Genomic DNA, 57,671 nt, shown 5'->3' with positions numbered 1-57,671 from the left:
TGGCACGATCGCGGTCGAGCACCAGGATCACGTCAGGGTTCTGCTGCTGGATGAACTCGAAGGACACCGCCTGTCCATGGGTGCCCTTGGTCTTGATCTCCTGCGTCACCGGCGCGATGCCGAGATCGTCGTGCAACCAGCCGAAGCGTGAACCGGGACCGAAAGCGATGACCTTGCCGCCGTTGGTCATGAGGATTAGCCCCTTGCCGAGAGAGGGAGCGCCAGCCTTCACGGCGGATATGGCCGCATCCATGTCGCTCAGGACCTTGGCCACCTCTGCTTCCTTGCCAAAGATCCGGCCGAGCGTCTCGGCATTGGTCCGCGCGCTGGCCACGAAGTTCATCGGATCAACCGACAGATCGATGGTGGGGGCGATCTTGGCAAGCTGGGGATATTTGTTGGCGGAACGCCCGGCAACGATGATGAGATCGGGCTCCGCCGCGTTGACGGCTTCATAGTCCGGCTCAAAGATCGTGCCGACCTTGGCATATTTCGCGTCGGCATATTTGGCGAGGCTCCCCGGCGTGTTCGAGCCGGGCACGCCCGCAACCTCCACGCCGATGGCGTCAAGCGTTTCAAGCGTCGCGTAATCGAAGGTGACGACCTTCACCGGCCTGTCGGGAAGCGTGGTCTCGCCCTGCGCGTGCTTGACGGCAATCTCGGCCGCCTGAGCAGGAGTAAACAGAGCCGCGGAAGCAATGATCGCAGCAGCAGCGAGCGCGTGAAGTCTGCTTCTGACAAGTCCGGTTTGCATTGTTGGACGCCTTTGTTGATTGCCGGCCAGAAACTGGCCATGGAGCAGCCCCAGTAAAGCAAGTCATCGCAGATGACTTTCTCATCATGAAGGCTATCGGCTGTTGGCAATCCTGGAAAAAGATCAGTCAGGAATGGTTCTAAACTGGCAAATTCCAGAATTACTGCATCTGACAAATGCGCGCCGAAAAATCAACACAATAACGCAGGCGTGAAGCTTGCCGTCGGTAGCAGCGCTCAGGCAAGCGTATCGTCGGTCCAGTGAAAGGCCAGCGGCGCCTCGCGAAAGGCGAAGCGATCAAGATGCCGCACGACCACATCCTTGGTGATCGCGAGCATCTCGGCATCGGCTGCGTCGATCCGCACATCGAGGGCATCGGTGCCGGCATCGAGCGAGGTGATGGCGCCCGACGGCATCACGATCCGAGCGCGGTTATCGTTCACCTCAACCTGCAGCTTATGGGCCCAGTGCTTGCAAAGCTGCTGCAGATAGCGCTCCGCATGTTCGGTCGGCACGGCAGCCGTGGTCGAGCTCATGAGATCCTCCTTGGGCTATGACGCGAACTGCGCGTCGTGCAGACGGCGGTAGGTGCCATCGCGCGCCACCAGATCGCTGTGATGTCCCTGCTCCACCACGCCGGCGTCGCTCACCACCACGATGCGGTCGGCATTGCGAATGGTGGCGAGGCGATGGGCGATGACGAGCGTTGTGCGCCCCAGCGAGAGTTCCGTCAGGGCTTTCTGGATCGCCTTCTCGGTCTCGGTATCCAGCGCCGAGGTCGCCTCATCAAGGATCAGGATCGGCGGGTTCTTGAGGAACATGCGGGCGATGGCGAGCCGCTGCTTCTGCCCGCCCGACAGTTTCACGCCGCGCTCGCCGATGACGGTGTCGATCCCATCGGGCAGCAGTCCGATCACCTGATCCAGTTGCGCCCGGCGTGCAGCTTCCAGGATCTCGTCTTCACCGGCACCAAGCCGACCATAGGCGATGTTCTCGCGGATGGTGCCCGCGAAGAGGAAGACGTCCTGCTGCACGATGCCGATCTGGCTGCGGAGCGAGGCCAGCGTCATATCGCGTATGTCCATGCCATCAATGGTGATGCGGCCTGCGGAAGGCTCATAGAAGCGCGGCAGCAGCGAGCAGATCGTGGTCTTGCCGGCACCCGATGGCCCGACGAAAGCGACGGTCTCGCCGGCAGCGATCTCAAGATCGATGTCGCGCAGCACCTCCCGGCCATTGCCATAGCCGAAGGTGACGCCTTCAAAGCGGATATTACCTTCGAGCTGCGGAACCGCTTTGGCATGCGGCAGGTCGGCAATGTCTGGCTGCGTCTCCAACAGGTCCAGATAGCGCCGGAAGCCGGCGATACCTTTGGGATAGACCTCGAGCACCGCGTTGATCTTCTCGATCGGGCGGAAGAACACGGTGACCAGGAGAAGGAACGAGACAAAGCCGCCGTAGGAGAGATCGCCCCGGATCACATAGAAGGTGCCTGCCAGCATGACGATCACCTGGGTGAAGCGCATGCCGAAATAGCTCATGGACGTCGAGGCAGCCATGATCCGGTAGGCCGTCAGCTTCGTCTCCCGATAGCGGGCATTGTCGGCCGCGAACAGCGCGCGCTCGTGCTCTTCGTTGGCGAAGGCCTGCACCACGCGGATGCCGCCGACATTCTCCTCGATGCGCGCGTTGAAGGCGCCGACCCTGCCGAACAGCGTCCTCCAGTTATTGGTCATCCGTGTGCCGTAGCGGCTGGTGAGCCAGGCGGTCACCGGCACGATCAGGCCGGTCAGGAGCGCCAGTTCCACATTGACCGTGAGCATCAGCAGGAAGGCGCCGATGAAGGTCATGATGGCGATGAAGAGATCTTCCGGTCCGTGATGGGCGACCTCACCCACCTCCTCCAGATCCTTGGTGATGCGCGCCACCAGATGGCCCGTCTTTTGATTGTCGAAGAAACTGAAGGACAGTTTCTGCAGATGGTCGAAGGCGCGGCGGCGCATCTCGGTTTCGATGTTGATGCCGAGCTTGTGACCCCAGTAGATCACAACCACGGTGAAACCGGTGTTCAGAAGATAGATGGCGAGAAGACCGAGCGAGGCGAGGAGGATCAGCGTCCAGTCCTGCTGCGGCAGAAGCTCGTCGACGAAGAGCTTCACCGCCATGGGAAAGCCGAGTTCCAGCAGTCCCGACAGGACGGCGCAGCCGAAGTCGAGAGCGAACAGACCCTTCCAGGGCGTATAATAGGCGAAGAAGCGCTTGAGGATTTCCATGGTCACCACGAGGGGCGGACAAGACCGCGCCTGCCACTATTGAGTGCACGGCGCCTTCATACCTCCTCCAGCCGGAAATCGGAACAGGAGAAGTGTGCAGCGCAAGAACGGTGCGGCCCCGCTTCCGGGAAAGCGGGGCCGGCTCGATCAGAACTTCGCCGAGGCACTGAGGATGAAGGACCGGCCGGGCTCATAAAGCGGTGTCACGGTGCCGAACTCCTGACCATAGGTGGCGCGGTCCGCATAGGTCTCGTCGAAGATGTTCTGCACCTCCGCCCGGAAGGCCAGGTTGGGCCGGCTGATGGGTTTGTACTCAGCGAAGGCGTTGAAGACCTCATAGGCCTTGTAAGGAGGCGAGCCTTCCGCAACCTTGTCGTACTCGGGCGCGATTTCCATATCGCCGCCGATGGTCAGACCGATGCTGCTGAAGGTATGGGCCGCGCTCAACGTGAAGATGTCACCCGCGGGTGAGGCAAGATAGTTGCCGGTGTCGCTGTCAGCGGGCTTACCATCGATCTCAACGTCGATATTGGCATATTCAAACCGGATGAAACCCGAAGCCCACTCGTAGCCGAGCCCGATCTCGAAACCCTTGGACTCGATATCGCGGTTGCGGATGGCGCCGTAAACGCCTGTTGCCACCGCAAAGTTGGCATATGCCGGTTGGCGAGCGTTGTCGATCTCGGTGCGGAACACCGTGCCCTCAAGGGTGAAGCCGTTGTAGCGGGCGACGAGGCCGGCGGTTGCGTTGTCGGATGTCACCTCCTCCGGACCATCGAGATAGGTCCAGGCAGGATTGAGGATAAAGTTCTCAGCCAGGGGGATGCCGGCCCAGACGTGGGAATAGCCGGCCTTGGCGGTCAGATGGTTGGAGATGATATCCAATTCGCCCGAGACATTGCCGCTGAGACCAGAGTTATTGAATTCCTGATCACCCGTACCGGTGAAAGTCTGATGGTCGGCACGGCCGCCGAAAGAAAGGCGCGCGCGACTCCAGGGCTCCAGCCGTGCTTGGGCATAGATGCCGACATTCTGGGCTTCCTCGCGTGACGCCTCGGTCGGGTCGTCAAGGCTCGCCTCGTCTCGGTAGAAGTCAGCGCCTGCCGTGATGGAGCCGAAGGATGTATGAAATCTGTTTTCGGCCTTGCCGTTGAAGCTGTCGGTCTTGCCGTCGATCTTGTAGGGTGCGCCGATGGCTGGGCGCGGAAAGACGAAGAGATCAACCTCGGTGCCGCTGTAAGCCAGCACAACCTTCGGATCCCAGAGCCCCGTGGGGGCTGTGTGCGAGAAGGTGAAGGTCGTATTGGTGCGGTCAAGCCGGTAGTCGCGGACCGCAGGCTCGTAAGTGCGCGGCGGCACGAAGGTGATGAAGCCCGTGTTGGCACGGAACGGGCGCGCAGCATCGTCCACCACCATCTCGTGGCTGAACTCCATGCGGTAGCCGGCGTCGGTCTGGAAGCCAATTTTGCCGAGCCCGCTCGTGAGGTTCGTTGCCGTGCCCAGCACCTCGTCGCCGTTGCCTGCTTCGAATTTGCCGCCGCGGCCGAGCGTGAAATAGGCGAGCGCGTCGACGTTCTCGGTGGCGCCATAGCCGGCGACGTTGTTCATCGATACGCCGCCGTTGGTGTTGAATGTGCTCTTGACGAAGGCGCCGATGTTCTTGCCCTCCAGGAGCATGTCGCGGGCATCCTTGGTCTCATAGGCAATGGAGCCGCCGAGCGCGCCGGGGCCGGCATCGGCCGGTGCCACACCGGCATCCACGCGCGCCGCCTTGAGGAAAGACGGGTCGATCAGCGTCGTCCCATTGTGGTGGAACACCTTGTTGTTCTGACGACTGCCATCGATGGAGACCGCGAGATTGGTCTCCTCGATGCCATGGACATAGACCTTCTGCGACATGGGGATGGAACTGCCCACCTTAACTCCGGGCTCGCCCGCGAAGACGTCCTTGATGTTGGTTGGGTTCTTGCGTTCCAGATCGGCGCTGGTGATGTTGATCTCGCTGACCCCGCCCTGCGCCAGGGAGCCCGCACCAGACACCTCGATGGGCGGAAGCTCGACGGCATCGCCCGGAGCCGGGGGCGCGAAGCTTGAGGCTTCGCCTGCCGGGCTGTGGATGGTCACTGTGCGTGAACCGGTGAATTCATAGGCAAGGCCGGAACTGGAAAGCAGACGGGACAATGCCGCACCGGCGGAAAGCTGGCCCGAGACCGATACCGACTGTCCCGACAGGCGCTGCGAACTGGGACGCACCACCTGGATGCCGGTCGTCGCGGTGAAATCGGCAAGCGCGGCAAGGAGGGGCTTTGAGGGAATGTTGAAGCTGTAGGCCGCCTGCCCCGACGTTTGCGCCTCCGCCAGCCGCACGGAGCCGGCGACGACCGCCATGGCCGATATGGATACGCTGCCGCCGATGAGAGCAGCCCTGGTCAACCTCTTCATATTCAGTCCCCGTCACACACATAAAAATGGCCGCGATAGCGGCTCCCCAGTGCGTGAACGGGCAGAAGCGACAAACCCCTCAAAAAAATCAGCGATAGACGAGGGTGGCAAAGCCGGGGACGGAAAGGGTCTTGAGCCCGAGCGCCGTCCGCATGGCCTCGATCACGGCGTCAGGATCATCGGCCTGGAAGACACCAGACAGGGTGAGCTTCCTGAGCTCGGCGTCGGACACGATGATGCGTCCCGGGGCCATATGGCTCAACTCGTCGATCACCACGCCGAGCGGTGCTGAATCGAGGATGATCAGCCCGCGACGCCAGCCAAGTGCGACATCGAGCTCAATTTTTTCCGGCGCACTCAGGCGGCCGCCAACAAGACTGACGCGCTCGCTGCCGGTCAACCGTGCCTCCTCGCCTTGTCCGGCGGACACAGCGACGCTGCCGTGCTCCACCGTGACGCTGCCGCTGTCGCGATCCACGCCAAAGGCGGTGCCAAGGACGCGGGTTTCAAGCGGATCGGCGTGAACGAGAAAGGGCCGCGATGGATCAGGGCTGACATCGAACCAGGCCCGGCCGCGCAGCATGGTGATAGCGCGGGAGCTGGCGGTGAAGGACTGCACGAGGGCGGTGTCGCCATCGAGATAGATGTGGCTCCCATCAGCCAGCAGAAGTTCCCGGCGCTCCCCCGGCGCCGTGGCGTAATCGGCAAACATCCGGTCGATCAGGCCCTGATCGCGCCACACCAGGGCGGCGGCGGCCGCCAAGACAATGGTCGCGGCGATGGCGATGGGCCGCCAGAAGGACCGGGCTTGAGTACCCGCGCCGGAAATCCGGATCTCCTGCTCAGCGGCAAGAAGGGCTGCCGGCTCCTCGAGACGGTCCCAAAGTCCGCGGACTTCCTCCATCGCATCGGCGTGAGCGCGATCGGCCGCAAGCCAGCGCTCATAAGCCCGGCGATCTTCATCGGTGATTGCGGGATTGCCGAGCCGGACGAACCACTCAGTCGCCTCGCGCGCAGCCTTGTCGGATATATCCCTGGGATCCGGCGCCAGTGCCATCGCGGAACATCACTTTCACGAACATCGTCTGCTCTCTATGCAGAACGATTCTAAAGCGTGTTCACCTCAAAATAAATCGCGGCGGCGCTTCCAGGTGCGACAGAATTCAAGGGCGGAGATCATGTCCTTCTCCACGGTCGACACTGAAACATCGAGCTCTCGCGCGATCTGCGGATAGGACAGGCCGTCGCGCCGGCTCATCAACAGGATCTTCCGCGTGCGCGGCGGCAGGTTCTTGATGGCGGTGAGGAGGTCATTCAATTCCTGCCGTGCTGCGACCTCCTCATCAGGCAGGGCAAACCCAGGCGTCAGCTGTTCGGCCATGGTGTTACCCGCGTAAGCCGTCCGCACCCGCTCGGCCCGCAGCTGGTCGCGCGCCAGGTTCTGGGCGGTCCGAACAAGAAGGCCCCGATCTTCCGCGCCGATGGTGCGATCGCTCAGTTTCAAAAAAGCATCGTGAACGATGTCTTCGGCTGTCTCGGCACTCCCCGTGATACGGCGCACGAGACGCCGCAATCGGCCATGCTCGGTCGCATAGATCTGTGAGAACTCAGCCATCGACATTGAGTAAGGTCTACCAGTCCGCTGCAGACTTCCTGCACGCCATGCGATCGATACAGCAGATGGCTTCTTAGAACTGTTCAAACAAGCCTGCTGCCAAGGTTCTACAAAACCAATCTGGTAACCTCTGTCAATACAATTCAAACACCCTTTCTTTATTACTATTCTAAACTACCTTGCGCCTAATATTCTTATAATTACATCAGCGGGAGGAACGACCGCCCAACAGGCGCGGCATCTCCACCACAGTCAGGGGCAATAATCAGATTTGGTAAAAACAGTTGGAATTTAAAATCATGTTTCGCCACACCAAAGAAGTTCAACAGTCTCATTGAAGAAGACCGGTTCTCTCATGATGCGGTAAAAAATTTTACGGGAGACCCAAAAGACAGCCGTTCACAAGACAGAGCCGACCTACGGCCCGTTCAGTGGAGGGCATGAACATGACAGTTCTGTTAAGAGCACAGCATGGAAACAGCAAAGCGGCCATGCAATCCGCGCCTCCGCCAAGTGCACCGCCTGTCTGCCGCGCATGTCTGCCCCATGCGAGCAGCGGGCGGTGTGTGTCATGACCGCTACCGCGCAACAGCTTGCCGAACAGGTGACCTTTCAGAGCTACGCGAATTGCTATCAGCGCGAAATCGATCCAGGCATCTTTATCGCCCAGAACACACCGGCGGGCTCCGCAGGGGTGGTGGAATGGCCGTTGCCTGCGCTCGGCGGCACCATGCGGGTGGAGGTGCTGTCGCGCTCACTCTGCGGGCCCCAGCGGTTCGGCCGCGCCAGCATCCGCCGGAACGACAGTCTCGACTGGCAGACAGTCGAGCCGCTGAACGCTCTCACGGCACTGGTCCATGAGACATATCGCCAATTCGGACCCGAGCGCGCTAGGACCCTGCGGAGCTGTGAGCTCGAACTGCTCTATCGGGTGTTCGACAGCTATCATTCGCTGGTGCGTTACCTGGAAGCGCATGACCCGGCCGCTTCGGTCGATGATTTCATTTCCGCCGAGCAATCCCTCGTCTTCGGTCATTGGCTGCACCCGACGCCCAAAAGCCGCCAGGGAATGGCTTGCTGGCAGCAGCCGGCCTATGCCCCTGAGCTAAGGGGTCGATTCCAACTCATTTATTTCGCCGCCCGCGCGCCTCTCGTGGCCCATGATTCAGCAGGCCGGCACAACGCGCCGCGGATCGTGTCCGACATGCTTGGGCGGGACCTCGCGGAGTTTCGTCTCGCCGAGGATGAATGTGCCATCCCCATGCACCCGCTGCAGGCCCAGGCGCTTCTGCTGGACCCGGCCATCCGCGGTCTTATGGATGACGGTGCGCTTCGTCTTCTGGGAGCGGCAGGTCCCACCTTTAGCGCCACCTCCTCGGTCCGCACCGTCTACAGCGCGGATGTTCCCTACATGCTGAAGTTTTCCCTGCCGGTGCGCATCACAAATTCCGTGCGGCTCAACCGGCGCCCGGAGCTGGATGCCGGCGTGCTGATGGCACGCCTGTTCCAGCGCACGCGCTTTTGCGATGAACACCCTCAGTTCAAGGTGATCCACGACCCCGCCTACATCACACTGACGCTGCCCGGCCGTCCCGAAAGCGGCTTTGAGGTGATCTTCCGCGACAATCCCTTTGGGCCAGGCCACGAGAAGGAGGGCGTCACCCTCGCCGCCCTCACAGCCGAACCCATGCCTGGTCAGATCTCGCTGATGGAGCGCATCATCCGTGATCTCGCCAGAGGCAGCGGAGCCGGCCTTGCCGATATCTCCCGCCGCTGGTTCGCTGCCTATCTCGACTGTGTGCTCGACCCGTTGATCGGACTTTACGACACCCACGGCGTTGCGCTGGAGGCGCATCAGCAGAACAGCCTGCTCGACGTCAGCCGCGGCTATCCGCGGGCCTATTACTACCGCGACAACCAGGGCTTCTATCTCTCGACGCGCTATCGGCATCATCTCGACGCCTTCATCCCTGAAGCAGCCGCGATCCCGTCGCTCTACTTCGACGATGAGGACATCCAGGACCGCTTCGCCTATTACCTCATCATCAATCAGATCTTCTCGGTCATCAGCCGCATCGGCCACGACGGCCTGATCGCGGAGACCGAACTGATGGGCGTCCTGCGGGATCGGCTTTCGCACTTTGCCAGGACCATGCGCGGCTCCGGGCGTGATTTTGCCCACAACTTCCTGGAACAGCCGACGGTAGCCGCCAAAGGCAACCTGATGACCCGGCTCTTCGACATCGATGAGCTGGAGGCGCAGGACGAAAAGGCCATCTACACGCGCCTGCCGAACCCGCTGTTCGCGCACAGCCGTGCTCCATCCAAGGGAGAAGACGTTGCCGTTGCCTCGTGATCTTCCTGAACGGCCGGACGAACGCGTGCTGCGCCAACTGGTATCAGCGCTCATCTATGAAAAGCTGCTCCGGCCGAAAATCGCCCCTGCGGGACCAGTCCGGCACATGGAATGGGAGCTGGGCGGCCAAACCTATCGCTGCCGCGCCACCATCGGCGCCTTTGGCCGCGTGCGTGTCATCGCCGGCTCCATCGAAGCCCGGGATGAAGATGGCGGCTGGCTGGAGGCTGAACTCGCCGGGCTGGTGAACGGCCTGACGGCCGCCGCGCCGGATCGCGAGCGCCTATTGATCGAGCTTCAGCGCACCGCGGCGCTTTGCGCCTGGAACGACCGTCATCTGCCGCCGCGTTCGCGCCGCTGCATGAGCTTTGCCGACATCGATTGCGCAATCGATGAGGGCCATCCCTATCACCCTTCCTTCAAGGCCCGGATCGGCTTCAACGAGGCGGATCACCGGGCCTATGGTCCCGAGGCGGGCAACAGCTTCCAGCTTGTCTGGCTCGCTGTGCGGCACGATCTGCTGCATCAGGCACTGCCGGCCGGTGAAGCGGAGTTCTGGCACGCAGAGCTTGGCGATCAAAGCTGGCGCATGCTGTCACGACGGCGCGATGCGCTGGAACTGACAACAAGCCATGGATTCCTGCCGCTGCACCCATGGCAGTGGAACGAGCTGAAGCATCAGGCTCTGGCGCCCTACCTTGCCGATGACCGCATCCGCTGCCTGGGCTTTGCCGGCGATCATTATCGGGCGAGCCAGTCGGTGCGCACGCTCTTCAATGCCGAGCACCCCGAACGGGCGAGCGTGAAGCTCGCCATGAACCTCATCAACACCTCGGCCCGCCGGACCATAGAACCCCACTCGGTTGAGATGGCGCCGGTGATCTCGCAATGGCTGTCGGATGTCATCGCGAGCGATCCGCTGTTCAAGGATCGCTATCCCGTGGCCGTGCTGCGGGAATATGCCGGAATCATCGCTGATCGCGACGGTCCGCTGGGCGGCCAGTTGGCTGCCATCTGGCGTGAAAGCGCCGAGACGAAGCTGGGTCCGGGCGAGGCTGCGGTGCCTCTCAACGCGCTGATGGTCATCGAGAAGGACGGCAAGCCCTTGATCGAGGACTGGGTCCTGCGGCACGGCCTCTCCCGCTGGCTGGACCGTTTCCTCGATGTCGCCATCCTGCCCGTCTGGCATCTCCTCGTCAGCCACGGCATCGCAACCGAATGCCATGGCCAGAACATGATCCTCGTCCATCGGGACGGGCTGCCGGTCCGCCTCATCCTCCGCGACTTCCACGAGAGCGTGGAATATGTGCCGGGCTTTCTCGCCGACCCTTCCGCCGCGCCCGATTTCTTGCGTCTCAATCCCGCTTACCGCGACGCCGCGCCCAACCAGTACTACTGGATGGAGACGACCGACTGGCTGCTCGAGCTGACGATGGACTGCCTGTTCATCTTCAATCTCGCCGAGATCTCACATCTTCTGCAGGAATGCTACGGCTTGCCCGAAGAGCACTTCTGGCTGCGGGTGCGCAACCGGCTCTCGCACTACGCCACGGAACACGGCATGGCGGAACGGCAGGCGCGCCTCGATCCCCACCGCGAAGAGATATCCACCGAGGCACTGCTGGCGCGCAAGCTCCGGCCGGCAGCGCCCGACCACCAGCATCGCGTGCCCAACATCCTCGGCACGCCCGCCTTGAAGATTGCGAAGGCCTCATGATCCAGATCGACGACAAGCTTTATGACCGCGTCCATTTCGACAACGCCGCGCTGCGGCTTGCCGGGGAAGTCGGCCTCACCACCGGCACGCGTTACGCCGTCTGTTTCCCTGAAACCGCGGACTGGCTGGCTTTCTTCTTCGCCATCCGGGCGGCGGGCGCCAGCGTCATGCCGATCCATCCGGCGACGCCCTATCCGGCCGCGCGACGTCTGGCGGAAACGGCCGGCTGCCACCGCCTCTTCTATCATAGCCTCGCGGCGGAACAGCTGAACGACGCACCTCCCGTCAAAGGAGAGGGTGAACTCCTGCAGATGAGTTCAGGCACGACAGGCGCCCCCAAATGCGTCGCCCGCACCTGGAGCAGCATCGACCGGGAGATCGACACCTACGTCGCCACCTTCCGCGAACCGAGCGATATGACACCGGTCGTCGCCTGCCCCACCACCCATTCCTATGGTCTCATCTGTGGTCTGTTGGTGGCGCTGAAGCGCGGGCAGGTGCCCGTCGTGGTTAACACGGCCAATCCGAAGTTCGTGCTGAAGGCGCTGCGCGGGGTCGAGCGGCCGCTGCTCTATTCCTCTCCCGCCATCCTGCACACCTTGGCGCGGCTTCTGCCCTCCGGCGAGAGCCTCCATGCCGTCATGACATCAGGCACCCTGCTTCCCTCTGCCTGGTTTGGCGAGATCAGGGCCAAGACCCGGCACATGTTCCAGCAATATGGCTGCTCTGAAGCCGGCTGCATTGCCATCAATCCCGATGTCAGCGCGCCTGAAGACATGGGCTATGTGCTACCCCATCACCGGCTTCAGGCCGGATCAAATGCCGAGACCGCCGACGAGATCATCATCCACACGCCTTCGGCCCCGATCCACACGCGCGATCTCGGCTACGTCAGGCCGGACGGCATGCTCGTCTTCATCTCGCGGCTCGATGACACCATCAATGTTTCAGGCCTCAACGTCTACCCGAAGGACGTCGAGGACGTGGTCATGGCAAAGCCCGGCGTCAGTGACGCGGTCGCCTTCCGCCTGGCCGATCGCTTCGCAGGCGAACGCGTCGGACTTCTCTTCAGCGCCGACAGGCAGATCAGCGCCGAAGAGATCAGGGCTTGGTGCACGGGCAATCTCGCCAGCCATCAGGTGCCTATGGAAGTCATCCAGGTCGGCACCGTGCCGCGTCAGGCAAACGGCAAGATCAGCCGCCGCGAGATCGCCGGGCTCCACGCCGAGGGGCGCCTTGCCCCGGAGCCGGTGGCATGACGAGGGAGCGTGTCATCGAGGCCATCCGCCTGGTCCTCAAGGACCATATGGCCAATCCGCATCTGGCAAAATTCGGCCCCGAGGCCCGGCTCAACGAGGATCTCTACCTCGATTCGGTGCTGGTCCTTCAGGTCTTCCTCAATCTGGAGCTCGAGTTTGGCTTCGCCGCACCTGAGGAGGCTGTGGCCGCCAGCGACATCCAGACCGTCTCCGACATCGCCGACATCATCCTCGGCACCGAGGCTGCTCCAGCACCGGTGGCCGCCGCGCAGGATCTCGCGCCCTCAACAGGCGTCCACGGCGAGGATTATGTGGACCTCAAGATCCACTGCTTCGTCTCCTGCGTCTGCCATGCGCTGAAACAGGCGGGCATCGACCATCGCCCCTTCTATTTCGGGGTCTGGGATGCGGATTTCGCCGTCGATGAGAAGTTCGCGCTCCTCTATCACGCGCCCTCCGTGAGCCATGAGTTCTTCCGTCAGTGGTACCGCCGGCTCTACGGAGTGACGCTGCGCGAATGGTATGATCATGGCCGCAGCAAGGAGGAGAACCTCGATGTCCTTCTCGCCCTGCTCGACGCCCGGAACGAAACCCAGCACATCATGGTGATGCTGGACATGTTCCATCTCCCCGAGCGCGAGAACAAGTTCAACCAGAACCCTTTCCCCCACTACCTGATGGTGGAGACGACCGACGATCCTGCCATCTGGCAGTTGCGCGATCCGGATTTCCGGTGGGAGGGTCTGATCGCACGGGACACCGTGATCAACGCCATCCGGCAACCGACCGTGGCGGGCGGCTACATCTTTGACCGCCGCGAAGCGCAGACAGCCCGGCCGGAAGATGTGAAGGCTTACTTCGAGGCCTGCTTCATCGCCGGCGCCAATCCCCTTGCCGATGCCGTGCGGCGGATCATCCAGACGCATCTCGATGGCCGTGCCGGGGTCAACCTCACCGATCTCGCCCAGGCGTTGCGCGAGCTGCCGGTCATCTCCATCCGCAAATACGCCTATGAGCACGGCTTCGCCTTCTATTGGCGCGCCCTGAAATGGCCGGACCGGGAGTTCCAGTCCTGGTGCGACGAGATCGAAGGTTTGGCGCTGGGGTTCAAGGCCCTGCACTACGCCGTGCTCAAGCTGTCCCAGACGGCGGACAGCAGCCTCGCATCCGCGATCTTCGAGAGCGTCGACAGGCTCGATGCGCTGGAATTCCGCATCAAGGCCTGTCTCGGTGAAGCTCACGCCGCCTGGTGCGCCATGAACGGTCTTGGCGGCCAATCCGACAACCCCATGAGGAGAGCAGGATGAGGATTTCGCTGTGCACCATCACCTTCCGGCACCAGCTCGTCTCGCTGGAGGACATCGCTCTGTGGGCTCGCGCCCACGACTTTCAAGGCATCGAGCTCTGGGGCGTCCATGCCCGCAACCTGGCGGGCCATCCCTGCCTCAACGCTGCCTGGCTGCATGATCTCGGTCTCACGGTCTCGATGGTCAGCGATTATCTGCCAACCGAGGGAGACAAGGCGGTCATCGAGCGGAAGGCGCATGCCCTCTCTCAAACGGCGCGTGACTGGCGGGCGAGGAAGATCCGTACATTCGCCGGCACCAGGGGCAGCCTGGAGACGCGGGACCGGGAACGGGCACGCGTGACGGAGGGGCTCCGGCGCATCTGCCATATCGTCGCCGACGAGGGACAAGAGCTTCTGGTGGAAACCCATCCCAACACGCTCGCCGACTGCGCTGCATCCACCCTGCAGCTGATAACGGAGGTCGATCATCCCGCGCTCAAGATCAACTTCGACGCGCTCCACGTCTGGGAAGGCGGTGATGACCTCGGTGCGGCTCATGAAGCCCTGCTTCCGCACATCCGGCACTATCATCTCAAGAACATCCGGTCGCGGGCCGATCTCGCACTGTTCGAACCCTCCAATGTCTACGCCGCCAGCGGACGGCGCGACGGCATGACCCCCCTGTTCTCCGGCAAGGTCGATTATGTCTCCTTCCTGACGGAGCTTGCCGTCGATCCTGCTGCTGAAGCCTCGCTGGAATGGTTCGGAGACGATGCCTTCGACGTGCTTGCGCGAGATCGAGGCGAGATCGCCAGGGTCATGGTCGGCCGCAGCCTCGGGGTTTCCGAAGCGGTTGTCTGACGGAGCCCGAGGCAGACGGCAATCTTAGTGTCACATGAGCCCGATCCTGCGCCTCACGGCGCCATGTTGCGGTGGCAACTATACTTCCGACAGGGAAGCATCAAGGGGCGCTCAATGAGCCCGGTCAGGAGACCCGATAGCAACGTCTAACCCCTTGAAATGCAAGAGTGCGATCGAAACTATACAGCCCTGCCGTCTCAGGAAAGAAGAACTGGGAACAGACGTCCTTCCCGTCGCGGAAACCGTCACAAATCTGAGATATAAAAGACCTAGGGTCCGGCGCGCTGAGATTTTCCACGCCCTTCAGGAGCCCTACCATGAAAGCCCTGGCCGCCGCCCTGGCGCTGACCACCTGCCTCGCATCGCTTCCGGCTTATGCCGAGTTCAAGCTCGACAGCCGCTATACCGATGCGGACGGTGATCTGATCGCCGATGTTCCGTCCGATGCTTCCCAGCAGATTGATCCAGACACGCTGGTCTTCGCCTACACCCCGGTTGAAGATCCGGCCGTCTATGCCGAGGTCTGGGCAGGCTTCCTGGAGCACCTGGAAAAGGCGACGGGCAAGGACGTTCAGTTCTTCCCGGTTCAGTCCAATGCCGCTCAGATCGAAGCCATGCGCGCTGGCCGTCTGCACATCGCCGGCTTCAACACGGGCGGCAATCCGCTGGCCGTCGCCTGCGCCGGCTTCCGCCCCTTCGCCATGATGGCGTCGAAGGACGACAGATACGGCTACGAGATGGAAATCATCACCTATCCGGGCTCCGGCATCGAGAAGGTGGAAGACATCAAGGGCAAGAAGCTCGCCTTCACCTCCGAAACCTCGAACTCCGGCTACAAGGCGCCCTCCGCGATCCTCGCTTCCGAATTCAAGATGGAAGCCGGCAAGGACTTCGAACCGGTTTTCTCCGGCAAGCATGACAACTCCATTCTCGGCGTTGCCAACAAGGACTACCTGGCCGCTTCGGTCGCCAATTCCGTGAAACAGCGCATGCTGGCGCGCGAAGTGGTCAAGGAGGACCAGCTCAAGGTTCTCTACAAGTCGCAGACCTTCCCGACCACCGGTTACGGCGTCGTCTACAACCTGAAGCCGGAACTCCAGAAGCAGATCCAGGACGCTTTCTTCTCCTTCGACTGGAACGGCTCGAAGCTTCTCGCTGAATTCGGCACCTCCGAGCCGCCGCAGGAGAAGTTCCTGCCGATCACCTTCAAGGAGAACTGGTCTGTCATCCGTCAGATCGATGCGGCAACCGGCGTCTCCTACGACTGCAAGTAAGCATCGGAAGCATGAACAATCATCGGGCGGTCCTGCTCTCTGCAGGGCCGCCACGACTATTTGGAAGGCTAGAGCCATGTTCCGCGTCGAGAACCTGTCGAAACGCTACAAGACGGGCGATCACGCCCTGAAGAATGTGTCATTCAGCATCGACGCCGGACAGGTTGTCGGCCTGATTGGCCCCTCTGGCGCGGGCAAATCCACCTTGATCCGCTGCGTCAACCGGCTGGTCGATCCCACCGAGGGATCGGTTTTCCTGAACGGCCGTCCGATCGCGCGGTCGGGAAGCGAACTGCGTCGTGCTCGCCGCCGCATCGGCATGATCTTTCAGGATTACGCACTGGTGGAACGTTTGACGGTCATGGAGAACGTGCTCTCCGGCCGTCTGGGCTATGTCTCGTTCTGGCGTTCCTTTGCCCGCCGTTTTCCGCAGGCTGACGTGGAAAAGGCCTTTGCGCTGCTCGATCGTGTCAGCCTGTCACAGCACGCCGACAAGCGGGCCGACGCGCTGTCCGGCGGACAGCGCCAGCGCGTCGGCATTGCCCGCGCCCTGGAGCAGGACCCCGAACTTCTTCTGATCGATGAACCGACCGCCTCGCTCGATCCCAAGACCTCTCGCCAGATCATGCGGCTGATCGTCGAGATCTGCCGTGAGCGAGGGCTGCCCGCCATCATCAACATCCATGACGTTGCGCTTGCCCGCATGTTCGTCGATCGCATCATCGGCCTGCGCGCAGGCGAGATCGTCTTCGACGGCACGCCCGATCAGCTCGATCACGCCGCCCTGACCGCGATCTACGGCGAGGAAGACTGGGCCGTGATCCACAACGAAAATGCCGAAGAGATCGAAACGACGCCCCACGTCGTGGAAACGGATCATGCGGTCGCGGGGATGGCATGACCAGCACCACCGTTTCGCCGCGCCGCTGGAAGCGGCCCCCGCTCCTCATCCAGGATCCGACCCTCCGGCTCGTCATTTACGGCGGCTTCGCCGTCTACCTCGTGCTTGCCGTCGCCAGCATCGAGGTGAATTGGACACGCATATTTGAAGGCCTGGAACGCGGCGTGCGCTTTATCCAGGGCTTCCTGGTTCCCGATTTTCTGACACGTGCCCGCGACATCCAGCAAGGCATCATCGAGAGCCTCACGATGACGCTGACGTCGACGGTCGCCGGCATCATCCTGTCCGTACCCATCGGCATCGGCGCCGCGCGCAACCTCGCGCCGGCACCTGTCCACGCCATCTGCCGTTCCATCGTCGCTCTCTCCCGCTCGTTCCAGGAGATCATCGTCGCCATTCTCTGCGTTGCGATGTTCGGCTTCGGCCCGCTTGCCGGCTTCATCACCCTCTCCTTCGCCACCATCGGCTTCCTCGCCAAGCTTCTGGCAGAGGCCATTGAGGACATTGACGAGGGACAGGCGGAAGCCATCCGCTCGACCGGCGCGGGCTGGTGGCAGATCGTCAATTACGGCATCCAGCCCCAGGTCATGCCCAGGCTGATCGGCCTTTCGCTCTATCGCCTCGACATCAATTTCCGCGAAAGCGCGGTGATCGGCATCGTCGGTGCCGGAGGCATCGGCGCGACGCTCAACACGGCGATGGACCGTTATGAGTATGACACGGCCGGCGCGGTGCTGATCATCATCATCCTGGTCGTCATGGCGACCGAATATGCCTCCGGCCACGTTCGAAAGTGGGTGCAGTGATGCCCGTCTCCACGCTCAATGGGCAGCCTGTCTGGCGCCACCGCACTACAACGCGGCAAATGGCCGTCTGGGCCGGCTGGTTCGCGCTCGTCGCCCTCACCGTCTTCTGCTGGCAGGAGATGAACCGCAACACGATGTGGGTGTTCGTTGAAGATGCGCCGCAACAGGCGGCCGACCTGATCACGCGCGCGCTCCCGCCGCGCTGGTCCTATCTGGATCGGCTGTGGTTGCCGCTGTGGGACACGCTGAACATCGCGACGCTCGGCACCCTGCTCGGCACCCTCATGGCCGTACCGGTTGCCTTCCTCGCAGCCCGCAACACCACACCCAGCGCTGCCCTCGTTCGGCCGATTGCGCTGCTGATCATCGTCGCGTCGCGCTCCATCAATTCGCTCATCTGGGCGCTGCTTCTGGTGGCCATCATCGGTCCGGGACTTCTGGCCGGCATCATCGCCATCGCCTTTCGCTCCATCGGCTTCGTCGGCAAGCTGCTCTACGAAGCCATCGAGGAGATCGATCACCGGCAGGTGGAAGCCATCAGCGCCACCGGCGCCTCGCGGATGCAGGTGATGGACTATGCGGTGATTCCTCAGGTGCTGCCGGCCTTCGCGGGCATGACCGTGTTCCGCTGGGACATCAACATCCGCGAATCAACCATCCTTGGTCTCGTCGGCGCCGGCGGCATCGGCGTCCAGCTGGAGTCCTCCCTGGCACGCCTCGCCTGGGCGGAGATCACGGTGATCTTCATCGTCGTGCTGGCAACGGTCGTGGCCTCCGAATGGGTCTCGGCAAAGGTGCGCAAGACGATCATCTGATCGGCAGAGCCTCACGGAGGCTGCCGCGCGATTGGGGGCACACGGCCCGGCCGCCTGGGGGCATGCGGTCGGGCCGTGGCATGTCAGGCCGTCGAGCCGCCGTCCACCGGCAGGGCGACGCCGGTGATGAACGAGGCCTCGTCGGAAATGAGGAACAGCGCCGCATTGGCGATCTCATGTGGCTTACCGTTGCGGCCCATGGGCGTGAGCGCGCCCCGCTTTGCGACAAGATCCTCCACGTCATTGGCGAGGTTCTGATCGGGCCGCGCCACGAAGGAACGCAGCATGGGCGTGTCGACGGGGCCGGGGCAGACGGCATTGCAGCGGATGCCCTCCTTGGCGAAGCGCCGGGCAAGGCCCCGCATGAGACCAAGCACGCCGAACTTTGCCGCTGTGTAGATGGGGCTGTTGGCCGATGCCACGAGCCCGGAGGTCGAGGATGTGAAGAGGATGCTGCCGCCCCCCGCCTCGCGCATGGGCCGGATGGTCGCGGCCGTGGTGTTGAAGACGGAACGCAGGTTGATATCGAGGGCGAGGGCGAAATTCTCCATGTCCTCATCTTCGACCTGTGCCGAGGCCGGATGCCCGACATGGTTCCAGACGAAGTCGAGGCGGCCGAAGCTCTTCAGTGTCTCCTCCACGATGCCGCGTGCGAAGCCATCGTCGCGCAGATCTCCGGACAGTGCGAAGGCCTTGCCTCCCCTCGCACGGATCTGTTCCACGGCAGCCTCTGCCGCCCCATGGTCGCGGTCGACCACGGCAACGGATGCCCCCTCTTCTGCGAAGCGAAGCGCGCCGGCGAGCCCCATTCCCGATGCCGCGGCCGTGATCAGCCCGGCCTTCCCTTGAAGCCTCATTGCATATCCTCCCTGATGATCTGTCTATCGCTCAGATGCCGTCGAACGGGCTCGGCTCCGGCGTCTCGGAGAGATTGACGACGACCGTCTTGACCTCGGTGTAGTGATTGATCACGTCGAGGCCGTTCTCGCGGCCGATCCCGCTCAATTTGTAGCCGCCGTAGGGCAGCATGAAATGGACGGGCCGGTAGGTGTTCACCGACACAAGCCCCGCCTCGATCTGATGGGCGATGCGGTGCGCCCTCGTCACATCCGACGTCCACAGCCCGGCCACCAGGCCGTATTGAGTGTCATTGGCCATGGCGAGGACCTCCTCCTCCGTGTCGAAGGGGATCATCGACAGGACGGGGCCGAACACCTCCTGCTGGGCCAGCGCGGAGCGATTGTCTACATCGGCAAAAACCGTCGGCTGCACATAGTAGCCCCGATCAAGCCCAAGGGGACGTCCACCACCGGCGATCAGCCGCGCGCCCTCCTCCTGTCCGAGGGCGATGAACTTCATGGTCTTCGCCAATTGCTCGGCCGAGGTATGGGGACCGATATGGGTGGCCGGATCCAAGGGAGCGCCGACACGTATTTTGCCGGCTAACGCCGCGATTTGATCCTGGAATCTCTCATAGATCGGCCGCTGCACGAAGAGCCGCGACCCAAGCGAGCAGGATTGGCCGGTCGAGCGGAAGGCGGAATGCATGGCTACCTGGAGGGCACGTTCAAGATCGGCATCCTCGAAGATGATGTGAGGCGATTTTCCTCCGCACTCGAAGGTGCATCGCTTCAGATTGCCGGCGGCCGCCCGCATGATCTGCTGCGCTGTTGAATGCTCGCCGGTGAAGGCGATCTTGTTGACATCGGGATGCGCGGCCAGAGCCGCTCCCACTTCCGCGCCATAGCCTGGTAAAACGCTGACTACACCTTCAGGAAAGCCCGCTTCCTCGATCAGCTTGGCGATCTCCATTGCGGTCACGGAGGTCTGCTCGGCCGGTTTGATGATGATGGCGTTGCCCGCCGCCAGTGCCGGACCGAGCTTCCAGGCATACATGCTGATAGGAGAATTCCAGGGCAGGATCGCCGCCACCACGCCGATGGGCTCGCGGCGGGTATAGGCAAGGGCATCAGGGCGGTAGGGGATCTGCTCTCCGTTGATCTTGTCCGCGGCACCTGCGAAGAAGGTGATCCAGTCTGCCGCACGGTCGATCTCGCCCCGCGTATCGCGAAGCGGTTTGCCGTTGTCCCGGCTTTCAAGCTCTGCAAGCACTGCGGCGTCGCGACGGATGAGATTGGCGAGCTTCGCCAGGAGTTCGCCTCTCCTGGTGGCGGAGAATTTGGACCACGAGCCGCGCAATGCCGCCCGCGCCGCCGCGACGGCCATATCGACTTCCGCCTTCCCGGGAAGAGCGATCTCAGCCCAGACGTACTCGGTCGAGGGGTCGATGGATTTCAGCACTTGGTCGCCCTTGGGAACGACCCACTCGCCGCCGATGAAGACCTTCTCGTAGATGCGCTCGTTCATGCCTGCTTCCTCAATCCGTGCTGTGCATACAGTTTTTTGTAAGCACTGTAGCATCGCGCGAAAGCATGCGGGGCGTTTTTCTGCAATGCAGCCTCGCCGCTCTGTCCGACGCCCGAATATTGAATAAACAGGTCAGCGCCAGGACTATGCATGAAGAACTGCGGAACAAGCGCGGCTACCGCGGAACTTTCAATGTTAAGCCGGCATTTGGGCAGGGATCATATCTGGAGCTGCATTGACAGATGCTGAGCTAAATGGAAATCTCCCCAACGGATCGTCAGCATGGAATGCCTTCGACGATCCCCAGGGGCAACGCTGCCCCCTCATCCCAGAACCTTTTTACGCGAATACCGTTCCAGTCATGGGTCACTGGCACCGAAACGGGAGTACCTGATGCTGCTGAGTTGCGGCGACAGCCTGATCGACTTCATGCCCATGCGAACGGCTGACGGCCGTGAGGCCTTCATACCCGTGGCCGGAGGCTCCTGTCTCAACGTCGCCGTCGCAATGGCCCGCCTAGGCGCGCAGGCCGGCTTTGTCGGCGGCATTTCCACCGACATGTTCGGCGCCATGATTGCGGCCCATGCCGAAGCATCGGGTGTCAGCCTCGCCTGCAGCCTCCGGCCACAGGCGCAAACGACGCTCGCCTTCGTGCGCCTGGCTGATGGAGAGCCGTCCTATGCCTTTTATGACGAGAGCTCGGCCACGCGCCAATGGCGGCACGAGGCTGGAGCCATTCCGTTCGAGCGGGTGGAAGCGCTGCATATCGGCTCCACCTCATTGATCGCCGATCAGGGCCATGCCGAAGGACTGAAGCTGGTGGATGAGGCGAAGGCAAGGTGCATCATTTCCTTCGATCCGAACTGCCGGCCCAATCTCGTTACCGATCTCGATGATTACCGCGGGAAGATGGAAGCCTTCATGGTGAGGGCCGACATCCTCCGATTGTCCGACGTCGATTTTTCCTACCTCTACGGCGATGCTGATGTCGCGACCTTCGCGGCCGGTGCATTGGCGGATGGCGTCTCTCTGATGGTGCTGACCGAGGGCGAAAAAGGCGCCCGCGCCTGGACCAGGACCGGCATGATATCGGTAGAGGCGCTGAGAGTGGACGTGGCGGACACCATCGGCGCCGGCGATACCTTCCAGGGCGCGCTTATGGTGGCGCTTCTGGAAGGCCAGCATCTTAAAGACCGTGAAGCGCTGTCGGCCATGGCCCCCGACGATGTGGAACGATGCCTCCTGTTCGCGGCGAAATGCGCCGCGGTGACCTGCAGCCGCGCCGGTGCCAATCCGCCCTGGCGATACGAGCTTCCCGCCTGACCTGATCAAAGAAAAAGCCGCGGGGCGCTACCCGCGGCTTTCCCGTCAGCATTTGTCTGTCGGCTATTCGGCCGGAGCCGCCACGCCCTCTTTCGCCTCCTCCTTCGCCGAACGGCTGAAGAGTTTCGCGATGAAGACGAAGAACACCGGCACGAAAAACACCGCCAGCACCGTTGCCGAGATCATGCCGCCCAGCACGCCGGTACCGATGGCGTTCTGGCTCGCCGCACTGGCGCCCGTGGCGATCGCCAGCGGCACCACGCCCAGCGTGAAGGCGAGCGAGGTCATCAGGATCGGCCGGAAGCGCAGATGCGCGGCCTCGATGGTCGCCTCCAGGAGAGGTTTGCCCTCGGCTCTGAGGTCTTTGGCGAACTCGATGATCAGGATCGCGTTCTTGGCGGACAGGCCGATGATGGCGATAAGGCCGACGAGGAAATAGACGTCGTTGGGCATCGACCGCATCATGACCGCCAGCACGGACCCGATGACGCCGAGCGGCACCACGAGGATGACCGCGAGCGGGATCGACCAGCTCTCATAGAGCGCGGCCAGCAGCAGGAAAACGAAGACGATACTGAGCGCGATCAGAAGCGGTGCTTGGGCACCCGACTGGATCTCCTGCAGGGATTGGCCGGTCCACTCATAACCGAAGCCCTGCGGCAGTTCACCGGCCAAGCGCTGCATCTCGGCGATGGCGTCACCAGAGGAATAGCCGGGCTTTGCCTCGCCTGAAATACGGATCGACGGATAACCATTGTAGCCGGTGATCTGCGCCGGCCCCTTGATCCACTCGATGGAGGCGAAGGCCGAGAACGGGACCATGCCGCCGCTGGCATTCTTCACATTGAGCTTCAGGAGGTCCGTCGTATGCATCCGCTGGGCCGCGTCCGCCTGCACCATGACCCGCTGCATGCGGCCCGTATTGGGATAGTCGTTGATGTAGGACGAGCCGAGGTTCGTCGTGATGGTGGAGTTGATGTCCGCAAAGGTGACGCCGAAGGTGTTCGCCTTCTCACGATCGATGATGAGCTGCACCTGTGCCGCATCAGGCAGTCCCTCCACGCGCAGCCCGGTCACGACCTCGCTGTTTGCGGCAGCAGCCAGCAACTGGTCGCGCGCGGCCGCCAGCGGGGCCTGGCCCAGACCACCGCGATCCTGGAGGCGGAAGGAGAACCCGCTGGTGGTGCCGAGACCCTGGATCGGCGGAGGCGACAGCGCAAAGGCGCGTGCATCCTTGATCTGCATCAGCTTGCCGTTGATGCGTTGGGCCAGCGCCGCAGCGGAATCCTCCGCCCCACGCTCCTCCCAATCCTTCAGCGTCACGAAGGCAAGGGCCGCGTTCTGCCCGGAGCCGGAGAAGCTGAAACCGGCGATGGCGATGATGCGATCCACCGCCTCCTCATCGAGAACGGCCTTTTCAACCTGCTCGATGACTTCCAGCGTCCGCCGGTCGCTGGCCTCGGGCGGCGCCTGGATATCGACGATCAGGAAGCCCTGATCCTCGTTGGGCAGGAAAGCCGACGGCAGACCCACATAAAGCCAGCCCAGCCCGACCAGCAGCGCCACATAGACGATCATCACCTGGCCGGTGCGCTTCAGGAGCTTGGCAACCCAGCCGCTGTAGCGGCGCGATGTGCGGTCGAAGGTGCGGTTGAACCAGCCGAAGAAGCCCTTCTTCTCGTGATGTCCCTTGATCGGCTTCAGGAAGGTGGCACAGAGCGCCGGTGTCAGCGAGAGCGCCAGGAAGCCCGAGAACAGGATGGACACCACCATGGTCAGGCTGAACTGCTGATAGATGATGCCGACCGCACCGGGAAAGAAGGCCATGGGCACGAAGACGGCTGTCAGCACAAGCGTGATGCCGATGATGGCGCCGGTGATCTGCCCCATGGCTTTCTTGGTGGCCTCGCGAGGTGAGAGCCCCTCCTCCGCCATGATGCGCTCGACGTTCTCCACCACCACGATAGCGTCATCCACCAGGATACCGATCGCCAGCACCATGGCGAACATGGTGAGGACGTTGATGGAGAAGCCCGAGGCCAGCATGATGGCGCAGGTGCCGAGCAGCGCCACCGGCACGACGATCGTCGGGATCAGCGTGTAGCGGAAGTTCTGCAGGAACAGGAACATCACCACGAAGACGAGGCCGACCGCCTCCAGCAGCGTGTGCAGCACCTTTTCGATCGAGACCGCGACGAAGGGCGATGTATCGTATGGGATCTCATATTGAAGCCCCGGCGGGAAGAAGCCGGCCAGTTCTTCCATCTTTGCGCGGACGGCGGCCGAAGTCGACATTGCGTTGCCGGTGGGCGAAAGCTGAACGCCGATGGCGGCGGCGGGCTGCCCATTCAGGCGGCTCGAGAAATTGTAGGACTCACCCCCGACCTCGATCCGTGCGACGTCGCGCAGGCGGACCGAGGAACCATCCGGATTGGCGCGCAGCACGATGGCGCCGAACTCCTCCGGCGAGGCAAGCTGGCCCTGCACCAGGACTGAAGCCGAAATCTGCTGGGTAACGGTGGTCGGCTGCGCACCGATCCGGCCCGCCGCGACCTGGGCGTTCTGCGCCTGGATGGCATTGGTGATGTCACTGGCGGTGAGATTGAGACCCAGCATCTTGTCCGGATCCATCCAGACGCGCATGGAGCGCTGGGTGGCGAAGAGCTGCGCCGAACCCACGCCGGGCACGCGGCGGATCTCGCCAAGCACGTTGCGGCTGATGTAATCGCCGAGACCGACGGCGTCGAGCGACCCATCGGTGGAGACCAGCGCCGCCACCAGGAGAAAGCCGCTGCCGGCCTGCTCGATGCGCATGCCCTGCTGCGCCACGGCCGAGGGAAGGCGCGACTCGATGCGGCTGATGCGGTTCTGCACCTCCACCTGCGCCTCGTTGATAGGCGTTCCCGGCTCGAAGGTGGCATTGATGGAAATCCGGCCGGAGGCGTCGGAGGTCGATTCAAAATAGATCAGCCCGGGAACGCCGTTGAGCTCTTCTTCGATGGGCCGCGTCACCGACTGGTAGATGTCCTCCGGCGAAGCGCCCGGATAATTGGTGCTGATCGAGATCTGCGGCGGCGCGACGTTGGGATATTGCGCGACTGGCAGAAGCGGCAGCGCGATGACGCCGGCAAGCATGATGAAGATGGCAACGACCCAGGCAAAGATCGGCCGGTTGATGAAAAAACTCGGCATGAGGCGCGATCCTTACTGGGTCTTCGTTTCGCTGGCGGCGGAGGCGTCAGCCTGCTGCTGCGTCCACGGCTGAGCATTCACCTCCGCACCGGGACGGATTTTCTGGAAGCCTTCGACCACGACCAGCTCACCGGCCTTCAGCCCTTCATTGATGACCCAGCGATTGCCGAGAATGCGGCCGGTGCTGACATTGCGGAGGCTCGCCTTCTTGTCCTCGCCCACCACATAGACCTGGGCGCGACCGCTGCCGTCACGCTGCACGGCCTGCTGCGGCACGGCGATGGCATTGGGTTCGACGCCCTGTTCGATCAACACGCGCACATACATGCCCGGCAGAAGGTCGCCATCGGGATTGGGGAATTCACCGCGCAGCGTCACCTGCCCCGTGGTGGCATCCACCGCCGCTTCGGAAAACAGCAGGCGGCCCTGATGCTTGTAAGCGGTACCGTCGTCCAGGATGAGCTGTACCTTGGCCTCACCCGGATCAGAGCTGGTGAGCGAGCCTAGCTCCAGAGCGCGGCGCAGCGCCATCAGATCGGATGCTGACTGGGTGAAATCGGCATAGACGGGGTCAAGCTGCTGAATGGTCGCCAGGTTCTCCGCCCCTGCCGAGCTGACGAGGGCACCTTCGGTGATGAGGGCCCGGCCGATGCGGCCGCTGATGGGTGCCTTCACCTCGGAATACTGAAGGTCAAGCTCGGCGGCGGCGAGGCCCGCGCGGGCGGACGCCACATCGGCATCGGCCTGGGCAAGCGCGGCAACGGCACTGTCGAACTGCTGACCGCTGGCGACGTTGCGCTCGCGCAGCTCCGACTGGCGCTGCTGCTGCTGGCGCGCCAGAAGCTGGGTTGCCTCGGCGCGCTGCAGGGTTGCCCGCGCGCTCGCCACCTGCACCCGGAACGGTTCGGGGTCGATGCGGTAAAGCACATCGCCTTCCTTGACGATGCTGCCCTGCTCGAACACGCGTTCGATGATGATGCCGGCAACCCGTGGACGCACCTCGGCGATGCGGGTTGGTGCGATGCGGCCAGGAAGATCATTGGTTAGCGGCAGGGCTTCCGGTGCGATGGTCACCACGCTGACGCCGGGCGGCGGCGCGCCCGCACCGCCTGCCGGCGCCGCTGCCTCGTCGTCAGAACAGGCCGCGAGAAAGGCAAAGGCGCTCGCGGCGAGGAGGACGCGTGTGAGAGATCGAAGAGCCGGCATGGGGTTCAATATCCTGAGTATGAGGCCGCGGAGGCTTTGAAATCGAAAGAAGGAGCGACAGCAACGGCTATCCGTGCGTTGCCTCTGGAGACGGGGGCGGATCGCCCGGGCTCTGATCCACGAGCCAACGGATATCCTTGATGAGCTGATCGCGTTCCGCCTCGGAGCAGCGATGAAGACCAAACCAGTCGAGCAGCTTCATGCCTTCTAGCGCGAAGAAGGCCAGAAGAGCCCCCCGCGGGGTGGCGGATGTCGCGCGAATGTCGCGGACGTGGCTGGCGATCAATTCCTGGACCGGCGCGCGGAGCTCATTGTCCTGCGCCATGGCCGCGATCAGATGGATGGCGACCGCGCGATCCTCATCGGAGACCTCCGACTGGAAGGACGCGATCAAGGCTTCGATGCTGGGATTGGGGCAATCGCCGAGCTTCGAAACCGCGTCTCGCGCGCGTTCGGTGTCGCGCGCGATCCGGCGCTCGATCACAGCCTGAATGAGCTGCTGCTTGGTCTTGCAGTCGTAAAGGACGCTGGCCTTGCTGATCCCGGCTTCATGGGCGACGGCATCGAGCGTCAGCCCGATGGCGCCATCGCGGCTGACCACCTTCTGCGCGGCGTCGAGAACCGCATCGCGATCGATTGTCCTGTTCCGCCCCATGGCGCACCTTTTATATCCAACCGGTCGGATATAAATACCGCGCCGCAGCAAGTCAATGTAAGTGAACCAGAAAATCCTACGAATCTCTAGGCAGTACTGATCACGAGTTTTTGTGCGCAGCGCACAACCAAAGGTTACGACAGCCGCATTCGCAACCGCTTCGCCAGCTCGAGCAGCTGCCGCTCGTTCTCTCTCCGCTCTGATCCGCGGACCTCACCTCATCTGGATGCCGCGCCGGGCGAACGCCCGCTACCGCCGCTCAAGCCGCGCCGAAATAACAAGAACAACCAAAGATTAACTATCCGAAGCATAGAATTCCAACCATCGGCAAACGGAGCTTTGGGTACCGGTCTCCCGCTGGTGAAGCTTGGTTGACCGGCGGGGTGGGAAATCATGTTCAAATCAACAACGCATGAGGAAAGCGCCGCGAAATTGAAGGCTCTGGACCGCGTCCAGGCGGTCATCGAGTTCGACCTCGGCGGACACATTCTGGCTGCCAACGAGAACTTCCTTAAGACGCTCGGGTATGAGGAAGGCGAGATCATTGGCAAACATCACAGCATGTTTGTCGATGATGATTACAAGAACAATCCTGATTACAAGCAGTTCTGGGAGCGGTTGCGCCGCGGTGACTTTCAGGCGGGGCAGTTCAAACGGATAGCCAAGGACGGCCGCGAAGTCTGGATCGAGGCGTCTTATAACCCTATTCTTGGACGCGACGGCAAGCCTTACAAGATCGTCAAATTCGCAACCGATATCACGCGCCAGAAGCATGAAGACGCCGATCGCGCCGGCCAGATCGCCGCCATTCGCAAGGCGCAGGCCGTGATCGAATTCGACCTTGACGGCACTATTCTTGATGCCAATGACAATTTCCTCAATGCGGTGGGCTACGCGCTTGATGACATCAAGGGCCAGCATCATTCGATCTTCGTCGATCCGGCTTACAAGACCAGCAGGGAATATGCCGATTTCTGGGCAGCCCTGAACGCGGGTGAATATCAGGCGGGGCAGTATAAGCGCTTCGGCAGGGAGGGACGCGAGATCTGGATCGAGGCCTCCTACAACCCGATCCTCGATTCGTCGGGCAAGCCTTACAAAGTGGTGAAATTCGCCACCGACATCACCCAGCAAGTCCAGCTCCTGGCAAACCTACGTGTGATGATCGACCAGAATTTCGGCGAGATCGACGAGGCGGTCACGCGTTCTGCCTCGGAATCAGGAGAGGCCATGGACATGGCAACCTCCACCACCGACAACATGCAGGCGGTCGCGGCCGCCTCGGAGGAACTGGCAACCTCGGTATCCGAGATCGCGGCCAGCATGGCAAAATCCCGTGAAGCCACCGACAGCGCCTTCGACCAGGTCACCGTTGTCGGCGACTACACGACCAAGCTGTCCGATGCGGCGAGCAACATGGGCGGTATCGTCGGCCTCATCCAGAACATCGCGGCCCAGATCAACCTTCTGGCTCTCAATGCCACCATTGAATCGGCCCGCGCCGGCGAGGCGGGCCGCGGCTTTGCCGTGGTTGCCCAGGAAGTCAAGAACCTCGCCAATCAGGCGGCCAAGGCAACCGACCAGATCAGCGGCGAGATCTCCGGCCTGCAGATGATTTCCAAGGACGTTGTCACTACGCTGGAGGATATCAAGGCCTCCGTCGGCGTCATGCGCGACGGCGTGGTGACGACGGCCACCGCAATGGAGGAACAGAGCGCCGTCACCCGCGACATGTCTTCAAAGATGCAGGACACCGCCGGCGCGGTCGCGGCCATCACCAGCAACATCACGTCCATTTCGGCTGCCGTGTCGCAGGTCTCCACCGCCGTCAACACCACCCGCGACGCGGCCCGCGTCTTGGCGCGGTGACGCTCGTACCGGCACACAAGCCGAAGCGGTACAAAATGCGGCCCGGGGAGGGCTGTTGCCTGAACGCGAAAACTCCTTCTCCGCAGTGAGGGCCTCAGCGTGCTGGACAAAGCTTAGGTCAGCACGTCATGTCGTCCTATGTCCCCGATTTCAAAGAAGATTCATTCGCGCAAGCATGTGCTGCAAGCCGGCCCCAAGACCGTCCATTGGGGTTATTTCGACGGCCGCATGAAGCCACGCATCTCAATTCCCTCCGGCGACCGCATCACCATCTCCACCCTCTCCGGCAGCAAGGATGTCCTGCCCGAAGCTCCCTTCACCGTGCCCGAGGCGCTGCACGCCGTCCATGCCTCCGTGCGCCAGGAATTGCCGGGACATATCTGCACTGGCCCTGTCTTCGTGGAAGGAGCGGAGAAGGGAGGGGTTCTCCAGATCGATATCGAGGACATCCGCCTCGGCTTCGATTGGGGCTATACCGTCACCACGCCGCTGATGGGCATCCTGCCCAATGAACCCACGGACCGTGAGGTGCGCCATATCGCGCTCGACCGCGACAGGATGATCGGCCGCATGCCCTGGGGGACAGAGATCCCGCTGTCGCCCTTCTTCGGCGTCATGACCGTGGCCCCTCCCCCTCAATGGGGTCGTCTCAGCACGCTGCCGCCGCGTCGCAATGGCGGCAATATGGACAATCGGCTCCTGACGGCCGGAACAACGCTTTATCTCCCCGTTTTCGTGGATGGCGCCCTCTTCTCCGTCGGCGATGGCCATGGTGCTCAAGGTGACGGCGAGGTCTGCGAAACCGCCCTCGAAACCGGCCTTGAAGGCACCTTCCGATTGACGGCGCGCAATGACATCGCGCTGATCTGGCCGCGTGCCGAAACCGCCGACACGATCATCACCATGGCATTCGATCCGGATCTCGACATCTGCGTCGCGATCGCCACGCAGGAAATGATCGATGTGGTGACCCGCAACACCGGCCTGTCGCGTTCCGACGCCTACGCCCTTTGCAGCCTGGTCGCCGACCTCCGCGTCACTCAGGTCGTCAATGGCAACCGTGGCGCCCATATGGTGATCGACAAGCGCTACCTGCGACCCACCAATTCGGGCGACGAGCCGTTCGAGACGCTAATCGCCTGACCGCGCTGGGGCAGCAAGTGGCGCCACCGTCCAGCCGGCCTGCTCCAGCGCGCTTCGCAGCTTGCTCGCGATCTCGACCCCATGGGGGTTGTCGCCGTGGACGCAGATCGTGTCGATGAGCGTTGGGATGCGCCGCCCGTCCACCGTGGTGATGGCCTGATCCTCCAGAAAGCCGATGATGCGCTTTGCCGCCGTGTCGGCATCATGGATCACCGCGCCCGGCCTTTTTCGCGCCATCAGGCCGCCGCTCTCGTCATAGGCGCGGTCGGCGAAGATCTCGATGGCTTTGGCGAGGCCCAGTTCATCAATGGCCTTCTCGGTCTCGTCACCGGGCGAGGTAAAGAAGACAAGATCGCGATCGATCGCCTTCACGCCCCGGCAGAGCGCCAGGGACAGATCGAAATCCGTGGCCGCCATGTTGGAAAGCGCGCCGTGAGCCTTCACATGCGAGACCTTGACGCCGAGGGTCGCTGCCATGCCGCAGAAGGCCGCGAGCTGGTACATGATGATCTTCTCAAGATCAGCCAGGCTGTCCACCTCGATGCGGCGGCGTCCGAAACCCCAGGGATCCAGGAACGATGGGTGGGCACCGGCATTGACGCCACGCTCCTTCGCCAGCCTCAGTGTCCTGTGCAGCACCAGCGGATCTCCGCCATGAAACCCGCAGGCGATGTTGGCGGAGGTGACGATATCGAGCATGGCCGCATCATTGCCGATCACATAGGAACCCCAGCTTTCACCGCAGTCGCAATTGAGATCGATCATTTTCATGGAGCACCTCGGTCGGATGAGGCCTGCTATAGCGCAGAAAAACGTTTGGAAGCAGCAGCGTACAGCCTAGTTTATCTACTGTCGCGAGGGAGTTGCAGCCTTGATCGTCGAAGACGAGGAGATGAAGCCGGAGGTGCGCTTCCGGGCGGCCGGCGATCGGCATCTGGTGGCGGAACTGGCCGATGTGATCGATCCCAGCATCAACCGCCGCGTGGTCGCCTTGGCCGCCGCGCTCGAACGGCAGCGGGTTGTCGGTATCATCGACCTCCTCCCAACCTACCGCTCGCTGCTCGTTCATTACGATCCCCTGGTTGCTGGCCGCGGCCTCCTCGAAAACGTCATCCTCCGGGCATTCGGCAATCTCACCGTCGATATGTCGGGAGCAGGAAAGCGCTGGCGCATCCCCGTTGTCTACGGCGGGGCTCATGGTCCCGACCTCGATGAAGTCGCCGCGCGGCACGGCATCACCACGGACGAGGTGATCGCCCTGCATTCCGGCGCGGAGTACCGGATTTTCATGATCGGCTTTGCCCCCGGCTACGCCTATCTGGGTGGCCTGCCGCCAGCGCTTCACACGCCGCGCCGCCCCGCACCGCGCCTTTCCGCGCCGGCGGGCACCATCTCCATCGGCGGGCAGCAGGCGAGCATCGCCTCCGTCCCGCTGCCCACGGGCTGGAACCTGCTCGGCCGCACGCCGGTAAAGGCTTTCGACCCCATGCGGGCCGATCCTTTTCTCTTCGCCGCTGGCGATACCGTGGCTTTCACCCCCGTGGGCCAGCCGGAATTCGAACGCCTCCAGGTCGGCATCGAGCGCGGAAGCATTACCTCAGAGGCCTTTCACGCATGAGCGAGCTCCTCGTCCTTCGTCCGGGGCCGATGGTCACCTTGCAGGATCTCGGTCGCGTCGGTCTCATGCACCAAGGCATCCCGGAATCCGGGGCCATGGACCCTGAAGCCCTGATGCTGGCCAACCTCCTGGCCGGCAACGATCCGGGCGAGGCCTGCCTGGAGTTCGCCATGTTCGCCGGCGTCTTTCGCTTCACCGCAGCGGCGCGGCTTGCCGTCGCCGGCGGCACCTTCCGCGCCTCCTGCAACGGTGTTCCCTTTCCAGTCGGCCGGTCGATCGACGTGCCTGAGGGCGCCGAGGTCGAGATCGGGCCCGCCGATGATGCCACCTGGGGATATCTCGCCATCAGCGCCGGCTTTGCCGTGGAGCCAGTGCTGGGAAGCCGCTCCACCCATGTCCGCTTCGCGCTCGGTCCGATACCTCGAGTGCTGACAGCCGGAGATCGCCTACCCCTGCGTCTCGGAACATTGCAAGAAGGCCCGCGCCGGCGTGCGACCCAGGGCCGTCAGCCGCCGCAAGCCCGCGCGATCCGGGTGGTGTTGGGCCCGCAGGATGATCGTTTCACCGATGAGGCGATCTCGACCTTTCTTGCCGGCACCTATTGGCTGACCGCCAAATTCGACCGCATGGCCTGCCGCCTCGACGGCCCCCGCCTTGCCCATCGCGATGGCGCCGATATCGTGTCGGACGGCATCGCCTACGGTTCGATCCAGGTCCCGGGAGACGGCCTGCCGCTGGTGCTCCTGGCCGATCGCCAGACCACCGGCGGCTATCCAAAGATCGCCACTATCATCGGCGCCGATCTCTACCGCCTGGTGCAACGCCGCCCCGGCGCCCCCATCCGTTTCGTTGCCATCACTACCGAGGAGGCCGAGGCCGCCTGGCGGCGGCATGTGGCTGCGAGAAACACAAGGCTTGCAGCCGTGCGCGATCTTGCGCCGCCATCGCCTGCGAGCGCCGCCGGGATGATGATCGGCCCGTAGATATCGAGCCCATAGAAGCTTTGTCTTCGGCATAACGCGCCCGACGATTGGCCGCTGGGCTGCCGAGTTGCACTGCCCGGCAGGTGACGCCCGATCATACCGAACACTGTGGGTATCGTTCTGCTCCTCCCACTCATCCTCATGGTCCGTTCTTATTGCGCACGCAGACAGGCCGCAGGAGAGCGAGCCCGATGAAGTGCGCGAGCGCGCGGGGACGATCGGATCAGCGCGGCTGGCGATGGTGAGAATTTGCTGCGGCGCCCGTATATGCACTCAACGACTTAATCAGACGCTCTATGCTTTACAAATAATACAGATAAAAATAACATGTATCTCTGAAAGTTTTATTCGGATCTATTGTATTCGAGCGCGCCCCCTCCGTAAGATGCCTTTCGCTGTCTTTGCGCCGACTGGAAACCATGATCAAGACACTTCCCTATCAGGCAAATGCTTCCAGACACGAGCCAGATGACGATATTCATTTCGATAATATTCTCTTGTCTGAGAAATTCGTTCGGAGGGGCCATGGCGGCTCCTCATCCCTAGAGCAGGCTCTACGGACCGCCGCCGCAAGCGGCGATCTGTCTGCCGTCGAGGACATTCTCGAAAGCGGGGCGACATTTGACATCAATGCTGTCGATCCTGAGACCGGAAAAACTGCATTGCATTATGCGGCTGAGGCCACGTCCAATCCTGTCACGATCATCCAGAAATTGCTCAAAGCTGGCGCTGACGTCACTATAAAGGACAGAAGCGGAAAGACGGCTTTCGATCTAGCGCGACAGGCCAACACCGATGCCGACTCCGTGAGTGCTGCTCTGGCCACCGGCGCAACGGAACAACTGAGGAAGTATGGCTCCGACAGGAGTGCGCAGAACTACTGGACCACATTCAATGACCTGATCGACGCTGGCGCCGACGTCAATGTCCTCGCCGAGGACGATTTCTCGCTTCAAGACCTCCGCTATTTCAGGGACGTCGACAAGGCTGTTGAATTGTTCCGAGCCATCGTGGAGAAGCACCCGGAGAAGCTATGGGAGGACCTGCTTGACACCCACTTCACTCTCTATGAGGCTTTCTCGCACTTCGGCAAGGAGCGTCATGCGCCTGATGGCACCCGCTACCCCCCGGTCCCGTTCTTTGAACGGCTTATGAAGGAAGCGGCCGATCTGGCTCGCTCGGTGCTTGAGAAGGCGATCGAGGCCGGCGATTGGGAAAGGGCGAACCTGCTCATTAAGGAGCGGGACCGGCTGGGCGTAGATATCGGAAGGATTGAGATCCCGCTCGATGAACTGGGACAATTCGACGACCCTAAAGAGATCCTGAAGGCGCAGATCGAAAGCGGGCAGATCGACCTTGCGACCGCCAAGGTCGGCAATTTCACTATATATGATTTCTTCCTGACAGCGCCGAACTGGCGGTCCAAGGACAGGCCCGAGGGCTGGCAGAAATTCAACGACATCGCGAAGTTTATCGCCGAGCAAGCCTTGGCGCAGACGCGCCAGGCTTTCCGTGGCGGCGACTGGTCGAGAGCGATCGCACTCATCGACAGCAATGCCGTCGATGTGCGCGCCGAGTTCGAGAACGGCATGAGCCTGCTGTCTCATGCGGCGAGCAAAGGCCAGCTGGACGTTGTGCGCGCTCTCGTCGAGAGGGTCCACACTGCCGGCAACGGCCGGGCCAATTACATCAACCGGCAGGATTCGGAGGGCCGCACGGCCCTGCATTTTGCCGCCGAAAAGGGCAACAAGCACGTTTACGATTACCTGGTCAGCCAAGGCGGCAAGAGCGACGTCGAGGCCGGGAATGGCCAGACTCCCAATGGCATACAGAAGGGCCGGAACGACCCCGCTTGGCAGGATCCTGGGCTTCGCGCAGCAGCGGGTTTGCCTCCTCTAGGGGAAACCGACATCTTCATGGCTTCGACCAGGACAAAGGATGAGGACGGCAACTACATGACCGTTTCCGCCCTTTCGATGAAGAAGCTCTACGACAAGTACAAGAAAATGCTCGACGACGGGGAGATCGATGCCGGCGACGACCGCGCCAAGCTGGTGCATGCCATCGAGGCCTTGAGCGCTGCTCAGAATGGTCTTGACATCATGACCTACCTCGACACGGCGAACTCCAGCCGCTTCTATGGACAACCTTCGCGAATTTTCGGAGACGATGCCGCCGATATCTTCGATATCTCAAAGATCAACAAGGAAGTCTCAAGGCTTCTCGGTACCGCCGACATTGCGGAAGACCATGCCGTTTTTGTCTCCGAGGCGGTCTCGGAGGTCACCAACAAGGACAGCTACATCACGAAGCTGAAGGAGCTGCTTACAAGCCCTGAATACGCAAAGTACATCTATGACCTCAAGAAGTCCGGCAAGGAAGAGGAGGCCAAGGCCGACATCGCATCGTCCATTTCCTCTCTGCGGGCCCTCACCAACGACGAAACTGTTGATGACGTCACTCGAATCCTGCTCGCGAACGATCTCAAGCTCAGCCTGAACGAAATCTTCGAGGATTTCGACTCCATCAGCGGCGAGACTCTTTCGTCGGCAGCAGAGGATGTCCTTGCCTTCATCACCGAGGGTATGCCCGATCTCGACATAGCTCCAGGAAGTCCTGAAGCCGATCTGATCGATCGCCTCAACAAGGTGTTGAACGATGGCACTATGGCGGATGATCTCGTCAAAGCTCTGATACACCTCATCAGGAACGGTTACGACGGCGAGAATGGAGACGAAAAGATCGCGGAGGCGATCGAAAGCCTCTCGGCGGCCCCCTCATCGGCCGCACAGATAAAGGAACTCCTACTCAGTCTGGATGGTGCCGGTGTTCTTGAGCGGATGGTGGGACTGATCAGGCTGACAGCGGGGGTCGACAAGCTGACAGAAGGCAAGTTCCGCACAGGGAACAGTTTTGAGGATATCGTCACGGTCATCGATTTTGGCACTTATCTCACCATCAGCGGAGAACCAAGCGTTCTGGGCTCAGGCCTGACTTCCGTTTTGCAAATGAATATGCCAGACCCGGTGAGTAAATCGAACCCGCTGAATAAGCCGGACCCGAAGCCGAATAAATTCGACAAGATCTGGAAAATACCCAGCAGTTATAAGCCTCCGTCAGCCGGATCATCAAAGTTCACAGAGCACATTGATGATATGCTGGACCAGCACCCACTATTCAGGGCAGATCCCTCGGCGGCCCGGGAGACGCCTCCGGCTGCGCGTATTGCAGGATCGGCATCACGCATCATCGGCGCGACCGCCCTTCAGGCGCTCAACATCATCCCCATAGTCTTTGGCGCTTTCGGCATCAAGGATGGGCTCGATAGAGGAAGCGAGAAGGCCGTGGCGGCGGGCGCTCTTGAAGTTGCGCTCGGAGGGCTGAGTCTGTTGGCCGGCGCAGCCTCGGTGATCGGCATCGCCGCCGGTTCCGCGGCAGCCCTCACAGTCGGGGCTGCTATCGGTGGCGCGGCAGGTTTTCTGCTCCTGCCCATCCTTGCGATCGTCATAACCCTTCAGGGTGAGGACGCCGTCGAAGAGCAGCATGAAAAATTCAAGAATTGGGCAGACCGCGGCTTTCTACAGGGCGATTGGGAAGAAAAACTCGACTTCCTGGCGCAGTATCTGTTCAAGATGAAAGACAAGCGGGGAGTGCGCAAGGATAAGAGCATCTTCGATGCTGTCGATTGGAGAGCCTGGATGGATGATCGGCTGAACCGCACCTGGGTGCCCGGTCGCGGGGGCACCGTCGGAGGAGGCTACCAAGGCTGAGAGCCCAGCCGGGCATCTCCGAACTTTACCAGAGAGTTGCGGATCAGAACAGACAGCAACGCGTTAAGATCGGAATGACCTCAGTTCTCAATCCGTCCTTCTTTCACCGCGACGTCGTCACCGTCGCGCGCGACCTTCTCGGCGCGACCCTCACGCTGTCGGGCGTCGGCGGCAGGATCGTGGAGACGGAGGCCTACCACCATGAAGATCCTGCCTCGCACAGCTTCCGCGGCCCGACGCCGCGCAATGCCGCCATGTTCGGTCCATCAGGCCATGCCTATGTCTATCTCTCCTACGGCGTGCATTGGTGCTTCAACATCGTCTGCGGCGAGGATCCGGGCAGCGCGGTCCTGATCCGGGCGCTGGAGCCGACCGACGGCATCGAGGTCATGTGCGCCCGGCGCGGCACCAGCGACATCCGCAAGCTCTGCGCCGGGCCGGGACGTCTGTGCCAGGCGCTCGCCTTGACCCGCGCGCAGGACAGGCTGCCGCTTGATCGCGCCCCGTTCCATCTGTCGTGCGGCAACGCTGACGTGGCTGTGGTGACGGGCCCGCGCATCGGCATCAGCCAGGCCATGGAGAAGCCATGGCGCTTCGGCCTTGCCGGCTCGCGCTTTCTCAGCCGTCCATTTCCCGCAACCGCATCGGCAGGCTGATGTCCTGAAACGAAGTGGCCGGCCCGACGTTCTGATCTCATTCACAACGGAGAACGAACATGGGCAACGCAGCAGCCATCAAGGAACATATGGACGTCGTGGGTGCCGATGGCGCCCATGTCGGCACCGTCGACCGGGTCGAGGGCAACCGCATCAAGCTCACCAAACAGGACAGCGGCATGGGCTCCCATAAGGGTCACCACCACTTTATCGACCTGTCGCTGGTCAGCGATGTGGAAGGCGACAAGGTCCGTCTTTCCGCCAATGGCGATGTCGCCGTGACCTTCGAGGAAGAAGAATCCGGCAAATCTGTCTAAGCCTCTTCAGCTTCCGAACAGGGGGAGCCGCCTCGGCGCTGCCGAAGCGGCTTTTCCGTGATCGGTTTGTCATGCAACCGTCACGGCGGCTTCCTACAGATTAAAAGCGCTCTAAACAGCGGGCGCCCAAGATCGAGATCAGGATGGTCCCCATGAACGAGCACGTCACCCAGCAGAGCCTTTTCAAGACGAGCCAGCTGGAAGAGGCAGATGCCGCTCCCCTGAACCCAACTGAAAACCCGACCATGGGCGAGGTCATCAGCCGGCGCTTCTCACGCCGCGGCTTCCTGCAGGGCTCGCTCGCCGTTTCCGCCATCACCGCCACGGTCAGCCCGCTCGCCCTGCTGACGGCGGAAAAGGCGCAGGCCGCGTCGAAATCTGCCTTCTCCTTCACCGAAGTCGAGGCCGGCGTCGACGCCAACCATCATGTTGCCGAGGGCTATGATGCCGACATCCTGCTGCGCTGGGGCGACAAGCTCTTCCCCGATGCGCCCGAGTTTGACCCGCGCAATCAGTCGGCCGAGTCCCAGGCGCGGCAGTTCGGCTACAACAGCGACTATGTCGGCTTCATCCCGCTTGAGGGATCCGAGACCCGTGGCCTGCTCGTGGTCAATCACGAATACACCAATCCGCACCTCATGTTCCCGGGCCTCGTCGAGGCGGTCGACGGCAAGCTGAAGCAGAAGCCGCTGACGAGGGAGCAGGTGGATGTGGAACTTGCCGCCCATGGCGGCACCGTCGTCGAGATTGAGAAAGTGGGTGGCAAATGGCGGCCGGTGCTGGAGGGCAAGTTCAATCGCCGCATCACCGCCACCACTGAAATGGCGCTCTCCGGCCCCGCCGCCGGACACGACCGCCTCAAGACCAGTGCCGATCCCACGGGGCGCAAGGTCCTCGGCACCATCAACAACTGTGCTGGTGGCGTCACCCCCTGGGGCACCTATGTCATGGCGGAAGAGAACATCCACGGCTACTTCAGCGGAAAGCTGCCGGAGGGTCACCGTGAGACGCAGAACTATGAGCGTCTCGGCATTCCTGAAGGCGCCTACGAATGGGCGAACTTCTACGACCGGTTTGATCTGGCGAAGGAGCCGAACGAGGCCAACCGCTTCGGCTGGATCGTCGAGGTCGACGTGCAGGACCCGGATTCCACGCCGAAGAAGCGCACCGCGCTTGGCCGCACCAAGCATGAGGGCGCCGAATCCATCGTCGCGGCCGATGGTCGGGTGGTCTTCTATCTCGGCGACGACGAACGTTTCGACTATGTCTATAAATTCGTCACCGCACGCACCTTCGATCCCGACAACCGCGCCGCCAACATGGACCTCCTCGACGAGGGCACGCTCTACGTGGCGAAGTTCGGCGAGGACGGCACGCTCACCTGGATGCCGCTCGTCTTCGGCCAGGGGGTGCTCACGGCCGAGAACGGCTTCGCCAGCCAGGCCGATATCCTGATCGAGACCCGTCGCGCCGCCGATCTTCTCGGCGCGACAAAGATGGACCGTCCCGAAGACATCCAGCCCAATGGGGTCAACGGCAAAGTCTATGTGATGCTGACCAACAACACCAAACGCAAGGAAGACCAGATCGACGCCGCCAATCCGCGGGCGGAGAACGCCTTCGGCCACATCATCGAGATCACCGAGGCGGGCGGCAACTTCGCCTCCACGACGGGCACCTGGGAGGTGCTGCTGAAATGCGGCGATCCCTCCATCGCCGAGGTGGGCGCCACTTTCTCCACGGAAACCACCAGGAACGGCTGGTTCGGCATGCCCGACAACTGCGCCGTGGATGCCGCCGGCCGGCTTTGGGTCTCCACCGACGGCAACAACAATAAGGCGACCGGGCGCACCGACGGGCTCTGGGCGGTGGACACCGAGGGCGAGGCGCGCGCCACCTCAAAGCTGTTCTACCGCGTGCCGGTGGGCGCCGAAATGTGCGGCCCCCTCTTCACCCCCGATGACGAAACCGCCTTCGTCGCCGTGCAGCATCCGGCCGACGGCGGCGAGGATTGGGAGGGCCACGGCCGTCCGTCCTATTATGAGGACCTCTCGACCCGCTGGCCGGACTTCCGCGACGACATGCCGACCCGGCCGTCCGTGGTGATGATCACCAAGCGCGGCGGCGGCAAGATCGCCGTGTGATGCTTGAGGCGCGGGTCCCCGCCTTAGGGGAGATCAGCCTGCCATATCCGGCCCCTCTGCGCCTCTACGATGTAAAGGCGGTCACCTGCGGCACTGAAAGCGACGCTGGTGACCCAGGTGCCGTCGGGAACGCGGATCTCGGCCAGCGGATCGCCCCTCTGGTCGAACAGGAAGGCCCGTCCCGCTTGCGCGTGGGCGACGGCGAGATGGCCGTGGCCATTGGTGGCCAAGCCGTCCGGTCCGAGCCCGCCGGACAGCTGAACATAGGTGCCGGCCATCGGAAAGCCGGTGGCGGGCACATCCGCCGAGAGGCGCCATACGGCATTGGCCCGCGTCGCCGCCACATAGACGAAGCCCTGATCCGGCGAAAGCGCGATGCCGTTCGGATAAGGCACGTTTGCAAGCACCAGCGACAGGCCGCTTCCGGCCCGATAGCGAAAGACGCGGCCCGTGGGATCGGTGAGGCTCGTGCGGCCGGAATCGGTGAACCAGACATCGCCGTTCGCCGCCACCGTAAGGTCCGACAGGCCAAGGAATGGCTGCCCATCGAAGCCGCCGGCAAGCGTTGACAGGGATGCAGTGCGAGGGTCGAAACGCAGCAGGCCGTGGCGATAGTCGACCAGCGCGAAACAGCCGTCGCGCATCGGCTTCAGAGAATGGGGTTCGCCGTCATAGCCGTGCGCAAGGGTCCAGGCACCATCGGCTGAGATCCGGAAGATGCGCCCGTAGGGCACATCCACCAGCCACAGCTGGCCTGACGCATCGAAGCACATGCCTTCCAGGAAGGAATGAAGCCGCTGGCCCGGCCGGGTCATGCGGACCCAGGCGTTGGGCTCTCCGCGATAATGCAGATCGGCCGGCAACTGAGTGAGGCATTCGGCGGTCAGGATCGGCGGCCGGACGATCACGCCACGGCTCCCGCCGTCCGCAGCCGCACGATGGCATCCGCTTCAACCCCCAGTTCGCTCAGAAGAAGATCCGTATGTTCGCCGACCGCGGGAGCATGTGCCTCTATGGAGGGGCCATCTTCGGACCAGCGACAGGGCGTCGTCGGAAACAAAGCACCTGCCGCTCCACCGGCTTCGCTGTGAAAGAACCCGCGCGCCGCGAGCTGGGGGTCGGCCGCAGCCTCCCGAAGGCTTCGAACACGCTCCGCGGCGATCCCTCGCGCATGCAGGAGCTCCTGCCATTCCGCGGCGGTCTTCGTTGCCATGATATCGGACAGCGCCGCGCGCATGGCCGGGGCGCAACTCCACATCTCGGCGAAGGTCTTGCACTGACCGAACGTCCCGACATCGAAACCCTGCTCTGCGAGGAGCTGCCACATCCGGTGGTTCTGCTCGGGAGTGAAGGCGCCCAGCATGAGGATGCCGTCCTGAGTTTGGTACGGCAGCAATCCGGCTTCCTTGCCGGGAGCGGCGTCAGAGGGCGTGAGGCTGGCAGCCAGTTCTGGCGCCATCAGCATCAGGGCCGTCTCGAACATCGAGCAGGTGATGTGAACACCCTTGCCCTCCTTCTCCCGCCGCAACAGAGCCGCGCTGACGGCAAACGCGGCGCTGTACCCCGTCGCGTAGTCGACGAAGGAGACGCCGGGCTTATGACCGCCGGATTGACTGATGATCCCGCTGGCCGCCTGGATCGTGTTGTCATAGGCATGCAGGCCCGCGCGAGGACCCTCCTCGCCGAAACCGCTGATGGAGCAATAGATCAGCGAGGGATTGACCGCCGCGAGGTGATGGTAACCCGCTCCGAGCGCGAGGAGAGCGCCGGGGCGGTAGTTTTCGATCAGGACATCGGCGGTGCGGACGAGGTCGAGCAGGACTTTGAGCCCCTCGGACTTCTTCAAATCCAGCGCGATGGCGCGTTTGTTCGTGCCCTGGACCTGGTAGGTCAGGCCATTAAGCTGCGTGTTCTGGGTGGCATCCGGCCCCCGTGCTCGGGCGCAGTCGGGATCCGCCGGATTTTCGATCTTGATAACGTCCGCACCGAGCAGCGCGAACTGCCAGGCACAAAAGGGACCTGCCAAAACATGGGTGAGGTCGAGAACTCTGATGCCTGCGAATGGTTTTGCCACCTGCGTACGTCCCATCCGCGCTATTTGTTCAATCCACGATCATCGATTTTATATATTAAACTCTTTGATGTCCGCAACTGGTTCGAATGCGCCTAGATGGGCCTCGAAGCCTGATGGCCGATGTCCGATGATATCGCTCGCGCCGTCTCCATGACCGCCGGAATGTAGAACTGCTCCAGGCGCTCAAAATCAAAGGCGATATCCGGACCCGATACATCGATCGCCGCCACCACGGAGCCGGTATAATCCCGGACAGGCGCGTTGACGGAAGACCCGCCGGGCTGGGAGAAGCCGCGCGAGACGACATAGCCGGCCTCTGCGGCTGCGCGAACCTTATCGACCAGAGCCCTGGGCGTTATCGGCGTGTGCGCTGTCCGCGCAGGCATGGCCTTGCCCGCATAGAGTTCCGTGATCCCCGCATCATCGAGCGAGCCAAGGAGAAGCCAGCCAAGCGCTGTCGCGTGGGCCGGTGAACGCGTGCCGATGGATATGTTGGTGACGAAGGCGGTGCGTGAGAGAATGCAGTCCAGGTAGAGGATATCGCGTTCATCGCGGATCGCGAGATGACTTGAGACACCGGTTTCATCCCTCAGGCGCTCAAGATGCGGCCGCGCCAGCCGCACGATGTCCTGCCGGTTGAGATAGGCGAACCCAAGATTGAGGATGCGCGGTCCGAGCTCGAAGGCCTTTTCGTCCTGCCCGGTTTTCAGAAAGCCCATGTGACGGAGAGTGTAGAGCAGCCGGAAGGCGGACGATCGGCTGATCTTAAGCAGCGCTGCGACCTGGCTGATGGTAAGCGGCCGCTCCGCTTCTCCTATGAGTTCCAGAACCCTCAGGCCGCGATGGAGGCCGGGGACGTAATAAGCATCATGATTCTTATGCTGAGTATCGGTCATGGCCACTCCTCGCACCTGGCGACACGGTTGATAGGCAAGCGGTCTCCCAGGTGTCAAACCCGCCTCGCCAAGCCGGCGGCACCTCACGACAACTATTTTATATATTGAACTGTGTTTTATATGCGGTTAAAACAGAAAAGTTGAATGCGTCATTCCATCCGGGAGGGGCTCGCATGGAGCAAGCGAAGATCAGTTCATCCATCGGTGAGATGCCGATCCCGGATGAGAGCACCGAGAATCCGGCCATCCAGGGCCGTTCTCATTTCCTGGCCGGTCTTATGTTCGCGGCCATCGCCGCCGCGGCTCTGTTCGTCAGCCGCGATTACACCTCCGGCTCCGCCGTCAACATGGGACCCGGCTATTTTCCCCGTCTTCTCGCGTCTGGGCTTCTGATCCTGGGGCTTCTGCTCATGGCCCGGTCCTTCCGGGCAGGTGGCTGGGACGCCATAGGCGCGGGCGCGCGGCCGCTCGTCTGCATCCTGGGCGCCATCCTGGTCTTCGCTTTTGCCATCGAGCCGCTCGGGCTCTTCGTAACCTGCATGCTGTCAGTCCTTGTCGCGGCCTTTGCCCAGCCCCGGGTCAACTGGCCGCGCGTGACGGTGATCGCGCTCGCTCTGGCGACCGCCTGCTCGCTGGTGTTCGGCTACGCGCTCAGTCTTTCTCTTGCGATCTGGCCAGGCTGATGGAGGTCTTCAGCTCCCTCTACCTCGGCTTTTCCGTCGCGGTGAGCCCCGCCAACATCGGCTATTGTTTCACGGGCGCCCTCGTGGGCACCCTCATCGGTGTCCTGCCCGGCATCGGGCCGCTTGCCACCATGGCCATGCTGCTGCCGCTGACCTTTTATCTTCCGACAAGCTCGGCTCTGATCATGCTGGCCGGCATCTACTATGGCGCGCTGTACGGCAGTTCGACGACCGCCATCCTGATGAAGGTGCCGGGCGAGTCCTCATCCGTGGTCACCTGCCTCGACGGCTATGTCATGGCCCAGCAGGGGCGCGCCGGAGTGGCTCTGGCGACGGCCGCGCTGGCCTCTTTTTTCGCTGGCACCGTGGCGACGCTGCTGATCGCGGTTTTCGGGCCGGCCCTCACCTCGGTGGCACAGCAGTTTGGACCTGCCGAATATTTCTCGCTCATGGTCCTCGGCCTGATCTCCGCGCTGGTGTTCACGCAGGGCTCTCCGATCAAGGCGCTGGCCATGATCTTCCTGGGTCTTCTGCTCGGCACCGTTGGAGCCGACATCAACACGGGCTTCGACCGCTTCACCTTTGGGGTTCCGGACCTGAGGGATGGCATCGATTTCGTCGCCGTTTCCATGGGGCTGTTTGGAATAGCGGAGATCATCGTGAACCTGGACCGGTCACGGGATCGGCCCGTCTCGACGCTTCCGATCTCGAGGCTCTGGCTGACGCGGCAGGATTTCAAGGCCGCCTGGCCCGCGGCGGTCCGCGGCACCGGCGTGGGGGCAGCGCTCGGTATACTGCCCGGCGGCGGCGCCATGCTGGGGTCCTTCGCCTCCTATGCCATCGAAAAGCGCATCTCCCGCACGCCCGACAGATTCGGAAGAGGGGCCATCGAAGGCGTCTCGGGACCGGAGGCCGCCAACAATGCCGGGGCACAGGCCTCTTTCATCCCCATGCTGTCGCTCGGCATACCCAGCAACGCCGTGATGGCCATGATGGCAGGTGCCATGCTGCTGCATGGCATCGCCCCGAGCCCGTCATTTGCCGCGCAGCGCCCCGATCTGTTCTGGGGCCTGATCGCCAGCATGTGGATCGGCAATGTCATGCTGCTGGTGATCAACCTGCCCCTCGTCGGCCTCTGGGTTCGCCTCCTGCGGATCCCCTACGACGTGCTCTTTCCCGTCATCCTCTTGTGCTGCTGCATCGGCCTTTATTCCATCAGCCACAGCTTTGCGGATCTCATGTTGCTGGCCCTGTTCGGACTGGTGGGTGTCGTCTGCGTCAAGCTCGACTGCCCCATGGCACCGCTGATGCTGGCCTTCATACTCGGGCCCATGATGGAGGAGAATCTCCGCCGCGCGATGCTTCTGGCCTATGGCGACGTGACCATCTTCGCAACGCGCCCGCTCAGCGCCGCCATGCTGATCGCCTGCCTGCTGTGTGTCGCGCTGCTCCTTCTGCCGACCTTTCGCCGCGTGCGCGCGGCAGCAACCGATGCCTGACGTAAAAATACATAACCGGAGGAAATAGAGATGATGATAGCGAACAGCGTGAAAAGAATAGCCGCCACTATTGTTGCGGCCGCCGCACTGATGGGCTCAGCCGCAGCTCAGGATTATCCCACCGAGCCGGTCACCATCGTCGTTCCCTTTGCGCCCGGTGGCCGCGTTGACGGCATCGCCCGCGTCTTGGCGGAGAGCCTGTCAAAGCAGTTGGGGCAGCCCTTTGTGGTATCCAACCGCGAAGGCGCCGGTGGCAGTGTTGGTGCGGACTATGTCGCCAAGGCAAAGCCCGATGGCTACACACTGCTCCTGAATTCGGCGGGCACCCACGCGATCCTGCCGAACGTGGACAAGAACCTCGCCTATGATTCCGTCAAGGACTTCACCCCCATCGCCAACCTCGTGGAGGGTTTTACCTTCATCGGCGCGCATACCTCGGTGAAGGCGGACAACATCAAGGAACTGATCGATCTCGCCAAGGAGAACCCCGGCAAGATCGGCTTTGCCACCTCGGGCGTCGGAACCTACGGTCACTTCGCGGGCGAATCCTTCAAGATCGCGTCGGACATCAACCTTCTTCACGTACCCTATCGGGGCAGCGGCCCCGCCATGAATGATCTCGCGGCAGGTCATGTCCCGCTCATGATCGCGGGCGAAATCGTGGAGCTGGCCAAGGCCGGCAAGATCAAGATCCTCGCCGTCACCAATGAACAGCGCTGGCATGAGCTGCCGGACGTTCCCACGCTGAAGGAATCCGGCTTTCCCCAGTTCACCCTGCACTCCTGGATCGGCCTTGTCGGTCCTGCCGGGCTTCCTGCCGGCGTGGTTGAAAAGTTGAGCAAGGCCACCGAGACGGCAATGGCTGATCCCGCGGTGCAGGACCGGCTGAAGGGTCTGGGCGTCGTCGTGAACTTCTCCAGCCCCGAAGCCTTCGCCAAGCGCATCTCCGAGGATCGCGCCGCCTATGGCGAAATCGTCAAGAAGGCCGGACTGACCTTCAAGTGAGACGACGGCAAGATCGCCGTATAAAAGGAGCACACCGTCGCACGCGCCTGCCGATGAAATCGGCAGGCGTAGCGGCCCCGTAGGGCCAGCAGTTCGACGCCAACTGCACGAGGGGCGAATTCATCAATCCTTCACGGCACAAGCCTTAGCGTTCATCTTGTTCTTGGATGAGAGGCAGTACCATGATCCGCTTCGCTGTTGCCGCGGTCGCAATCGTCGGTCCCGCAGCACTCGCGCCATTGCCGGCTCACAGCGCGGGCTTTGACTGCGGTAAGGCGAAGAAACCCGATGAAATTGCCGTCTGCAAGAATCCTGAGCTTTCCGGGCTCGACTCGCAGATGACCGGCCTTTGGTACGGATATTCGAAGGTTCCCATGTTCATGGGGGCACGGGGTGCGCGCCGCGACGAAGCCCAAGCTTTTCTCGCTCGCCGCGCGGCCTGTGGCAGTGATGCCGAATGTCTCGCGGCCGCTTACCGGGAGCGGATCGGAGCGCTGGAAGAGTCCCTCGACGGAGCGATGAATACCTATTCCCGATTGCTGAATGGACCCGCCACACCAAATGATGCCGTAGCCGCGATTGTTTCAGGCTACACCGGCCAATGCACCGCGGCGGGCGGCACCCTGGCACCAGGAGCAGACCAGCCCTGGACGATGACCGCTGACCTGGATGGCGACGACCTCCAGGATTATGTCCTCAACACGCAGGGCCTGGAATGCACCGGCTCGGCCACGGCTTTTTGTGGCAATGGTGGCTGCCAGATCGACATCGCGCTATCGCGCGAAGGCTTCAGCAAGCAGACCTCCATGCTCGGAGGCCAGCCGACGCTGGTTCAATCGACAGCGGGGACCAGCCTGCAGGTCTGGGTTGATGGAACCAACTGTGACCTTGTCGGTGGCAGCAACAAAGAGTGCTGGGCGACCTATGAGTGGAGCAACGGGAAGCTCGACACCAGCTATTCCGCGCGCGCAGCAGCAGACTAGAAACCCTACGGTCGTTCTCTCGCGCAGCTCGACTGCCCCGAACGGCGTAGACATATCTCTTGCTGCCAAGCAGGTGTACGTAGGAATGCCCCACCTACAGCTGTACAGGGCCGAAGCTGCAGCGTGCACACCTCCTTCCCGGTTCCGCGAGGGTCCCGGCGTGGCGTCTTCGCAGTAAAGCTGGTGCGACGAACGAAAGGGACATCGGCAACTGCGGGCGGAGCTATGGCTCGCGGCGGGGCATGTCCCATGATCGCGGGCGAAATCATGGAACTGACCAAGGCGACGAAATCAAGATCCCGGCCATCTGATCTGAAGCGATCAATGCTGAGACATAGCGATTTCGCGGCAAACGCCGGGCAAAAATAAGGCACCGGCTTGCATAACCGGCTCGATCAGGTAAAAGCACATGCGCTGCATTCGCAGCATTCGTTGGCGAGGCGCTTCTAGCGCATTGTAATCCGGCTTAAATCCGGATCGCCCTTCTCGGCGTGCCACAGCCGTTCATCGACCGTGCGGTCAGGCTAACCTGCATCTCAACTGCGGGGAGCCTGTGGATTTACCATGATCCGCGCGGCAGAAACGTGAATACAGGACTGATGCAACTACAACAACTAGGAACACCTCTCACCCTTCTGCTTTTGTTCGGCTTTTTCGGAATCACTTTTCTCATCTCCCTTTCAATCGGGAAAAAGCGCGAGAATGCCGATAACTACATGAACGCCGGCAACAGGGTCGGCTTCGGCGTATCAGCCGCATCCATGACCGCCACCTGGATATGGGCCGCGTCGCTCTACGCCTCGGCCACGTCGGGCTATACCTATGGCGTGTCCGGCCCCATTCATTACGGCTTGTGGGGCGCCTTGATGATCCTGTTCATCTATCCCTTCGGAAAGCGCATCCGCTCTCTCGCGCCGGAGGCGCACACACTGGCGGAAATCCTTCACGCCCGGCATGGACGATCCAGCCAGCTTATTCTTGCCGGCTCCAACGTGGTTGGCAGTGTGATCAGTCTCACCTCCAACTTTATAGCGGGTGGCGCACTGATCGCGATGCTGTCGCCGTTGTCCTTCTCCACCGGCATCCTGATCATAGCCGCCGGTATCCTGCTCTACACGCTCTGGTCTGGCCTGCGTGCCTCGATCCTTACCGATTTCATCCAGGTCTGCGGAATGCTCGGCGCAGTCATCGTGATTGTTCCGGCGATCTTCTTCAGCGCCGGCGGCCCCTCCCTTTTTGAAGCCGGCGCGACCAACCTGACACCCGACCAACAAAGCTTCTTTTCATCGGAAGCGTTCTTCAACCAGGGCGCCCCTTATATCGCGGCGGTTCTGGCCTATGCGATCGGCAATCAGACCATTGCGCAGCGCCTGTTCGCGGTGCGCGAAGACATGATCAAGCCGACATTCATCACTGCGACGGTGGGTTATGGCGCGACCGTTATTGGCGTCGGAATGCTGGGCGTGATCGCCCTTTACATGGGCGTCGAACCATTCGGCGGCGACGTGAACAATCTCGTGCCCCAGCTTGCCGCCACATATCTTGGCGTGGGGATGCTGTGCGTCTTCTTTCTGATGATCATTGGATCACTGGCCTCAACGGCAGATTCCGATCTTTCTGCGCTCTCGTCGATCGTGATGACCGACGTCTATGGCAGGAATCTCGCCGGTGATGACGCCAGTCCGAAGCTGATGCTGCTGATCGGGCGCTTGACCATGATCGTGGCGACGGCCGTTGCCCTCTATTTCGCGAGCAGCCAGTTCAACATCCTGGAACTGCTCGTGCTGGTTGGGGCGATCTGGGGCGCACTTGTTTTCCCGGTGATCGCAAGCTTCTACTGGAACAGGGTGACGAACACCGCCTTCACCATCTCCGTGCTCGCCGCATTGGCCGTTTTCTTTCCCGTACGGTTCGGAATGATAGAACTGACGGGGGGCGTCGCTCTCCTCTCCGATACGATCGCATCAATCGGTGTTGGGGTGATTGCCGGCCTCATGGCGTTCGGTTTCTTCGGCATTCGTATTGGCTGGATCGTCGGCGTGCTCGCCTTGGTTGCCGTGTTGCCATTCGCAGTCGGGTTTCTGCACGTCTATCCAGTGCTTACGGCCTCGCTACTTGCCTATGCAGTGAGCGCCATCCTGTGCGTGGCGCTTTCCGCGAACAGCTCCAACCGCTTCGACTTTGCGACGATCCGGAAACTGACAAGCAAATTCGTTGATGAACAGGCTCGCGCCTGACCAACAGAGGAAACCGTTATGTCCCCTCTCTTTCTGACCGTTTATGTGCTGATCTGGCCGTTACTCGTGGCTGGCGTCCTGTTCGCTCTTGCTTCCGCTTTCATTCGTGAATGGCGTCAAGCGAAGTCCGAGGGAAGCTCGCTGGTCTGATAAGAAGGTGCCGGGCGAAAGGTCGCCCGGCACCTTGTCCGCCTTCATGAAGCCGTTCTCCATCGTATACCGCCTTCTTCGTCAGGTTCAGAACTGCCAGCCGGCCGGCACCCAGGCATAGCCGTTGTCGGTGCGAAGGATCCGCCCCAGGCCGGGGAAGGGATAATGGAAGCCAAGGACGAGCATGCGATCGGCCGCCGCTTGATCGAAGATGCGCCAGCGCGCCGCCGCGGCCGCCTCCTGGTCTCGGTCCGGTCCGGGGCGCCAAGGCCGGTCGATGTTGACCACCGGGTGATAGGCGAGGTCTGCCGTCAGAAGCAGCTGGTCGCTGCCTGATTGAACAAGAAAGGCGGCCATGCCCGGCGTATGGCCGGATGCGGCGATTGTCGTCAGGCCCGGCACAATCTCCGCACCGGCTTCATAAAGCACGATATCCTGCGCGAAAGGTTGCACGCTTTGCTTGATGTTGGCGGCAAAGCGCTGCCGGAAATCCGGCGGCACCGGCATATAGGAAAGATCCGGCTCGCCTTCGACAAAGAACGCCCAGTCCGCCCTCGGTGCCATCACGGTTGCCCGGGGAAAGGCCCGGCCGCCATTGGCGGTTCGCAAGTTTCCGACGTGGTCGGGATGGGTATGCGAAATCACGACCAGGTCGATATCCTCGGGGGATAGTCCAATTGCCCGGAGATTGTTGAACAAGCGGCCGCCGTTCGGCCCCATCGTGGTTCCGGCGCCCGCTTCGAGAAGAACGCGGCGACCATCGATCTCCAGAAGCAGCGTGTTGAGGTTCAGGGTCATGAAATCGGTTGGAAGAAAGGCGCGGCGCAGAACCTCTTCCAGTTCGGCTTCCGGGGCATCACCCGCGTAGACGGCGGGAGGACCGCCGATGATGCCGTCGCTCAGCACGGTGGCGGCGATATCCCCGACGTGGAAACGGTAGTGACCGGCATTTCCGATCGCCACCGCTGGCTGCGCGGCAACGGTTCCAGGAAAGGTGTTGTTCAACAGCACTCCGGAAACACCGCCTACGGCGGACAACATGATCTTGCGTCGGTTGATCGTCAGCATCCTGTTCTTCCTGCGAGAGGATTCATCACCGGCGGCGGAAACATGCCGTTCCGGTTTCCCGGGAAAGGTGACGCACCGACACTGCTTTGATAAGGTCATCAAATGAAAACGCGCTGATCTGAATAACAGAGCAATGGCTGCGATACGCCTCGATCATCTGGAAACATTCGCGCTGATCGTGCGGTGCGGAGGCTTTCGTGCCGCAGCCGCCGAACGCGGCGTCTCCTCGTCCGTCATGAGCCAGACGATGGGAGCACTCGAGCAGGCACTCGGCATCCGTCTGTTGAACCGGACGACCCGCAGCATCGCGGTTACCGAAGCGGGCGAGCGGCTTCTTGAACGGCTCCGGCCGGCGTTGGACGACATCCGCCTCGCCCTCGTCGAGCTGGATCAACTGCGCGAGAAGCCATCCGGAACACTGCGCATCAATGCGCCGGCGCCGGCGGTCGACCACGTCCTTTGTCCCTTGGCCTTCGCGTTCATGGAGGCTCATCCCGACGTCAAGGTCGAAATCATCAGCGATGCGGCCATCATCGACATCGTCGAACAGGGATTCGACGCCGGTGTCCGGTTCGGACAACACCTGGCGCAGGACATGATCGCCGTGCCGCTCGGACAGCCCCTGCGTTACGCGATCGTGGCTTCTCCGGGCTACCTTTCAAGCCATGGGCGGCCGGAAACCCCCTCCGATCTCATCAAGCACAACTGCATCCGGCGGCGCTATCCCGGCGGGACCCTCGCCACATGGGCGTTCGAGAAGGCGGGTGAAGCCGTCGAGATCGCGCCGGAAGGGCGGTTGACCTTGAGTTCGGCGCATGGGGAACTTCAGGCAGCCATCGCCGGGCAGGGCATCGCCCATGTGTTGGAAGACTATGCCGAAGCAGCCATTGAGGATGGCACGCTCGTGGAATTGCTCGCGGATTGGAGTCCGAAACTGCCGAGCTGGTTCCTGTATTATCCGAACAGGCGCCATAACAGCGCCGCGATGCGCGCCTTCCTCGAATTCGTCCGCAGATCGGCGCGTTAGTCATCCGCCTATTGCAGCAACCGCGGTCCCCCTCCCTCTCGTCGAACGCGAAACGACGCTTTCATTCCAGAGTACGGACGGTGAGCAGCGAACAAATAAGAGTGCGCTGCCCATCAACGAGAGGGAACTCTCATCCAAAGCGCGACGGCCGATCCAGAGAAGGTTCAGTCACCGGATGAAGAGATCCGGCGCTAGCGGGGAGGCTTTCCTCACCGGAAAAGTGCCGGTCAGGCAACTCGGTCGATGTGAGTGCTGTCGCGATGATGTTGGTGGTGTCGCGATACAGTGCCGGATCGTATACCACTATGCGATTGCGGCCCTGGCGCTTGGCGGCATAGAGCGCCGCGTCCGCCTTGCTCGCCGCACTTTCAAGCGTATCGGAGGGCTCGACCAGATGGGCGCCAATAGACGTGCCGATACGAATGCGGCTGTTGTCGGCCAGCTTCAGCGGACGAGAACGGATGGCGTTCAGGATCTTTTTGCCGACCTTCTCCAGCGCCTGCGCATCGCACCTCTTGAGGATGACGACGAACTCGTCACCACCCCAGCGGGCACACAGGTCCTCATCACGCGTCACACCGAGAAGACGGCGCGCCACCTCGGCAATGACGCGATCGCCGGCAACATGGCCGTGCGCGTCGTTGATTGACTTGAAGTTGTCGATATCGAGGATCAGCAGGCCGGGCCGATCGCTGTCGGTCGTCATCCGCCGCTCCTTCTGGGCGAAGGCCTGGATGAGGCCGCGCCTATTGAGCGCGCCGCTGAGCTGGTCGACATTGGCAATGAGCTCGAGTTGCTCAGTCCGCATGCGCACCGCCGCCTCGAGTGCTGCGCGGTCGGAGCCGACGACCCGCGCCATGCGATCGAGCGCACGAGCGAGGCGGCCGATCTCGTCGACGCCGGAATCGGCGACCGGCTGTGAAAAATCGCCTGCCTCTATGCGCCGCACGGAGCTTTCGGCGCGCGCCAGCCGGTCGATCACGCTGCGCTTGAAGAGCAAGGTGACAAGCGCGGCAGCACCCAGCATGCTCAGCGCGATCAGAAACGCGATCGGCTTGAACAGACGCCGGTCCACGATACGGTCGACGTCCATGATGGTGACGTTGTACCAGTCGAGTTCATCAAGATAGCCGATGCCGACGAGCAGGCTGCGGCCGTCGAGTTCCAGGAAGCGCGCCTCAGCTCCCCCTTCGGTTGCGGCATGGCGCATCATCTCGCGGAAGGTAGCCCGGTCTTCCGACGTGTCGATGAGCTGCAGGAAGGTCTTGCTGAAGCTTTCGTCCTTGGCGATACTGTGGAAATCGATCAGGCTCTCGTCGCGGCTCGCCTGCACGGCGCTCGAGGCGTTGACGAACAGGCTCTCGACGCCGGGCTGATTTGATTCAACGACGTTGCGCAGGAAATGCGTCAGGTCGATACCGGTGCCGACGATGCCGAGCGCCCGGCCTTCATCCTCGATGACGCAGTTCATCCATACCTTGGTCACTGCCAGTACGACGTCATGATTGACGTTGAGATGGCAGCCCGGGCCGGCTGCGAGGGTCGAGTAGTACCAGGCGTCGGCCGGCTTGTCGGGCAAGACAGTATACCGATGATGCGCGCCGGTATAGCTGCCCTGATGGTCGTTGAAATAGTAGTTGCCGGACTTGTCTATGACGAAGAAGTAGCTGCGGTCGACGAAGGTACGGCGGAAATGCTCGAGCTCGGAGATGCCGCGGGCATATTTGTCCCGGTCGAACTCGTCCTTGGCCCAGTCGATAATGGTCGGCGAGCGCATCAGCGTCTCGGCCAAAGCCACCTCGCGGCGCAGCGCCTCCAGGCCTCGGTAGCGATCGTAGAGGATTTGCCGCTCGGCGAACAGCGTGCTCAGCTTGACGACCGTGCGGTCAACGATCCAGACGAAGGACGCTGCTGCGGGGATGGCGACGGCGGCAAAGGCGGCGAGCGTCAGCACGAGCACCCGGAAACGCAGGCTGACAGCAAAACGGCCCTTCAGTGATCCCACGATGCCGTTCGCCATCCATACACACCCCCGTCGCGGCCGCTGCCGGCCGCTTTCCCGTCTTCGGATTCTATCGAGCAAGTCGCTGATGATTGGTTAAGGATCAGCGCAGATGAGCGTCAGGGCAATCCGGTCGCAGGCTTTTCTTTGCTAGCTGCCTGGCCGAAGCGCTCTCTGTTCTCGGTCGGTGTTTTGTTCCGACATTCGATGGTGCGTTATTCAGCGTAGCCTTCACGCCCGCGCAGAAGCTGCTTCGTGGAATACGGCGATCGGCGGCGATATCACGTCATGGAGGCAACCGTCGTTTTCGGCAGCCTATGCGCGGCGAGCACATAGTCAACAGCGGCATAACAGTGGTGAATGGCTATGTCTTCCGCTTTGACACACGGCTAAAGCGGACCGGCAAGCTGCGGTATCCGGAGGCCTTTATGTCAGGCGGCGACCGGCAGAAGTGTCTGGACGAGGCTCTTCGCGTCGAGCCGAAAGCCATCGTACACGACGCGGCCATCGGGCGCGATCACAACGAACCAGGGGGTTCCGCCGGAGCGGTATGCCTCCATTATCGCCGGCACGGCGTCCGCTGAGGCCGAGTTAGCGACGGCGTGCCCAAAGGGAACACGCAGTCCATATCGTCGTTGATTTTTCCGCAGATGATCGAAGGTATTGACCTCAGAGCCCTCGAATACGGTTTGGATGGCTGCCAGGCCAACACCTTTATCGCGAAGATCCTCGGCAAGCGTCACGAATGTGGGAAAGCCATGTGCATGACAGCCCGAACACCAGTCCTGAAAGAAGTACAGTATTGTGAAACCCTGTCCGAACTCGGCCAGGGTCAAGGGGCTCCGCTCCTCGCCATTTTCATCGATCCAACGGATATGCTCGAGCGCAGGGGCTGGCAGCCCCACAATTCCCATCTCCACGGAATCCTCCATGAGCGGGCTCGGGGCGTTGAGCCGCGAGCCCAGGTTTGCTAGGCGGCGGCACCTTTCCTGTGCGGCAACACCCAGTCCGGACGTACAAAATGGCAGGTGTATCCATTCGGGATACGTTCGAGATAGTCTTGGTGCTCGGGCTCTGCCTCCCAGAAATCACCCACCGGCTCGACTTCGGTAACGACCTTGCCAGGCCATAGTCCCGATGCATCGACGTCCGCAATCGTATCAAGCGCAGCGGCCTTCTGCTGGTCGCTGGTGAAATAGATCGCCGAGCGGTAACTCGTGCCGCGATCGTTCCCCTGACGATTCAGCGTCGTCGGGTCATGGATCTGGAAGAAGAACTCGAGCAATCGGCGATAGGTGGTCTGCGAGGGATCAAAGACGATCTCGATCGCCTCGGCATGGGTGCCGTGATTGCGATAGGTCGCATTCGGCACGTCACCACCCGTGTATCCGACCCGGGTCGAGATTACACCGGGCAGCTTACGGATGAGGTCCTGCATGCCCCAAAAGCAGCCGCCGGCGAAAACAGCGCGTTCAGTCGTCATCCGACGTCCTCCACCTGATTGAGATATTCACCGTAACCCTGCTCCACCATCTCGTCCCGTGGCACGAAACGCAGCGAAGCCGAATTGATGCAGTAGCGCAGGCCGCCGCGATCGCTTGGTCCGTCCGGAAAAACGTGGCCGAGATGGCTGTCGCCATGCGTCGAACGCACCTCCGTCCGGATCATGCCGTGGCTGTCGTCGCGCAGCTCGTTCACGTTCGCGGGTTCGATCGGCTTGGTGAAGCTGGGCCACCCGCAGCCCGACTCGTATTTGTCCGACGATGCGAACAGCGGTTCGCCCGAGACGATATCGACATAAATGCCGGGTTCCTTATTGTAGAGAAGCGCACCGGTTCCAGGACGCTCGGTCGCATTCTGCTGTGTCACCCGATATTCCTCTGGCGACAGCCTGGCGATTGCGGATTCTGTCTTCTTGTAGGCAGCCATGGGCTTCTCCTTCGAACTCCTGCCACGGAAGATGGATACCCGACCCGAAGGTGTCCAATACGTCGCGACTATAATTTCGATGCCATCACCGCGCTCCCCGAAAATTCAACACCATACATAACGCTCGATCAGCACACGAAGCTGCCGCAGCGCCGCTGCCGTTCCGGATCCCGAAATCGATTGAAATGCGACCGTGCGCGACAGGTCCAGCGTATCGACCGGGCGCAACGTCAATCCCTCCACGATCGCCGAGCGCTCGGGCAGCATGCAGACGCCGGCGCCCTCTGCCACGGCCTGTTGAATCAGATCCTCCCGTTCGGATCTGAGCCGCGGGATCATGATGATCGCACGGTTGCGCAAATGGTCGTTCACGCGCGTGCGGAATTCGCACTGGAGCCGATCAAGGTAAGGCTGTTCCGAAAGCTCGACAAGCGAAACCGATCCCTGGCTTGCGAGGCTGTGTCCTTGCGCCATCGCCAGTAACAATCGCTCGCGGAACATTTCGACCGTGGCGATCTTGGCGTTTCCGGCTGTCGGGTCCGTGCAGAAGCACCCGTCGATCTGACCGCTGAGGAGGCGCTCCATTCCTTCGTCGCGCGAGATTGGCTGGAGAACCAGTTCGAGCATCGGCATCTGTCGCAGGGCGTGCGTGACGAACCCGGTGATCAACGCCGGCGCAATGGTGTTCACGACGCCCAGCGTCAAAGCCTCGCGTCGACCGCGAACCCTGTTTAGGGATATCGCCCGAACCCGCTGCTCGCGGTCCGCGATCTCGGCGAATTCGGATTGGATGTCGCGGCCGAGCGCCGTCAGGCGACTATCCTTTCCATCGCGATAAACCAACGTTCCGCCCAGCTCCTGTTCGAGCCGCTGTATCGCGCGGGTGAGCGTCGGCTGAGATACGCCGCTGCGCATGGCAGCTTCGGTGAAATTAAGGGTGTCCGCCAGGTTCAGGAAATATCGAATCTGGTTGAGTTCCATCGTTCGTCTTCGTCGCCTCCTCAAGCATCAATTTCAGACCGGGCATTCCACGCCGGAAAAGCGCTGCCGGCCGGAGCAATTGCCGCATGAAAACAATACATGCCGGCTATTGGAAATTTTCGTTCCGCGCTGCGACAACCGAGATCATCAACGAAAGCTACTGGTTCGCTACCCATACCGGCCAGCCAGCAGCATTTCCACCAGAGACAAGCGACCGAGGAGGCATCCCGATAAAAGCAATCGTTGTGACGGACCAGACCGCGGGAACGGCCGGGATGAAGCTAGTAAATCGGCCCGGAGCCGCAGGCAGCGATAAATGACGTCGTCGTTCAGGTTTATGCAGCGGGATTTGTCAACACTGAACTGGAATGGCGCTCGACCTGGGCCGATCGCCGCGACCGTGACCGAACACCGTCAATCCCCGGACACGAGGTCGCCGGCCTCGTCATCGCCCTTGGCTATGGCACGACGGGGCTTTCGGTGGGACAGCGGGTGTTCGGCCTCGCGGACTGGCATCGCGACGGCACGCTGGCGGAGCATGTAGCCATGGAGGCCCGCAACCTCGCGCCGTTGCCGGGTGATGTCGACTTCACGGTGGGCGCGAGCCTGCCGATCTCGGGCCTGACTGCCTGGCAGGGACTGTTTCAGCACGGTCGCCTTCAGGCGGGGCAGAGCGTGCTTGCGCACGGCGCGGCCGGCGCAGTCGGTTCGATGGTGACGCAACTCGCGCGGGAGGCCGGCGCCTATGTCATCGGCACCGGACGCGCCGCCGACCGTCAGAAGACGCTCGACTTCGGCGCAAATGAATTCGTCGACCTCGGGAGCGACCCCCTGGAGGACATCGGCGCGGTCGATCTGGTGTTCGATGTCATCGGCGGCGACATCCAGAAACGGTCCGCAGCCCTGATCCGAGCCGGAGGAACGATGGTCACTGTCGTCGGACCGGTCAAGGCGCGGCCCGCAGAAGGCCTGGCAGTCGACTTCGTCGTCGAGTCCGATCGTGCCCAACTGAGCGAGATCGTCCAGCGGGTGCGGGACGGACGACTGCGGGCGAACATCGGCAAAGTCTCGACCCTCGACGATGCTGTCGCCACCTTTAACGCGACCGGGCGGCGCGCGGGGAAGACGGTTATCCGCGTCCTCCCGTGAACTCGTGAGAATGAGGGCAGCGCTCCATCGATACGGTCATTTTGCCCTGCCGATACGGTCCTTTTGCCCTGCCAGAGCTTCTTTCGGCTGGCTGAACGGCAGTTTTCCGTGATCAGACACCAAAACTGCGCAGTCTGGTTTCGGCCCCTGATCCGGAGGCCGTAGCCGTGATCGGCAGTTGTATCGGGGTATCCTGCTTGGCTGGCGCATGAGGATCGCGCGCCCCGTAGCCCAATTGGCAGTCCCTATTTGGTTGATAGTTGCAGAGATTAGCCGGACAATTGGTGCGATGATCGGCGGTCTATGGCGGGCCATGCGGGATAGCGATGAGAACTATGTGTATTCTATAGCCCTCTATGTCCCTCCAAAATGAGGGGAAGGTAG

General features: G+C 62.1%; 47 protein-coding genes (1 of these 47 running past the window's edge). 26 read left to right on the top strand and 21 right to left on the bottom strand.

Features of this window, described 5'->3' with window-relative positions:
• The 6 genes from IEV58_RS13690 to IEV58_RS13665 all read right to left on the bottom strand — a co-directional run.
• Positions 1–754: the 5' portion of a siderophore ABC transporter substrate-binding protein gene (locus IEV58_RS13690; protein ID WP_188410363.1), read on the bottom strand. The gene continues 191 nt to the left of window position 1, outside the view; 754 of the gene's 945 nt are visible here — the first part of the coding sequence; it begins with the start codon at positions 752–754; its stop codon lies off the left edge, out of view.
• Between the two features lie 236 nt (positions 755–990).
• Entirely contained in the window at positions 991–1,290 is a 300-nt protein-coding gene (locus IEV58_RS13685; RefSeq protein ID WP_188410362.1) for a DUF2218 domain-containing protein, read from the bottom strand.
• A 15-nt stretch (positions 1,291–1,305) separates the two neighbouring features.
• Positions 1,306–3,021, bottom strand: a complete 1,716-nt coding sequence (locus IEV58_RS13680; RefSeq protein ID WP_229729474.1) for an ABC transporter ATP-binding protein — start codon at positions 3,019–3,021, stop codon at positions 1,306–1,308.
• A gap of 153 nt (positions 3,022–3,174) precedes the next feature.
• Entirely contained in the window at positions 3,175–5,469 is a 2,295-nt protein-coding gene (locus IEV58_RS13675; RefSeq protein ID WP_188410360.1) for a TonB-dependent receptor domain-containing protein, read from the bottom strand.
• Between the two features lie 88 nt (positions 5,470–5,557).
• Positions 5,558–6,526, bottom strand: coding sequence for a FecR family protein (locus tag IEV58_RS13670; RefSeq protein ID WP_188410359.1), 969 nt, complete (start codon positions 6,524–6,526; stop codon positions 5,558–5,560).
• Between the two features lie 66 nt (positions 6,527–6,592).
• The gene (locus tag IEV58_RS13665) at positions 6,593–7,231 is read right to left on the bottom strand and encodes an RNA polymerase sigma factor (RefSeq protein WP_229729440.1); all 639 of its coding nucleotides are present in this window, start codon (positions 7,229–7,231) and stop codon (positions 6,593–6,595) included.
• A 424-nt stretch (positions 7,232–7,655) separates the two neighbouring features.
• Between IEV58_RS13665 and IEV58_RS13660 the strand changes: the two genes are divergently transcribed.
• The 9 genes from IEV58_RS13660 to phnE (IEV58_RS13620) all read left to right on the top strand — a co-directional run bounded on the left by IEV58_RS13660 (position 7,656) and on the right by phnE (IEV58_RS13620) (position 18,361).
• Positions 7,656–9,440 carry an IucA/IucC family protein gene (locus IEV58_RS13660; RefSeq protein WP_188410358.1) on the top strand — a complete coding sequence of 595 codons (1,785 nt, stop codon included), beginning with the start codon at positions 7,656–7,658 and terminating at the stop codon, positions 9,438–9,440.
• Positions 9,424–11,157 (top strand): IucA/IucC family protein, encoded by a 1,734-nt coding sequence (locus IEV58_RS13655; RefSeq protein WP_188410357.1) that lies wholly within the window; start codon positions 9,424–9,426, stop codon positions 11,155–11,157. Before IEV58_RS13660 ends, IEV58_RS13655 begins: the two co-directional genes overlap by 17 nt.
• Positions 11,154–12,416 (top strand): AMP-binding protein, encoded by a 1,263-nt coding sequence (locus IEV58_RS13650; protein ID WP_188410356.1) that lies wholly within the window; start codon positions 11,154–11,156, stop codon positions 12,414–12,416. The genes IEV58_RS13655 and IEV58_RS13650 overlap by 4 nt, the downstream gene beginning before the upstream one ends.
• Positions 12,413–13,723, top strand: coding sequence for a DUF6005 family protein (locus tag IEV58_RS13645; RefSeq protein WP_188410355.1), 1,311 nt, complete (start codon positions 12,413–12,415; stop codon positions 13,721–13,723). Before IEV58_RS13650 ends, IEV58_RS13645 begins: the two co-directional genes overlap by 4 nt.
• Positions 13,720–14,565 (top strand): sugar phosphate isomerase/epimerase family protein, encoded by an 846-nt coding sequence (locus IEV58_RS13640; protein ID WP_188410354.1) that lies wholly within the window; start codon positions 13,720–13,722, stop codon positions 14,563–14,565. The genes IEV58_RS13645 and IEV58_RS13640 overlap by 4 nt, the downstream gene beginning before the upstream one ends.
• Before the next feature lie 317 nt (positions 14,566–14,882).
• Positions 14,883–15,839 (top strand): phosphate/phosphite/phosphonate ABC transporter substrate-binding protein, encoded by a 957-nt coding sequence (phnD, locus tag IEV58_RS13635; protein WP_188410353.1) that lies wholly within the window; start codon positions 14,883–14,885, stop codon positions 15,837–15,839.
• 76 nt (positions 15,840–15,915) lie between these two features.
• Positions 15,916–16,740, top strand: coding sequence for a phosphonate ABC transporter ATP-binding protein (phnC, locus tag IEV58_RS13630; protein ID WP_188410352.1), 825 nt, complete (start codon positions 15,916–15,918; stop codon positions 16,738–16,740).
• Complete coding sequence (gene phnE / locus IEV58_RS13625; protein WP_188410351.1) at positions 16,737–17,546, top strand: phosphonate ABC transporter, permease protein PhnE; 810 nt, start codon at positions 16,737–16,739, stop codon at positions 17,544–17,546. Before phnC ends, phnE (IEV58_RS13625) begins: the two co-directional genes overlap by 4 nt.
• On the top strand, positions 17,546–18,361 hold the full coding sequence (gene phnE / locus IEV58_RS13620; protein WP_188410350.1) for a phosphonate ABC transporter, permease protein PhnE: 816 nt from the start codon (positions 17,546–17,548) through the stop codon (positions 18,359–18,361). Before phnE (IEV58_RS13625) ends, phnE (IEV58_RS13620) begins: the two co-directional genes overlap by 1 nt.
• A gap of 83 nt (positions 18,362–18,444) precedes the next feature.
• On the opposite strand, the gene IEV58_RS13615 is transcribed toward phnE (IEV58_RS13620), so the two are convergent.
• The gene (locus IEV58_RS13615; protein ID WP_188410349.1) at positions 18,445–19,218 is read right to left on the bottom strand and encodes an SDR family NAD(P)-dependent oxidoreductase; all 774 of its coding nucleotides are present in this window, start codon (positions 19,216–19,218) and stop codon (positions 18,445–18,447) included.
• Between the two features lie 31 nt (positions 19,219–19,249).
• Positions 19,250–20,728 carry an aldehyde dehydrogenase gene (locus IEV58_RS13610; protein WP_188410348.1) on the bottom strand — a complete coding sequence of 493 codons (1,479 nt, stop codon included), beginning with the start codon at positions 20,726–20,728 and terminating at the stop codon, positions 19,250–19,252.
• Between the two features lie 393 nt (positions 20,729–21,121).
• Between IEV58_RS13610 and IEV58_RS13605 the strand changes: the two genes are divergently transcribed.
• Positions 21,122–22,051 (top strand): carbohydrate kinase family protein, encoded by a 930-nt coding sequence (locus IEV58_RS13605; protein ID WP_188410347.1) that lies wholly within the window; start codon positions 21,122–21,124, stop codon positions 22,049–22,051.
• Between the two features lie 63 nt (positions 22,052–22,114).
• Here IEV58_RS13605 and IEV58_RS13600 read toward each other — a convergent pair whose 3' ends face one another.
• The 3 genes from IEV58_RS13600 to IEV58_RS13590 all read right to left on the bottom strand — a co-directional run bounded on the left by IEV58_RS13600 (position 22,115) and on the right by IEV58_RS13590 (position 27,104).
• On the bottom strand, positions 22,115–25,243 hold the full coding sequence (locus IEV58_RS13600; protein ID WP_188410346.1) for a multidrug efflux RND transporter permease subunit: 3,129 nt from the start codon (positions 25,241–25,243) through the stop codon (positions 22,115–22,117).
• A gap of 12 nt (positions 25,244–25,255) precedes the next feature.
• Positions 25,256–26,449 carry an efflux RND transporter periplasmic adaptor subunit gene (locus IEV58_RS13595; RefSeq protein WP_188410345.1) on the bottom strand — a complete coding sequence of 398 codons (1,194 nt, stop codon included), beginning with the start codon at positions 26,447–26,449 and terminating at the stop codon, positions 25,256–25,258.
• A 67-nt stretch (positions 26,450–26,516) separates the two neighbouring features.
• On the bottom strand, positions 26,517–27,104 hold the full coding sequence (locus IEV58_RS13590; protein WP_188410344.1) for a TetR/AcrR family transcriptional regulator: 588 nt from the start codon (positions 27,102–27,104) through the stop codon (positions 26,517–26,519).
• 393 nt (positions 27,105–27,497) lie between these two features.
• On the opposite strand from IEV58_RS13590, the gene IEV58_RS13585 reads away from it, so the two are divergent.
• Complete coding sequence (locus IEV58_RS13585; protein WP_188410343.1) at positions 27,498–28,973, top strand: methyl-accepting chemotaxis protein; 1,476 nt, start codon at positions 27,498–27,500, stop codon at positions 28,971–28,973.
• A gap of 138 nt (positions 28,974–29,111) precedes the next feature.
• A complete protein-coding gene (locus tag IEV58_RS13580) occupies positions 29,112–30,116 on the top strand; it encodes an acetamidase/formamidase family protein (RefSeq protein ID WP_188410342.1) in 1,005 nt (334 codons plus the stop codon).
• Here IEV58_RS13580 and IEV58_RS13575 read toward each other — a convergent pair.
• Positions 30,105–30,887 carry a LamB/YcsF family protein gene (locus tag IEV58_RS13575; protein WP_188410341.1) on the bottom strand — a complete coding sequence of 261 codons (783 nt, stop codon included), beginning with the start codon at positions 30,885–30,887 and terminating at the stop codon, positions 30,105–30,107. The genes IEV58_RS13580 and IEV58_RS13575 overlap by 12 nt on opposite strands.
• A 100-nt stretch (positions 30,888–30,987) precedes the next feature.
• Here IEV58_RS13575 and pxpB point away from each other — a divergent pair, with 100 nt between their 5' ends.
• The 6 genes from pxpB (at position 30,988) to IEV58_RS13545 (ending at position 39,604) form a co-directional block, all read left to right on the top strand.
• A complete protein-coding gene (pxpB, locus tag IEV58_RS13570; RefSeq protein WP_229729439.1) occupies positions 30,988–31,734 on the top strand; it encodes a 5-oxoprolinase subunit PxpB in 747 nt (248 codons plus the stop codon).
• Positions 31,731–32,717 (top strand): 5-oxoprolinase subunit C family protein, encoded by a 987-nt coding sequence (locus tag IEV58_RS13565; RefSeq protein ID WP_188410340.1) that lies wholly within the window; start codon positions 31,731–31,733, stop codon positions 32,715–32,717. The genes pxpB and IEV58_RS13565 overlap by 4 nt, the downstream gene beginning before the upstream one ends.
• A 419-nt stretch (positions 32,718–33,136) precedes the next feature.
• Positions 33,137–36,487, top strand: a complete 3,351-nt coding sequence (locus IEV58_RS13560; RefSeq protein WP_188410339.1) for an ankyrin repeat domain-containing protein — start codon at positions 33,137–33,139, stop codon at positions 36,485–36,487.
• Positions 36,488–36,561: 74 nt separating this feature from the next.
• Entirely contained in the window at positions 36,562–37,143 is a 582-nt protein-coding gene (locus tag IEV58_RS13555) for a DNA-3-methyladenine glycosylase (protein WP_188410338.1), read from the top strand.
• Positions 37,144–37,202: 59 nt separating this feature from the next.
• Positions 37,203–37,460: a DUF2171 domain-containing protein gene (locus IEV58_RS13550; protein WP_188410337.1), complete on the top strand. Its 258-nt coding sequence runs from the start codon at positions 37,203–37,205 to the stop codon at positions 37,458–37,460.
• A gap of 152 nt (positions 37,461–37,612) precedes the next feature.
• Entirely contained in the window at positions 37,613–39,604 is a 1,992-nt protein-coding gene (locus IEV58_RS13545; protein ID WP_188410336.1) for a PhoX family protein, read from the top strand.
• 23 nt (positions 39,605–39,627) lie between these two features.
• On the opposite strand, the gene IEV58_RS13540 is transcribed toward IEV58_RS13545, so the two are convergent.
• From IEV58_RS13540 to IEV58_RS13530, 3 genes are all read right to left on the bottom strand, one after another.
• Positions 39,628–40,512 (bottom strand): SMP-30/gluconolactonase/LRE family protein, encoded by an 885-nt coding sequence (locus IEV58_RS13540; RefSeq protein WP_229729438.1) that lies wholly within the window; start codon positions 40,510–40,512, stop codon positions 39,628–39,630.
• Positions 40,509–41,678, bottom strand: coding sequence for a CaiB/BaiF CoA transferase family protein (locus IEV58_RS13535; protein ID WP_229729437.1), 1,170 nt, complete (start codon positions 41,676–41,678; stop codon positions 40,509–40,511). The genes IEV58_RS13540 and IEV58_RS13535 overlap by 4 nt, the downstream gene beginning before the upstream one ends.
• Positions 41,679–41,770: 92 nt before the next feature.
• Positions 41,771–42,574 carry an IclR family transcriptional regulator gene (locus IEV58_RS13530; RefSeq protein ID WP_188410334.1) on the bottom strand — a complete coding sequence of 268 codons (804 nt, stop codon included), beginning with the start codon at positions 42,572–42,574 and terminating at the stop codon, positions 41,771–41,773.
• A 173-nt stretch (positions 42,575–42,747) separates the two neighbouring features.
• Between IEV58_RS13530 and IEV58_RS13525 the strand changes: the two genes are divergently transcribed.
• From IEV58_RS13525 to IEV58_RS18265, 6 genes are all read left to right on the top strand, one after another.
• On the top strand, positions 42,748–43,257 hold the full coding sequence (locus IEV58_RS13525) for a tripartite tricarboxylate transporter TctB family protein (protein WP_188410333.1): 510 nt from the start codon (positions 42,748–42,750) through the stop codon (positions 43,255–43,257).
• Entirely contained in the window at positions 43,257–44,756 is a 1,500-nt protein-coding gene (locus tag IEV58_RS13520) for a tripartite tricarboxylate transporter permease (RefSeq protein ID WP_188410332.1), read from the top strand. Before IEV58_RS13525 ends, IEV58_RS13520 begins: the two co-directional genes overlap by 1 nt.
• A gap of 30 nt (positions 44,757–44,786) precedes the next feature.
• Entirely contained in the window at positions 44,787–45,761 is a 975-nt protein-coding gene (locus IEV58_RS13515; RefSeq protein WP_188410331.1) for a Bug family tripartite tricarboxylate transporter substrate binding protein, read from the top strand.
• Between the two features lie 182 nt (positions 45,762–45,943).
• Positions 45,944–46,744, top strand: a complete 801-nt coding sequence (locus IEV58_RS13510) for a lysozyme inhibitor LprI family protein (RefSeq protein ID WP_188410330.1) — start codon at positions 45,944–45,946, stop codon at positions 46,742–46,744.
• 491 nt (positions 46,745–47,235) lie between these two features.
• Positions 47,236–48,981, top strand: coding sequence for a sodium:solute symporter family protein (locus IEV58_RS13505; protein WP_229729436.1), 1,746 nt, complete (start codon positions 47,236–47,238; stop codon positions 48,979–48,981).
• 18 nt (positions 48,982–48,999) lie between these two features.
• Positions 49,000–49,131: a putative transporter small subunit gene (locus IEV58_RS18265; RefSeq protein ID WP_229729435.1), complete on the top strand. Its 132-nt coding sequence runs from the start codon at positions 49,000–49,002 to the stop codon at positions 49,129–49,131.
• An 87-nt stretch (positions 49,132–49,218) separates the two neighbouring features.
• Here the strand turns inward: IEV58_RS18265 and IEV58_RS13500 are convergent, their stop codons facing one another.
• A complete protein-coding gene (locus IEV58_RS13500; protein ID WP_229729434.1) occupies positions 49,219–50,199 on the bottom strand; it encodes an MBL fold metallo-hydrolase in 981 nt (326 codons plus the stop codon).
• Between the two features lie 133 nt (positions 50,200–50,332).
• On the opposite strand from IEV58_RS13500, the gene IEV58_RS13495 reads away from it, so the two are divergent.
• The gene (locus IEV58_RS13495; RefSeq protein ID WP_188410329.1) at positions 50,333–51,226 is read left to right on the top strand and encodes a LysR family transcriptional regulator; all 894 of its coding nucleotides are present in this window, start codon (positions 50,333–50,335) and stop codon (positions 51,224–51,226) included.
• 130 nt (positions 51,227–51,356) lie between these two features.
• On the opposite strand, the gene IEV58_RS13490 is transcribed toward IEV58_RS13495, so the two are convergent.
• From IEV58_RS13490 to IEV58_RS13470, 5 genes are all read right to left on the bottom strand, one after another.
• Positions 51,357–53,246: a GGDEF domain-containing protein gene (locus IEV58_RS13490; protein WP_188410328.1), complete on the bottom strand. Its 1,890-nt coding sequence runs from the start codon at positions 53,244–53,246 to the stop codon at positions 51,357–51,359.
• 413 nt (positions 53,247–53,659) lie between these two features.
• Positions 53,660–54,160: a peroxiredoxin family protein gene (locus IEV58_RS13485; protein WP_229729433.1), complete on the bottom strand. Its 501-nt coding sequence runs from the start codon at positions 54,158–54,160 to the stop codon at positions 53,660–53,662.
• 38 nt (positions 54,161–54,198) lie between these two features.
• Positions 54,199–54,711 (bottom strand): peptide-methionine (S)-S-oxide reductase MsrA, encoded by a 513-nt coding sequence (msrA, locus tag IEV58_RS13480; RefSeq protein ID WP_188410327.1) that lies wholly within the window; start codon positions 54,709–54,711, stop codon positions 54,199–54,201.
• Positions 54,708–55,157, bottom strand: a complete 450-nt coding sequence (gene msrB / locus IEV58_RS13475; RefSeq protein WP_188410326.1) for a peptide-methionine (R)-S-oxide reductase MsrB — start codon at positions 55,155–55,157, stop codon at positions 54,708–54,710. Before msrB ends, msrA begins: the two co-directional genes overlap by 4 nt.
• A 105-nt stretch (positions 55,158–55,262) precedes the next feature.
• Positions 55,263–56,138: a LysR family transcriptional regulator gene (locus tag IEV58_RS13470; RefSeq protein WP_188410325.1), complete on the bottom strand. Its 876-nt coding sequence runs from the start codon at positions 56,136–56,138 to the stop codon at positions 55,263–55,265.
• A gap of 288 nt (positions 56,139–56,426) precedes the next feature.
• Between IEV58_RS13470 and IEV58_RS13465 the strand changes: the two genes are divergently transcribed.
• A complete protein-coding gene (locus tag IEV58_RS13465; RefSeq protein ID WP_371873627.1) occupies positions 56,427–57,287 on the top strand; it encodes an NADP-dependent oxidoreductase in 861 nt (286 codons plus the stop codon).
• Positions 57,288–57,671: the final 384 nt, after the last annotated feature.

The organism is Agaricicola taiwanensis (assembly GCF_014635245.1).
In the GTDB taxonomy this organism is placed as follows: domain Bacteria; phylum Pseudomonadota; class Alphaproteobacteria; order Rhizobiales; family Methylopilaceae; genus Agaricicola; species Agaricicola taiwanensis.
The sequence above is the reverse complement of the archived record's forward strand: the minus strand, read 5'-3'. Positions and strand labels throughout refer to the sequence as shown.

Bases quoted from the DNA above. Each gene is read 5' to 3' on its own strand.
- IEV58_RS13525 (WP_188410333.1), top strand. From the start codon at position 42,748: ATGGAGCAAGCGAAGATCAGTTCATCCATCGGTGAGATGCCGATCCCG.
- phnE (WP_188410350.1), top strand. From the start codon at position 17,546: ATGCCCGTCTCCACGCTCAATGGGCAGCCTGTCTGGCGCCACCGCACT.
- IEV58_RS13520 (WP_188410332.1), top strand. From the start codon at position 43,257: ATGGAGGTCTTCAGCTCCCTCTACCTCGGCTTTTCCGTCGCGGTGAGC.
- IEV58_RS13550 (WP_188410337.1), top strand. From the start codon at position 37,203: ATGGGCAACGCAGCAGCCATCAAGGAACATATGGACGTCGTGGGTGCC.
- phnE (WP_188410351.1), top strand. From the start codon at position 16,737: ATGACCAGCACCACCGTTTCGCCGCGCCGCTGGAAGCGGCCCCCGCTC.
- msrA (WP_188410327.1), bottom strand. From the start codon at position 54,711: ATGACGACTGAACGCGCTGTTTTCGCCGGCGGCTGCTTTTGGGGCATG.
- phnD (WP_188410353.1), top strand. From the start codon at position 14,883: ATGAAAGCCCTGGCCGCCGCCCTGGCGCTGACCACCTGCCTCGCATCG.
- IEV58_RS13595 (WP_188410345.1), bottom strand. From the start codon at position 26,449: ATGCCGGCTCTTCGATCTCTCACACGCGTCCTCCTCGCCGCGAGCGCC.
- IEV58_RS13470 (WP_188410325.1), bottom strand. From the start codon at position 56,138: ATGGAACTCAACCAGATTCGATATTTCCTGAACCTGGCGGACACCCTT.
- IEV58_RS13615 (WP_188410349.1), bottom strand. From the start codon at position 19,218: ATGAGGCTTCAAGGGAAGGCCGGGCTGATCACGGCCGCGGCATCGGGA.
- IEV58_RS13500 (WP_229729434.1), bottom strand. From the start codon at position 50,199: ATGCTGACGATCAACCGACGCAAGATCATGTTGTCCGCCGTAGGCGGT.
- IEV58_RS13650 (WP_188410356.1), top strand. From the start codon at position 11,154: ATGATCCAGATCGACGACAAGCTTTATGACCGCGTCCATTTCGACAAC.
- IEV58_RS13645 (WP_188410355.1), top strand. From the start codon at position 12,413: ATGACGAGGGAGCGTGTCATCGAGGCCATCCGCCTGGTCCTCAAGGAC.
- IEV58_RS13605 (WP_188410347.1), top strand. From the start codon at position 21,122: ATGCTGCTGAGTTGCGGCGACAGCCTGATCGACTTCATGCCCATGCGA.
- IEV58_RS13560 (WP_188410339.1), top strand. From the start codon at position 33,137: ATGATCAAGACACTTCCCTATCAGGCAAATGCTTCCAGACACGAGCCA.
- IEV58_RS13545 (WP_188410336.1), top strand. From the start codon at position 37,613: ATGAACGAGCACGTCACCCAGCAGAGCCTTTTCAAGACGAGCCAGCTG.
- IEV58_RS13575 (WP_188410341.1), bottom strand. From the start codon at position 30,887: ATGAAAATGATCGATCTCAATTGCGACTGCGGTGAAAGCTGGGGTTCC.
- IEV58_RS13585 (WP_188410343.1), top strand. From the start codon at position 27,498: ATGTTCAAATCAACAACGCATGAGGAAAGCGCCGCGAAATTGAAGGCT.
- IEV58_RS13530 (WP_188410334.1), bottom strand. From the start codon at position 42,574: ATGACCGATACTCAGCATAAGAATCATGATGCTTATTACGTCCCCGGC.
- IEV58_RS13580 (WP_188410342.1), top strand. From the start codon at position 29,112: ATGTCCCCGATTTCAAAGAAGATTCATTCGCGCAAGCATGTGCTGCAA.
- IEV58_RS13510 (WP_188410330.1), top strand. From the start codon at position 45,944: ATGATCCGCTTCGCTGTTGCCGCGGTCGCAATCGTCGGTCCCGCAGCA.
- IEV58_RS13485 (WP_229729433.1), bottom strand. From the start codon at position 54,160: ATGGAGGATTCCGTGGAGATGGGAATTGTGGGGCTGCCAGCCCCTGCG.
- phnC (WP_188410352.1), top strand. From the start codon at position 15,916: ATGTTCCGCGTCGAGAACCTGTCGAAACGCTACAAGACGGGCGATCAC.
- IEV58_RS13610 (WP_188410348.1), bottom strand. From the start codon at position 20,728: ATGAACGAGCGCATCTACGAGAAGGTCTTCATCGGCGGCGAGTGGGTC.
- IEV58_RS13495 (WP_188410329.1), top strand. From the start codon at position 50,333: ATGGCTGCGATACGCCTCGATCATCTGGAAACATTCGCGCTGATCGTG.
- IEV58_RS13515 (WP_188410331.1), top strand. From the start codon at position 44,787: ATGATGATAGCGAACAGCGTGAAAAGAATAGCCGCCACTATTGTTGCG.
- msrB (WP_188410326.1), bottom strand. From the start codon at position 55,157: ATGGCTGCCTACAAGAAGACAGAATCCGCAATCGCCAGGCTGTCGCCA.
- IEV58_RS13675 (WP_188410360.1), bottom strand. From the start codon at position 5,469: ATGAAGAGGTTGACCAGGGCTGCTCTCATCGGCGGCAGCGTATCCATA.
- IEV58_RS13565 (WP_188410340.1), top strand. From the start codon at position 31,731: ATGAGCGAGCTCCTCGTCCTTCGTCCGGGGCCGATGGTCACCTTGCAG.
- IEV58_RS13490 (WP_188410328.1), bottom strand. From the start codon at position 53,246: ATGGCGAACGGCATCGTGGGATCACTGAAGGGCCGTTTTGCTGTCAGC.
- IEV58_RS18265 (WP_229729435.1), top strand. From the start codon at position 49,000: ATGTCCCCTCTCTTTCTGACCGTTTATGTGCTGATCTGGCCGTTACTC.
- IEV58_RS13640 (WP_188410354.1), top strand. From the start codon at position 13,720: ATGAGGATTTCGCTGTGCACCATCACCTTCCGGCACCAGCTCGTCTCG.
- IEV58_RS13555 (WP_188410338.1), top strand. From the start codon at position 36,562: ATGACCTCAGTTCTCAATCCGTCCTTCTTTCACCGCGACGTCGTCACC.
- IEV58_RS13590 (WP_188410344.1), bottom strand. From the start codon at position 27,104: ATGGGGCGGAACAGGACAATCGATCGCGATGCGGTTCTCGACGCCGCG.
- IEV58_RS13600 (WP_188410346.1), bottom strand. From the start codon at position 25,243: ATGCCGAGTTTTTTCATCAACCGGCCGATCTTTGCCTGGGTCGTTGCC.
- IEV58_RS13685 (WP_188410362.1), bottom strand. From the start codon at position 1,290: ATGAGCTCGACCACGGCTGCCGTGCCGACCGAACATGCGGAGCGCTAT.
- IEV58_RS13670 (WP_188410359.1), bottom strand. From the start codon at position 6,526: ATGGCACTGGCGCCGGATCCCAGGGATATATCCGACAAGGCTGCGCGC.
- IEV58_RS13660 (WP_188410358.1), top strand. From the start codon at position 7,656: ATGACCGCTACCGCGCAACAGCTTGCCGAACAGGTGACCTTTCAGAGC.